General features: G+C 71.9%; 39 protein-coding genes and 2 tRNA genes (1 of these 41 only partly in view). 15 read left to right on the top strand and 26 right to left on the bottom strand.

Translation table 11 applies throughout. From position 1 onward, the window contains the following. Window positions 1-1,264 precede the first annotated feature (1,264 nt). The 5 genes from ACFRCG_RS06005 to ACFRCG_RS05985 form a co-directional block, all read right to left on the bottom strand. Window positions 1,265-2,110 carry a DegV family protein gene (locus tag ACFRCG_RS06005; RefSeq protein ID WP_380029210.1) on the bottom strand — a complete coding sequence of 282 codons (846 nt, stop codon included), beginning with the start codon at window positions 2,108-2,110 and terminating at the stop codon, window positions 1,265-1,267. Between the two features lie 198 nt (window positions 2,111-2,308). After that, complete coding sequence (locus ACFRCG_RS06000) at window positions 2,309-3,064, bottom strand: hypothetical protein (protein WP_380029208.1); 756 nt, start codon at window positions 3,062-3,064, stop codon at window positions 2,309-2,311. A 295-nt stretch (window positions 3,065-3,359) separates the two neighbouring features. Next, a complete protein-coding gene (leuS, locus tag ACFRCG_RS05995; protein WP_380029206.1) occupies window positions 3,360-6,260 on the bottom strand; it encodes a leucine--tRNA ligase in 2,901 nt (966 codons plus the stop codon). A 245-nt stretch (window positions 6,261-6,505) separates the two neighbouring features. After that, on the bottom strand, window positions 6,506-7,150 hold the full coding sequence (locus ACFRCG_RS05990; protein WP_380002992.1) for a lysoplasmalogenase family protein: 645 nt from the start codon (window positions 7,148-7,150) through the stop codon (window positions 6,506-6,508). Window positions 7,151-7,284: 134 nt separating this feature from the next. Then, window positions 7,285-8,271 carry a helix-turn-helix transcriptional regulator gene (locus tag ACFRCG_RS05985; protein ID WP_380029204.1) on the bottom strand — a complete coding sequence of 329 codons (987 nt, stop codon included), beginning with the start codon at window positions 8,269-8,271 and terminating at the stop codon, window positions 7,285-7,287. A 62-nt stretch (window positions 8,272-8,333) separates the two neighbouring features. On the opposite strand from ACFRCG_RS05985, the gene ACFRCG_RS05980 reads away from it, so the two are divergent. Next, complete coding sequence (locus tag ACFRCG_RS05980; protein WP_380029202.1) at window positions 8,334-9,500, top strand: epoxide hydrolase family protein; 1,167 nt, start codon at window positions 8,334-8,336, stop codon at window positions 9,498-9,500. Window positions 9,501-9,588: 88 nt separating this feature from the next. On the opposite strand, the gene ACFRCG_RS05975 is transcribed toward ACFRCG_RS05980, so the two are convergent. The 3 genes from ACFRCG_RS05975 to ACFRCG_RS05965 form a co-directional block, all read right to left on the bottom strand. Continuing rightward, window positions 9,589-9,661, bottom strand: a tRNA-Ala gene (locus ACFRCG_RS05975). Window positions 9,662-9,672: 11 nt separating this feature from the next. Continuing rightward, a complete protein-coding gene (locus ACFRCG_RS05970) occupies window positions 9,673-10,449 on the bottom strand; it encodes a rhomboid-like protein (RefSeq protein WP_380029200.1) in 777 nt (258 codons plus the stop codon). A 36-nt stretch (window positions 10,450-10,485) separates the two neighbouring features. Then, window positions 10,486-11,442 (bottom strand): GlxA family transcriptional regulator, encoded by a 957-nt coding sequence (locus ACFRCG_RS05965; RefSeq protein ID WP_380029198.1) that lies wholly within the window; start codon window positions 11,440-11,442, stop codon window positions 10,486-10,488. 137 nt (window positions 11,443-11,579) lie between these two features. On the opposite strand from ACFRCG_RS05965, the gene ACFRCG_RS05960 reads away from it, so the two are divergent. Next, window positions 11,580-12,218: an HD domain-containing protein gene (locus tag ACFRCG_RS05960; RefSeq protein ID WP_380029196.1), complete on the top strand. Its 639-nt coding sequence runs from the start codon at window positions 11,580-11,582 to the stop codon at window positions 12,216-12,218. Continuing rightward, entirely contained in the window at window positions 12,206-12,667 is a 462-nt protein-coding gene (locus ACFRCG_RS05955; protein WP_380029194.1) for a nuclear transport factor 2 family protein, read from the top strand. The genes ACFRCG_RS05960 and ACFRCG_RS05955 overlap by 13 nt, the downstream gene beginning before the upstream one ends. A gap of 77 nt (window positions 12,668-12,744) precedes the next feature. Here the strand turns inward: ACFRCG_RS05955 and ACFRCG_RS05950 are convergent, their stop codons facing one another. The 6 genes from ACFRCG_RS05950 to ACFRCG_RS05925 form a co-directional block, all read right to left on the bottom strand. After that, window positions 12,745-13,725: an SDR family NAD(P)-dependent oxidoreductase gene (locus ACFRCG_RS05950; RefSeq protein ID WP_380029192.1), complete on the bottom strand. Its 981-nt coding sequence runs from the start codon at window positions 13,723-13,725 to the stop codon at window positions 12,745-12,747. A 138-nt stretch (window positions 13,726-13,863) separates the two neighbouring features. Next, window positions 13,864-13,936 (bottom strand) — tRNA-Ala (locus ACFRCG_RS05945). A 189-nt stretch (window positions 13,937-14,125) separates the two neighbouring features. Next, complete coding sequence (locus tag ACFRCG_RS05940; RefSeq protein ID WP_380029190.1) at window positions 14,126-14,887, bottom strand: SDR family NAD(P)-dependent oxidoreductase; 762 nt, start codon at window positions 14,885-14,887, stop codon at window positions 14,126-14,128. Between the two features lie 98 nt (window positions 14,888-14,985). Continuing rightward, on the bottom strand, window positions 14,986-15,762 hold the full coding sequence (locus tag ACFRCG_RS05935) for a glucose 1-dehydrogenase (RefSeq protein ID WP_380029188.1): 777 nt from the start codon (window positions 15,760-15,762) through the stop codon (window positions 14,986-14,988). A 111-nt stretch (window positions 15,763-15,873) separates the two neighbouring features. Further along, complete coding sequence (locus ACFRCG_RS05930; protein WP_380029186.1) at window positions 15,874-16,638, bottom strand: glucose 1-dehydrogenase; 765 nt, start codon at window positions 16,636-16,638, stop codon at window positions 15,874-15,876. A 134-nt stretch (window positions 16,639-16,772) separates the two neighbouring features. Beyond that, the gene (locus tag ACFRCG_RS05925; protein WP_380029184.1) at window positions 16,773-17,912 is read right to left on the bottom strand and encodes an LLM class flavin-dependent oxidoreductase; all 1,140 of its coding nucleotides are present in this window, start codon (window positions 17,910-17,912) and stop codon (window positions 16,773-16,775) included. Between the two features lie 118 nt (window positions 17,913-18,030). On the opposite strand from ACFRCG_RS05925, the gene ACFRCG_RS05920 reads away from it, so the two are divergent. After that, window positions 18,031-18,612, top strand: coding sequence for a PadR family transcriptional regulator (locus ACFRCG_RS05920; protein WP_380002971.1), 582 nt, complete (start codon window positions 18,031-18,033; stop codon window positions 18,610-18,612). Window positions 18,613-18,797: 185 nt separating this feature from the next. Here the strand turns inward: ACFRCG_RS05920 and ACFRCG_RS05915 are convergent, their stop codons facing one another. The 9 genes from ACFRCG_RS05915 to ACFRCG_RS05875 form a co-directional block, all read right to left on the bottom strand. Beyond that, on the bottom strand, window positions 18,798-19,439 hold the full coding sequence (locus ACFRCG_RS05915; RefSeq protein WP_380003156.1) for a histidine phosphatase family protein: 642 nt from the start codon (window positions 19,437-19,439) through the stop codon (window positions 18,798-18,800). Next, window positions 19,436-19,858: a ribosome silencing factor gene (rsfS, locus tag ACFRCG_RS05910; RefSeq protein WP_126638526.1), complete on the bottom strand. Its 423-nt coding sequence runs from the start codon at window positions 19,856-19,858 to the stop codon at window positions 19,436-19,438. Before rsfS ends, ACFRCG_RS05915 begins: the two co-directional genes overlap by 4 nt. Window positions 19,859-20,020: 162 nt before the next feature. Beyond that, complete coding sequence (locus ACFRCG_RS05905) at window positions 20,021-22,204, bottom strand: LytR C-terminal domain-containing protein (RefSeq protein ID WP_380029182.1); 2,184 nt, start codon at window positions 22,202-22,204, stop codon at window positions 20,021-20,023. Then, window positions 22,201-22,803, bottom strand: coding sequence for a nicotinate-nucleotide adenylyltransferase (gene nadD, locus ACFRCG_RS05900; RefSeq protein ID WP_380029181.1), 603 nt, complete (start codon window positions 22,801-22,803; stop codon window positions 22,201-22,203). Before nadD ends, ACFRCG_RS05905 begins: the two co-directional genes overlap by 4 nt. Window positions 22,804-22,845: 42 nt before the next feature. Further along, entirely contained in the window at window positions 22,846-23,679 is an 834-nt protein-coding gene (locus ACFRCG_RS05895; protein WP_380029179.1) for a carbohydrate ABC transporter permease, read from the bottom strand. Continuing rightward, the gene (locus ACFRCG_RS05890; RefSeq protein ID WP_380029176.1) at window positions 23,676-24,608 is read right to left on the bottom strand and encodes a carbohydrate ABC transporter permease; all 933 of its coding nucleotides are present in this window, start codon (window positions 24,606-24,608) and stop codon (window positions 23,676-23,678) included. The genes ACFRCG_RS05895 and ACFRCG_RS05890 overlap by 4 nt, the downstream gene beginning before the upstream one ends. Continuing rightward, complete coding sequence (locus ACFRCG_RS05885) at window positions 24,605-25,894, bottom strand: extracellular solute-binding protein (protein ID WP_380029174.1); 1,290 nt, start codon at window positions 25,892-25,894, stop codon at window positions 24,605-24,607. The genes ACFRCG_RS05890 and ACFRCG_RS05885 overlap by 4 nt, the downstream gene beginning before the upstream one ends. A gap of 116 nt (window positions 25,895-26,010) precedes the next feature. Further along, complete coding sequence (locus tag ACFRCG_RS05880; RefSeq protein ID WP_380029172.1) at window positions 26,011-27,255, bottom strand: TerD family protein; 1,245 nt, start codon at window positions 27,253-27,255, stop codon at window positions 26,011-26,013. A 135-nt stretch (window positions 27,256-27,390) separates the two neighbouring features. Continuing rightward, entirely contained in the window at window positions 27,391-27,540 is a 150-nt protein-coding gene (locus ACFRCG_RS05875; RefSeq protein ID WP_170222196.1) for a hypothetical protein, read from the bottom strand. A gap of 159 nt (window positions 27,541-27,699) precedes the next feature. Here ACFRCG_RS05875 and ACFRCG_RS05870 point away from each other — a divergent pair, with 159 nt between their 5' ends. The 9 genes from ACFRCG_RS05870 (at window position 27,700) to ACFRCG_RS05830 (ending at window position 38,593) form a co-directional block, all read left to right on the top strand. Further along, complete coding sequence (locus ACFRCG_RS05870; RefSeq protein WP_380029169.1) at window positions 27,700-28,785, top strand: M48 family metallopeptidase; 1,086 nt, start codon at window positions 27,700-27,702, stop codon at window positions 28,783-28,785. 235 nt (window positions 28,786-29,020) lie between these two features. Further along, entirely contained in the window at window positions 29,021-29,836 is an 816-nt protein-coding gene (locus ACFRCG_RS05865) for a hypothetical protein (RefSeq protein WP_380029166.1), read from the top strand. Between the two features lie 72 nt (window positions 29,837-29,908). Next, entirely contained in the window at window positions 29,909-30,778 is an 870-nt protein-coding gene (locus tag ACFRCG_RS05860; protein ID WP_380029228.1) for a TIGR03936 family radical SAM-associated protein, read from the top strand. A 150-nt stretch (window positions 30,779-30,928) separates the two neighbouring features. Further along, the gene (locus ACFRCG_RS05855) at window positions 30,929-34,549 is read left to right on the top strand and encodes an Rne/Rng family ribonuclease (RefSeq protein ID WP_380029164.1); all 3,621 of its coding nucleotides are present in this window, start codon (window positions 30,929-30,931) and stop codon (window positions 34,547-34,549) included. A 210-nt stretch (window positions 34,550-34,759) separates the two neighbouring features. Further along, a complete protein-coding gene (gene rplU, locus ACFRCG_RS05850; protein WP_380029162.1) occupies window positions 34,760-35,074 on the top strand; it encodes a 50S ribosomal protein L21 in 315 nt (104 codons plus the stop codon). Between the two features lie 11 nt (window positions 35,075-35,085). After that, on the top strand, window positions 35,086-35,340 hold the full coding sequence (gene rpmA, locus ACFRCG_RS05845; RefSeq protein WP_020550744.1) for a 50S ribosomal protein L27: 255 nt from the start codon (window positions 35,086-35,088) through the stop codon (window positions 35,338-35,340). A 109-nt stretch (window positions 35,341-35,449) separates the two neighbouring features. Continuing rightward, the gene (gene obgE / locus ACFRCG_RS05840) at window positions 35,450-36,895 is read left to right on the top strand and encodes a GTPase ObgE (protein ID WP_380029160.1); all 1,446 of its coding nucleotides are present in this window, start codon (window positions 35,450-35,452) and stop codon (window positions 36,893-36,895) included. A gap of 144 nt (window positions 36,896-37,039) precedes the next feature. Next, on the top strand, window positions 37,040-38,143 hold the full coding sequence (gene proB, locus ACFRCG_RS05835) for a glutamate 5-kinase (protein WP_380029226.1): 1,104 nt from the start codon (window positions 37,040-37,042) through the stop codon (window positions 38,141-38,143). A gap of 45 nt (window positions 38,144-38,188) precedes the next feature. Beyond that, on the top strand, window positions 38,189-38,593 hold the full coding sequence (locus tag ACFRCG_RS05830) for a hypothetical protein (protein ID WP_380029158.1): 405 nt from the start codon (window positions 38,189-38,191) through the stop codon (window positions 38,591-38,593). Between the two features lie 31 nt (window positions 38,594-38,624). Here ACFRCG_RS05830 and ACFRCG_RS05825 read toward each other — a convergent pair whose 3' ends face one another. The 3 genes from ACFRCG_RS05825 to ACFRCG_RS05815 all read right to left on the bottom strand — a co-directional run bounded on the left by ACFRCG_RS05825 (window position 38,625) and on the right by ACFRCG_RS05815 (window position 42,016). Beyond that, entirely contained in the window at window positions 38,625-39,674 is a 1,050-nt protein-coding gene (locus ACFRCG_RS05825; protein ID WP_380029156.1) for a hypothetical protein, read from the bottom strand. 175 nt (window positions 39,675-39,849) lie between these two features. Next, on the bottom strand, window positions 39,850-40,503 hold the full coding sequence (locus ACFRCG_RS05820; RefSeq protein WP_380029154.1) for a hypothetical protein: 654 nt from the start codon (window positions 40,501-40,503) through the stop codon (window positions 39,850-39,852). Window positions 40,504-40,630: 127 nt separating this feature from the next. Continuing rightward, complete coding sequence (locus ACFRCG_RS05815; protein WP_380029152.1) at window positions 40,631-42,016, bottom strand: glutamate-5-semialdehyde dehydrogenase; 1,386 nt, start codon at window positions 42,014-42,016, stop codon at window positions 40,631-40,633. Window positions 42,017-42,018: 2 nt separating this feature from the next. Here ACFRCG_RS05815 and ACFRCG_RS05810 point away from each other — a divergent pair, with 2 nt between their 5' ends. Together ACFRCG_RS05810 and ACFRCG_RS05805 are read left to right on the top strand one after the other, a co-directional pair. Next, window positions 42,019-43,563, top strand: a complete 1,545-nt coding sequence (locus tag ACFRCG_RS05810) for a fatty acyl-CoA synthetase (RefSeq protein ID WP_380029150.1) — start codon at window positions 42,019-42,021, stop codon at window positions 43,561-43,563. 1,513 nt (window positions 43,564-45,076) lie between these two features. Next, on the top strand, window positions 45,077-45,554 hold the start of the coding sequence (locus ACFRCG_RS05805) for an ABC transporter transmembrane domain-containing protein (protein ID WP_380029148.1). The gene runs 1,238 nt beyond the window's last position; the window shows 478 of its 1,716 coding nt (coding positions 1-478); it begins with the start codon at window positions 45,077-45,079; its stop codon lies off the right edge, out of view.

The following is a 45,554-nucleotide window of genomic DNA, read 5'->3' as shown; positions in this document are numbered from 1 at the left end:
GCGACCTGCGGCGGGTGGCCGGGGAGGGGGTCGGGTTGGGTTCCGCCGGGCTTGCGTTCCCGGGTGGGTCGGGTTGTTTCGGCGTGCGTTGTGCTTTGGGTTGCGGGTGGCTGGTGCGGGGCTGGTCAGAGTCGGTGATGGGCCGCCGCCGGCGTGCGGGGCTCCGAGACTCTAAGTTCCCGACGAGACGGGTGTGTTGCTTGCTGAAAACCGGCCGGCAGCGGCGGGCGGGGAGGGCACTCGGGTCGAGTCTGCCGGGGGCCTTCCCGGGTGGGTTGGGCAGGGCGTTTCGAGGTGCGGTGGGCGTGTGGGGGCGGGAGTTCGCGAAACCGGACGATGTGAGGCGCCGTGGACTCGGCGCGAGAGAAAACCGCAGGTCAGCAGGGAGGGAGGTCCTTTCGTGTGCCTCGGGATCCGGTTTCGGCTCCCACTGGGCACTTTCGGTCGGCTCGACGGCCTCCGCGAGGTCGCAACGCCCGAAGCCGCCCCGACCGGGCAGTTTCGGTCTCCACACCGGCATCGAGGAGGCCGGAGTGCACGAAACCGGCACCCGACACCCGACTTTCCACCCCGACACCACAAAACCGCAGGTCACCGAAACCCGAAGCCCACAACCACCCACCGCGATCCGGTTTCGAACCCCACCCCCCTCCAAACACACCCGAAAACGTCCCAACCCAGCAGGAAGGGCGCCTCGGAGGACTCAACCCGACCGCCCTCCCACTGCCGGCCGGTTTTCAGCGAGCAACACACCCGTCTCGTCAGGAACTTAGAGTCTCAAAGCCCCGCACGCCGGCGGCGGCCCATCACCGACTGTGACCAGCCCCGCACCAGCCGGCCCGCAGCCAAAGCGCAACGCACGCCGAAACAACCCGACCACCCAGGAACGCAAGCCCGGCGGAACCCAACCCGACCCCCTCCCCGGCCACCCGCCGCAGGTCGCCCTTCCCCCGACCCGCGCCCCCGCCCCGACGAAACCCCACACCCCGAAGAAGCCACCGACAGCGGCCCACCCCCACGACCCGGACCAACCCCGCGCCACCCGGCCCGCAACCACAAGCGCAACGCCCGCCGGAAACGCCTCAACCCAACCCACCCGGAAAGGCTGACCGACGGGCTTGACCCGAGTGCCCTCCCCCCGCCGCCGCAGGCCGCCTTTCCCGCCACGCACCACCACGCACCGCACCGCACCGCACCACACCGCACCGCACCACACCAACGAGCGCCCGGCGCTCGGCGCTCCAACGCGCGTGCGCGCCCCGCCTCACCGAGGCGAGACCACCACCGCCAGCAGGCCCGGGCCCGCGTGGGCGCCGATTACCGCGCCCACCTCGGTTACGAAAAGTTCGTGCAGATTCGGTAGGCGTTCCCGGAGGCGTGTGGCCAGTGCCTCTGCTCGGTCCGGGCTGGCCAGGTGGTGTACCGCCACGTCCACCGGGCCTGCGCCCGCGTGTTCCACCGCCAATTCCTCCAGGCGGCTGATCGCGCGCGCCGAGGTGCGGACCTTTTCCAGTGGGCCGACCAGGCCGTCGCTCACGTGCAGCAGTGGCTTCACCGCCAGCGCCGTGCCCATGAAGGCCGCCGCCGCGCCGATCCGGCCGCCTCGGCGCAGGTATTCGAGGGTGTCGACGTAGAAGAGGGCCGAAGCCGCCTGGGCCCGCTTTTCCGCCGCGATCGCCGCCTCCTCCAGGGTGGCGCCGTCCCGGGCCGCCTCGGCCGCCGCCAGTACGGCGAAGCCCATCCCCATCCCGAGCGTGCGCGAGTCCACCACCCGCACCGGCACCTCGGCGTCCCGGGCGGCCAGCAGTGCCGCCTCGTACGTGCCGGAGAGTTCGCTGGAGAGGTGGATCGAGACGATGCCCGTCGCGCCCTTCTCGGCGAGTTCGCGGTAGGTCTCCGCGAACGTCTCGGGCGCCGGCCGCGAGGTGGTCACGATCCGGCGCTGGCGCAGGGCGTCGGTGAGTTGGGCCGGGGTGGCCTCGATGCCGTCGTCCAGCGGCCGCCCGCGCAGGACGACCTTGAGCGGGACCACCACGAGGCGGTGCCGCTCCACGAGCTCCTCGGGCAGGTAGGCCGTGGAGTCCGTGACCACGGCGAGATCGGTCGGCATCGTCGGCATGAGCGGGCAACCACCCGGATGTGAGACGACAGGGGGGCGGGGTCGGTGTCCCGGCTACCCGGGGTCGGGTCGCCGATTCGGGACACCACAATCAATTTTCGGTCACCATGCCACGCCCCGGCACGCGGGTGGCGCGCGCCACGGTGCGGCCGGCGCGTCCCGTCGTGGGGGCTCGCCGCCGGCACATGTTCAGGTCAGCCGCTTGCTTTCGGATCGATCGGAGCGACCGAGCCGACCGGAGCGATCCGGCCGATCCGAAGGGTCGGACGCATCGGAGCCGTCCGACCGAGCCGGCCGAGCCGACGGGCCCGGCAACCCCGACGGACCGGTTCCACCCGCCCCGCTCTCCTCCGCATACGCCCGCAAGGCCGCCGCCTCGCGCTCGACGTCGGTGCCGAGTCGGTCCAACTCGTCCTCGCCCAAATGGCGTTCGCGGTCCTGGACGGCCCACCGCAGGGAGGCCGCGGCGTGCTCGATGCGGTCCGCGCGGTCCTTGAGGCCGGGCAGTTCGCGGTCGACCCGGGTCCGGTCCGGCTCACGTTCGAGCAGCTTCAGGTCGGTGTCCAGCGCCTTGGCGAATTCGTCCAACCGGCGCAGCAGCGCGACCGCGTCGGACAGCTGGGCGTCGTGCGCGTAGCCCGCCTCCAGCACCCGCCGGGTCTGGTCGAGCGAACGGCGCACCGATCCGCGCATCCGGGCCGCCTCGCCGGCGCCGCCGGTCAGCGTGTACGAACGGGCCTTCGACGCGGCGTCCTCCACCATGCCGCGCACGCGCGGGGCGTGCCGCTCGATCCGGCGCCGCACCGCGCGGCGCATCATGGTGATCAGGCCCACCACGACGCCCACGAGGACGAGACACGCGAGCACACCGGCGCCCAGCACCACGCCCAGGGTCTCGGCACCGCCCGCCAACTGGGTGGGTGCGGGAACGTCGGCGAGGGCCACGAGGCGTCTCCTGCCTGGTCGGGGCCGGAAGGTACTCACTCACACTAACCCCGCCGCGAGGCTCCGCCACGCACGCGCCGGGAAAACCCCGCGTTCCGGCCGATCGTCACCGACCGGAAACACCCCCGCCACCGACCGGAAATCGCCACACCGAAGCGCCACTCACCCGCGCCACTCACCCACTCACCCGGTCACCCCCGGCCCGTGAGCCGGGCCGCCGCGCCGAGCGACGCCCCCGAGCCGAGCAGGCGAGCCGGCCGCCCCGCGACGAGCGACCGGCCCACCCACCAACCCCCTACGCCGGAACCACGTTCACCAGCTTCGGCGGCTTCACGATCACCATCCGCACACCCGCCCCGTCCAGCGCCGCCACGATCGCCGGATCGGCCAGCGCCAGCGCCTTCAGCTCGTCCTCGCCGATCATCGGCGGCACCTCCAGCCGGGCCCGCACCTTGCCCTTGACCTGCACCACGCAGGTGACGGTGTCCTCGACCAGGTAGGCCGGATCCGCCTGCGGGAACGCCTCGTAGGTGACCGTGTCGCCGTGCCCCAGCCGCGACCACAGCTCCTCGGCCACGTGCGGCACCAGCGGCGCGACCATCAGGACCAGCTTCTCGGCGATCTCGCGCGGCACGGCCGGCAGCTTGACCAGCGCGTTGTTCAGCTCGATCGCCTTGGCGATGGCGGTGTTGAAGCGCAGCGCGTCCATGTCCCGCCGCATGCCGTCGATCGCCTTGTGGGTGGCGCGCAGCGTGGCCTCGTCGGCCGGCTCGTCGACCACGGTCGGCATGCCGGTGCGCTCGTCCACGATGTTGCGCCACATCCGCTGCAGGAAGCGGTACGAACCGACCACCGCGCGCGTGTCCCACGGCCGGGAGATCTCCAGCGGGCCCATCGACATCTCGTACAGGCGCAGCGTGTCCGCGCCGTACTCCTCGGCCATCTGGTCGGGAGTCACCGAGTTCTTCAGCGACTTGCCCATCTTCCCGTACTCGCGGCTGACCGCCTGCTCACCCAGGAAGAAGCCGCCGTCGCGCTCCTCGACCTCGCTCGCCTCGACGTAGACACCGCGCTCGTCCTTGTACGCGAACGCCTGGATGTAGCCCTGGTTGAACAGCTTGTGGAACGGCTCGAACGAGGACACGTGGCCCAGGTCGAACAGCACCTTGTGCCAAAAGCGCGAGTACAGCAGGTGCAGCACCGCGTGCTCGACGCCGCCGACGTACAGGTCCACGCCGCCGGTGTGGCCCTCGTGCCGCGGCCCCATCCAATACTTCTCGACCTCGGGGTCGACCAGCACGTCGGAGTTGGTCGGGTCCAGGTAGCGCAGCTCGTACCAGCACGAACCGGCCCAGTTGGGCATGGTGTTGGTCTCGCGGCGGTAGCTCTTGGGCCCGTCGCCCAGGTCCAGGGTGACGTTCACCCAGTCGGCGTTGCGCGACAGCGGCGTCTCGGGCTTGGTGTCCGCGTCGTCCGGGTCGAAGGTGCGCGGGCGGTAGTCGTCGATCTCGGGCAGCTCGACCGGCAGCATCGAGTCGGGCAGCGCGTGCGCGACGCCGTCCTCGTCGAAGACGATCGGGAACGGCTCGCCCCAGTAGCGCTGCCGGGAGAACAGCCAGTCGCGCAGCTTGAAGTTGACCGTGCCCTCGCCGATGCCGCGCTCGGTCAGCCACTCGGTGATCGCCTTCTTGGCGTCGGCCACGCCCAGCCCGTCCAGGGTGATGCCCTCGCCGGTGCTGTTCACCAGCGCCGCGTCGTAGGACACGAACGCGTCGGCCCAGTCGGTGGTGTCCTCGATCGAGCGGTCGTCGCTGGGCCGGACCACACACCGGATCGGCAGCTCGAAGGCCCGCGCGAACTCGAAGTCGCGGTGGTCGTGCGCCGGGACCGCCATGATCGCGCCGGTGCCGTAGCCCATCAGCACGTAGTCGGCGATGAAGATCGGCACCCGCTCGCCGTTGACCGGGTTGGTCGCGTAGGCACCGGTGAAGACGCCGGTCTTGTCCTTGCCCTCGCTCTGCCGCTCGACGTCGCTCTTGGACTGCGCGAACCGGCGGTACGCGGCGATCGCCTCGGCCGGCGTGGCCGCGCCGCCCGTCCAGACCGCCGGGACACCCTCGGGCCACGCGTCGGCCACGATCGTGTCGACCAGGTCGTGCTCCGGCGCCAGCACCATGTACGTGGCGCCGAACAGCGTGTCGGGGCGGGTGGTGAAGACCTCGATCGGCGCGGCGTCGGTGGCGAAGCAGACCCGGGCGCCCTCGGATCGACCGATCCAGTTGCGCTGCATGATCTTGATCGGCTCGGGCCAGTCCAGCTTGTCCAGGTCGGCCAGCAGCCGGTCGGAGTACGCGGTGATCCGCATCATCCACTGCCGCAGATTCGCCTTGAACACGGGGAAGTTGCCGCGCTCACTGCGACCGTCGGCGGTGACCTCCTCGTTGGCCAGCACCGTGCCCAGGCCCGGGGCCCAGTTGACCGGGGCCTGCGAGACGTACGCCAGGCGGAACTCGTCCAGCACGGCGGCGCGCTCGATGCCGCTCAGGTCGGCCCACGCGCGCCCGTCGGGGGTGGGCCGCTCGCCCTTCTCGAACTGCTCGACCAGTTCGGCGATCGGCCGCGCCCGACCGACGCCGCCGTCCGCGCCGGGCGCCTCGGGGTCGTACCAGGAGTTAAAGATCTGCAGGAAGATCCACTGCGTCCAGCGGTAGTACGCCGGGTCGGTGGTGGCCACCGACCGACGCTGGTCGTGGCCCAGGCCCAGCCGGCGCAGCTGGCGGCGCATGTTGGCGATGTTCGCCTCGGTGGTCACGCGCGGGTGGGTGCCGGTCTGGACCGCGTACTGCTCGGCGGGCAGGCCGAAGGCGTCGTAGCCCAGCGTGTGCAGCACGTTGTGGCCGGTCATGCGCTTGAACCGGGCGTAGACGTCGGTCGCGATGAAGCCCAGCGGGTGTCCGACGTGCAGGCCCACACCCGAGGGGTACGGGAACATGTCCATCACCATCATCTTGGGCCGCCCGGCGACCTTTTCCGGCTCGGCCAGCGGGCCGGCCGGGTTGGGCGCCTCGAACGTGCCGTCGGCCTCCCAGCGGTCCTGCCACCGCGCCTCGATGTCACCGGCCAGGACTGCGGTGTAGCGGTAGGGCTCGGTCGGGGCGTCGGTGTTGCCGGCAGGGCCCTGCGTCATCTCGGTCATCGTCCTCAACCATCGGGGTGTGGGCAGCCGTCGACTGCTTCTTCCGGTTACGGCCGCCTCCGCGAAGCGGCCGGTTCTGGAAACGAAAAGACCCCTCGCTCAGGAGGGGTCGCCGCGCCGAGTCGGGTGGGAGCGGTCTCCACCCGGCCTGCTCAGCGCGGCCCGGTAAGCAGCAGTACGGCACGCATGGCCCCAGGTTACCGCAGGACGCCGTCGGCCCGGGGTCGGCACCCGGGCCGCGCCGCTCACAATCCGGGGGCGGGCCCGGTGGACAGCGACAACACCAGCAGGATCTGGGCGAGATGGTAGGCACCGGCGATCAGCACCGGGGCGTACGGCGTCGGGGCGCGGAACCGGTTCCAGGCGACGAGGGTGTCGGAGACGTAGAACAGGAACGCGCCGGCCACCGCGCTCGGCCGGCCGGTGGCCGCGGCGGCGACGACCATCACCGACACGACGCCGACGTAGACCGGCACCATGCCGGTGTAGGCGGGCGCGGTCTCGCGCGCGCCGGTGACCAGCCGGACCGCGTACGCCCCCGCCGCGAACAGCACGACCACGATGCCCGCCGCGGCCCACAACCACGACCAGCCCATGCGCTGGAAGCCGCCGACGTAGACGCCGTGCGCGAGCAGCGAGGCGGTCACGGCCCCGGCGAACCAGCGGGGCGCGAGCACGTCCCGCGCCAGCGACAGCGCGAGCGCGACGCTGAACAGCGCGCGCAGTGCCCCGTCGACGTCGTCGAACGACCAGACGACCACGATCAGGGCACAGATCACCGCGGGTTTCAGGAGGCGATCGAGAGGGAGTCGTTCCCGGGCGACGGCCACCCAGTCGGCGACCGCGAGCAGGCTCGCGAGCACCAGCACGAGTACGGCGGTGAGGGTCACGTCCGGCGACACTACTTGCCGGAAACCGGACCATTCGCCCACTCGTTCGACCCGTCACGCAACCGTGACGGGAAAAACCCCAATCGTGATCACCGGTGCCGGACGGGGGCGACAAACCGACCCGACCCGCCGCTTCAGCGCGCTCGTGGCGATGCCGGCTCGGCGGGTGTCGAGCGGGCGTAGCGGGTGGTCAAGGCGCGCAGGTGGGCGACCAGTTCCGGGGGCTCGGTGACGTCGAAGTCGTGGCCGAGCAGGCCCAGGTGCACGGCCAGGGTGTCGAGCGAGTCGGCGCCGGTGTCCAGCACGCAGGTGTGCGCGTCGACCACCTCGACGGTGCCCACGGCCGGGTTGATCCGCTCCAGCACCTCGGCGGCGGGCGCGTGCACCAGGACCCGGGCGCGGTACCGCCAGGCGGCGGCCGACACCTTGCCCGCGACGTACCGCGCCGCGTCGCCCTCCGGATCCTCGCGCGGCGCGAACCTCGGCCCGGTCGGGGTGCGCGGGGTGAGCCGGTCGACCCGGAAGGTGCGCCAGGCGTCGCGGTCCACGTCCCAGGCGACCAGATACCAGCGGCGCCCCCAGTTGACCACCCGCTGCGGCTCGACCGTGCGCCGCGTGGCCGCGCCGGTGTGGTCGAGGTAGTCCAGGCGCAGCCGCTCGCGGTCGCGGCAGGCCGCGACCAGGGCGGTGAGCACCTCGGTGTCCACCCTCGTGTCCGGCCGATCCGCGGGCACCGACACCGCGTAGTGCTGCAGCGCGCGCACCCGGCGGCGCAGGCGCGCGGGCAGCACCTGTTCGAGCTTGGCCAGGGCCTGTACCGAGGTCTCCTCCATGCCCGCCATCGCGCCTCGGGCGACGGTGGTCAGGCCGACGGTGACCGCGACCGCCTCGTCGTCGGTCAGCAGCAGCGGCGGCATCGCGGCGCCGGCGGCGAGGCGATAGCCGCCGGTGGAGCCGCGGGAGGCGTCGACCGGATAGCCGAGTTCGCGCAGTCGGTCGACGTCCTTGCGGATCGTGCGACCGCTCACGCCGAGTCGTTCGGCCAGTTCCGAGCCGGGCCATTCACGGGGTGTCTGGAGCAGGGACAGCAGGCGCAACAACCGCGCGGAGGTTTCCAACATTTTCTCAGCGTGCCGCCTCTATAGGAGCGTAGTGTTCCTAATCGGATCCTAGTCTTCTTCTCATGGAGAACAGCAGCAGCACCGCAACCGAGACCGTCGCCGACACCACGATCCGCCCCTTCCGGATCGAGATCCCGCAGGCCGATCTGGACGACCTGCGCGACCGGCTGGCCCGCACCCGCTGGGCCGCCGACGTCCCGGGCGTGCCCGCCTGGACACGCGGGGTGCCGACGGACTACCTGCGGGACCTGGCCGCCTACTGGGCGGACGGGTTCGACTGGCGCGCGGCCGAGGCGCGGCTCAACGCCTTCCCGCAGTTCGTCACCCGGATCGACGGCCAGGACGTGCACTTCGCACATGTGCGCTCCGAGCGGGCCGATGCCCCGGCGCTGCTGCTGATCCACGACTGGCCGGGCTCGTTCGTCCAGTTCGTCGACGTGATCGAGCCGCTGTCGCGCGACTTCCACGTCGTGGTCACCGACACCCCCGGGGTCGGCTTCTCCGGCCCGCTGTCCGGCCCCGGCTGGACCACCGGCCGGATCGCGGGCGCGTTCACCGAGTTGATGGCCCGCCTGGGCTACACCCGCTACGGCGTACAGGGCAACGGCGGCGGCGCGTGGATCGCGGGCGAGATGGGCCGGATCGATCCCGAGCACGTGCTCGGGGTCCACGTCAACGGCCTGGTCACCTTCCCCTCCGAGGACCCGGCCGACTTCGCCGGGCTGACCGAGGGCGAGCAGGCCAGGCTCGCCCGGCTCCAGGAGTTCCGCGACGACAAGATGGGCTTCAACGCGATCCAGTCGACCCGGCCGCAGACGCTCGCCTTCGGGCTGCACGACTCGCCCGTGGGCCAGCTCGCGTGGATCGTGGAGAAGTTCAAGGAGTGGACGGACACCGCGAGCGCGCTGCCCGAGGACGCGGTGGACCGGGACACGCTGCTGACCAACGTCAGCGTGTACTGGTTCACCGGCACCGCCGGATCCTCCGCCAACCTCTACTACGAGATGGCGCACGACCAGGGCGCGTGGGCGCCGAAGAAGCGCGGCACGGTGCCGACGGCGGTGGCCGTGGCGCTGCCGCAGGACGTGGCGATCCGCCGGTTCGCCGAGCGCGACCACCACGTGGTGCGCTGGACCGAGTTCGAGCGCGGCGGCAACTTCCTGTCGCTGGAGCAGCCGGAGTTGCTGATCGGCGACGTCCGCGAGTTCTTCGCGGGCCTGGAGCGGTAGGCACCGACGACCGCGCGGGCGTGGGGCACGCGGGCCGGAAACGATCGAAGGCCGCCTCCCGGTTCGGGAGGCGGCCTTCGACGCGATGTGGAGCTACGGAGAATTGAACTCCGGACCTCTTGCATGCCATGCAAGCGCTCTACCAACTGAGCTACAGCCCCGCGCGAATACGTTATGAGTCTACCCGGTCGGTCACCGTGCTCACGACCAAGGGTGGTTTGAGCGGCGGCGGGGTGCGCAGCGGCCCGGCCAGGCGCAGCACGATCGCGGCGACGAGGCCGCTCATGGCCGCGTACAGGTGCCCGAAGTCCCAGATGCTGTGGTCCACGATCACCGGCAGGACGACCCACACGAACATCACCGCGGCGCCCGCCAGGCGGACCCAGCCGGTCATGATCAGCACCGCCGCGACGCACGAGCCGACCTCGACGTAGCTGACTCCGACGTCGGTGGCGAACGCGATCTTCGCCGGCAGTCGACCCGCCCTGATCGCGCCCTTCTCCACCGCGGCGGTGATCAGCGAGCCGAAAACGTGCGCGCTCGCGCCGATCAGCAACATCCGAGGCGACCCGTAGCGGCGCTCGGCCCAGGCCACCACGGTGCCGAACACGAGCACGTACGTGGCCAGGCCGGACCCGTGGTCGGCCACCCAGAAGGCGCTGGTGAGCAGCGCTTCCACCGGATCGTCGCCGAGGCGGAACAGGTTGGTGCTGTTCAGCTTGGTGAGCAGGTCGATCAGCCGTGGCGGCGACGTGCGTTGCACCACGGTGGACGCGGTGAAGATGGCCATGTAGGTGAAGGTGACGGGTGCGGACAGGACCCACGCGTGCAGTCGCCGGGTCCACGGGCTCAGCCGGTTCACCCAACGCCGTGCCCACCACCACCGGTTGCCGAACCCGCGCAGCACGTACCACGCGACGACGAGGCCGAGCCCGATTCCGACGATCACGCCGGGCCGGTGCCCGAAGCCGATCGTGGCCAATCCCTAGCCCGTCGTGCTGCGGAAGCGGGCCCGGTAGGCGGAGGGGGTGATGCCCAGGCGGCGCAGGAACGCCCGGCGCAGCGACTCGTCGCTGCCGAGACCGCTGCGCGCGGCGGCGGCGGTGACCGTGGCGCCCGCGGCGAGCAGCGCCTGGGCCGCCTCGATCCGCACCGCCTCGACGTACACCGCCGGCGTCGAGCCGACCCGCTCGTGGAACAGCCGGGTCAGGTGGCGCGGACTGAACCCGCCGAGCCGGGCCAGCGCGGGCAGCGAGTGGTCGGCCGCCGGATCCGCCGCGACCGCGTCCAGCACCGGGCGCAGCGGGTCGTCGGCGCCCGGCGGGGTGCGCGAGGGCACCGAGAACTGCGATTGGCCGCCGGGGCGGCGCAGGAACACCACCAGGTCGCGGGCCACCTCGCGGGCCAGGTCGGCGCCCTCGTCGGCCTCGACCAGGGCGAGTGCGAGGTCGATGCCGGCGGTGACCCCGGCCGAGGTGTAGACCGAGCCGTCGCGGACGAAGATCGCGTCCGGCTCGACCGTGATCGCCGGGTGGTACCGGGCGAGCAGCGCGGCGTGCCGCCAGTGCGTCACGGCCCGCCGCCCGTCCAACAGGCCGGCGCGGGCCAGCACGAACGCCCCCGTACACACCGACGCGATCCGTTCGCTGACCTCGGCGAGCGCGGCCACCGCGTCGAGCAGCGCGAGCGGCGGCGCGTACTGCGGGAACTCGACCGATCCGGGCACCACGAGGGTGTGCGTGGCGTCGATCTCCGCCGCGGCGGCGTCCACCATGAGCCGGGTGCCGGCCGAGGTGGTCACCGGCTCACCGGTCGGCGAGCACAGCGTCACGGTGTACGCCCCGCCCATGCGCTCGGCGGTGCCGAACACCTCCAGCGGTGCGCTCACGTCCATCAGCCGTACTCCGTCGTAGCCGAGCACGGCCACATTCCTGCGTCGCATGACATCCAGGCTAGCCGGAGAGCGTGTCCGAATCCGAGGGATCGGTGTCCGGATGGACATGGCCCCGAACGGGCACGGAAGGCGAGGCTCGACGCAGACACAAACCCGCCACCGACATCCAGGAAAGGACCGACGCCATGTCCGAACGCATCGCCGACGTCGACATCCCCGACAGCGCGCTCGCCAAGGAGGCGACCGAACTGGTCCGGGACACCGCCGGCCCGCTGCTCTACGACCACTCGCGCCGCGTGTACCTGTTCGGCGCGCTCCAGGGCCGCCGTCGGGGCCTGGTCTTCGACCCCGAACTGCTCTACGTGGCCGCGCTGTTCCACGACCTCGGACTGACCGCCGAGCACCGCGACTCGCAGCAGCGCTTCGAACTGGACGGCGCCGACGCGGCCCGCGACTTCGTGCTGCGACACGGCCTCTCCGCCGAGCAGGCCCGCGTCGTGTGGACCGCGATCGCCCTGCACACCACCCCCGAGATCCCCACCCGGATGGAGCCCGAGGTCGCCCTGGTGACCGCCGGCGTCGAACTCGACGTGCTCGGGATCGGCCTCGACGACCTCTCCGAGCAGGCGCGCGCGGCCGTGGTCGCCGCGCATCCCCGCCCGGACTTCAAGCGGCGGATCCTGCGCGCGTTCACCGAGGGCATCGAGCACCGCCCGCGGACCACGTTCGGCAACGTCAAGGCCGACGTCCTGGACCGGTTCGTCCCCGGCTTCGAGCGCACGAACTTCGTCGACGTGATCGAGCAGTCGGGGTGGTCCGAGTGAGGCCGCCGCTGCCCCCGTTCACCGAGGCCGACGCCCGCGCCAAGGTGCAGGCCGCCGAGGACGCGTGGAACACCCGCGACCCCGAGCGTGTCGCGCAGGCCTACACCCCCGACTCGGTGTGGCGCAATCGGGACCGCTTCGTCACCGGCCGCCCGGCCATCGTCGCGTTCCTGACCGAGAAGTGGGCCCGCGAGCAGGACTACGCGCTGCGCAAGGAGTTGTGGTCCTACACGGCCGACCGCATCGCGGTCCGCTTCCAGTACGAGTGGCACGACGGCGCCGGCGCCTTCTGGCGCAGCTACGGCAACGAGTTGTGGGAGTTCGCCGACAACGGCCTGATGCGGCGGCGCGAGGCGAGCATCAACGACGTCGCGATCACCGAGGCCGATCGGCGCATCCACGGACCTCGGCCGGTCGAGGAGCACGGGGTCGGATTCCCGCTCGCGTGAGCGGGACGAGGGGTGGATCCGAGGACGCGTCGACCGTCCTCGGGCCCACCCCTCGAACCCGACCCGCCCCGGCACCCTCAGTCCCCGCGTCCTCCGCACTCCCCCGCCCACGGGTGGGTGAGTTCCTGGCACCGCCGCCAGAACCAGGCCCGGTCCGGCCGGCTCTCGCGGGTGGCCGCGCGGTAGTGGGTCGGGCGCGGGACGCGGTCCTGCCAGAACAGCCCGGTGGTGCGGCCGGGTTCGTCCGCCGCGCACAACCACACGGCGGTGTCCGCGCCCTCCTCGGGGCTGCGCAGGAGCGGTGCGGTCAGCCGGCGGAAGGTGGGCATCGACGCGCGCAGCCCCGGGGTGTCGGTCCAGCCCGGGTGGGTGGCGTGCACGACCGGGCCGCCGTCGCCCAGGTGTTCGGCCCACAGTTCGGCGAGCACGACCTGCATTCGTTTGGTCCGGGCGTGGGCGACGGTCGGCCGGTAGGGGCCGCGTTCGTACTCGATGTCGTCCACCGGCAGCCGCTGGGTGTACATCCCGCCCGAGCTCATCCACACCACCCGCGCGCAGGAGGCGGCGTCGGTGGCGAGGAGCCGGGTGAGCAGATGCGGTCCGAGCACGTGCACCGCCAGGCACATCTCGTGCCCCTCGGCCGTCACCGCACGCTCTCGGGGCAACACGCCGGCGTTGTGCACGAGCGCGTGCAGCGGACCCTGTTCGGCCCGCAGCTCCTTCGCGAGGCGGGCCACGTCCGGCAGGCTGCCCACGTCGCAGCGGCGCACGGCGAGGTCGGCCCCGGGCACCAGTTCGGCGACCCGCCGGCCGGCCGCCTCGGCCCGCGCCGCGTCCCGCCCGACCAGCACCACGGTCGCGCCGAGATCGGCCAGGCCGGTCACCGCCGCCTCGCCGATCCCGGACGAGGCCCCGGTCACCACCACGGTCCGCCCCTTGAGCGCGGCCTGCTCGGGGTCGGCGGCGAATCCCGACCGCCGCACCCGGTACCCGATCCGGCTGTATCCGGGCACGATCGCCCGGTCCATCGCCCGCTCCCAGAACCGACTCTCCGTCATCGCATGCTCACCTTCGTCGAGATCCCGAAGGGAGAATGCCCGGAACGGGGCTTTCACACTTTTTCCACCGATGCCGCGTCGGGGACGCAAAAAAGACCGCCTCCCGAACGAATCCGGAAGGCGGTCTCACCATCTCTGTGGAGCTACGGAGAATTGAACTCCGGACCTCTTGCATGCCATGCAAGCGCTCTACCAACTGAGCTACAGCCCCGCTATTCACTTGGGCCGGATGGGCTTGCCCTCCCGACCACGAGTACTTTACACGCTCCCCCGCACCGCCTCCAAACGCCTTTCCCGGCACCGATCGCGGGGTGACCGGGGATGCGCGGAGCGCGCTCGTCGAGCCGCCCCACCCACCCCCGCCCCGCCGAGACGCCCGGACCCCGTCCGGCGGACAGGGCTAGAAGCTGCCGACCGGCCTGACCATCCCGGCCATGGCGCCGCCGTCGACGACCAATTCGGTGCCGGTCAGGTAGGACGCCGCGTCGGAGGCGACGAAGGCCACCACCTCGGCGACCTCCTCGGGGGCGGCGATCCGGCGCAGCGGCACGGACGGGTACTTCCCCGCGCCCTGCTCCAGCCCGACCGCGGCGATCATCGGGGTGTCGATGGTGCCCGGGTGTACCGAGTTGACCCGGATGCCGTGCTCGCCGACCTCCAGGGCGACGGTCTTGGAGAGCCCGCGTACCGCCCACTTGGTCGCGCCGTAGGCCGCGTGTCCCGGCATGCCCTCCAGGCCGGCCTGGGACGAGATGTTGACGATCGAGCCGCCGCCGCGCGCCTTCATCGCGGGCAGCACGGCCTGCATGCCGTGCCAGACGCCGAAGAAGTTGACCCGCATGATCCGCTCCACGCGCTCCGCCGTCTCGTCGGCGAAGCCCCTGGTCCAGTAGATCGCGGCGTTGTTGACCAGGATGTCGAGGCCGCCGAACGCCTCGACCGCGACGTCCACCACCGCGGCCCAGTCCGCCGGATCGGATACGTCGTGCCGGACGAAGCGCGCGGCGGCGCCCAGTTCGGCGGCCACCCGCTCACCCTCCTCGGTCAACAGGTCGGTGAGCACCACCCGCGCCCCGGAGGCCACGAACAGGCGCGCCTCGGCCGCCCCTTGCCCACGGGCGGCCCCGGTGACGATCGCCACCTTGCCGGTCAGATCAGCCATGCCCACGCACCCCATCCACGTCGCCCACACCGTCCACGGAAACCACGCCATCCACCGGACCTGCCCCGCCCGTCACCGACGCGGCGCGATCAGCCGCCTCACTGGCCCATCACGTACTTGACCGTCGGCCCCGTGGTCCACCCGCCGTCCACCGCCAACTCCGCACCCGTCACATAGGACGCCGCGTCGGAGAGCAGGAACGCGACGGCGGCGCCGATCTCGCTCGGCTCGCCGACCCGACCCATCGGGGTGTTCGGGTAGTTGCCCTCGCCCTCCCGGATGCCCACCGAGGACGTCATCGGGGTGTAGATCATGCCGGGGTGGACCGAGTTGACCCGGATCCGCGCCGGGCCCAACTCCACCGCGGCGACCTTGCTCATGCCGCGTACGGCCCACTTGGACGCGCCGTAGGAGCCGGTCATCGCGAGCCCCATCAGGCCCGCCGCGGAGGAGATGTTGACGATCGATCCGCCGCCGTTCGCCTTCAGATGCGGGATCACCGCCTGCATGCCCAGCCAGACGCCGGTCAGATTGACCTTGATCACGAATTCGAAGTGTTCGAGCGTCTCGGTGTCGAACATCGCGCCGGTGGACACGCCGGCGTTGTTGACCAGCCCGTCCACCCGGCCGAACTCGGCCACGGTGAAGTCGACGACGGCCTTCCACTGTTCCTCGCTCGTCACGTCGTGCCGGTGGAAGCGAGCCCGCGCGCCGAGTGCGGCGGCCGTCTCGGCCCCTTCGTCGAGCAGATCGGTGACGACCACCCGGCCGCCGCCGTCGACGATCTGCTTGGCCGCCGCGGCGCCGAGGCCGCGGGCTCCGCCGGTGACGATGACGACCTTGTCGGTCAGATTGGGACCCTGGAGTTCAGCCATGATGCGTTCCTTCGATCCGTGCCCGCCGACTTCTCGGCTCGCATTTGCATAGCACAACCAAGCAAATCGAAACCCGACCGAACGGTTGCCGGCCGACCTTCGCTGCCGCCGCTACCCCCGCACCGGCGGCACGATGCCCGCCATCGAACCGCCGTCGATCACGAACTCGGTCCCGGTGATCCACGAGGACGCGTCGGAGGCCAGGAACACCACCAGTTCGCCGATGTCCTCCGGCTCGCCCACCCGACGCAGCGGCACGGTGGGGAAATTGCCCGGCCCGCGCGTGAAGCGGTTGCCGATCATCGGCGTGTCCACGGCGCCCGGGTGTACGGAGTTGACCCGGATCCCGTACTCGCCCAGCTCCAGGGCGGCGGTCTTGGTCAGACCGCGGACGGCCCATTTGGAGGAGCCGTAGGCCGCGTGCCCCGGGATGCCCTGGAGGCCGGCGAGCGAGGAGATGTTCACGATCGACCCGCCGCCGTTCGCCCGCATCAGCGGCGCCACCGCCTGGATCCCGTGGAACGTGCCGAACAGGTTGACCTTCAGGATCCGGTCCAGACCCTCCGGCGTCTCCTCCAGGATCGGCTTGGTCCACATGATCCCGGCGTTGTTGACCAGCACGTCCACCCCGCCGAACTCCCGCACGGCCAGCTCCACGACGGCCGCCCAATCCGCCGCGTTCGACACGTCGTGCCGCGCGAATCGGGCCTCGGGGCCGATCTCCTCGGCGACCCGGGCGCCCTCGTCCTCCAGCAGATCGGTCAGCACGACGCGGGCCCCGCACCGGGCGAACAACCGCGCCTCGGCCTCACCCTGGCCCCGCGCCGCACCGGTGACGATCGCCACCTTGCCGGTCAGATCGATCGAGTCGCTCACGGTGATTACCTCCCAGTCGTCGGGCCTTCGGCCCCGGGTCGGCCGGATCCGGTCCCCCGCCCCGGACCCGGCCGGTCGGTCTCGCTCGGGACACCGGCGCAAGCGCGCCGTGTCCCGAACGAAGTCTCGATCCCTCAGGCCCCGTACTTCGCGCGGAAGTGCGGAATGACCCGCTCCCCCCAGATCCGGATCGTCTCCATGCAGTCCGCCTGCGGAACCGTGCCCATCTGGATCAGGCACATGATCTCGTCGGCCCCCGCGTCGATCAGCTTCTGGACGTAGCCGATCGCGTCCTCCGCCGTGCCGTACGCGTGGTTCACGTTGTAGGTGGCGGTGGCGTTCACCGTGACCGGGATCTTCGCCTCGTGCAGCATCGCGACCTGCTGTTCGGCGGCCTCCTGGATGACCGCCACCTCGTCCCGGCCCTCGACCACGGCCTCGTCGGGGATGCCGGACCTGCCGCCGGAGAACCAGTGCGCGATCGACTGGGCGAAGAAGCGCTGGCCGCGCGCACCCACCTGGCGGGCTCGGGCGCCGTCCTCGGAGACGATCGTCGGGCACAGCGCGACGAGGTGGTCGTTGGTCACCGAGGACACGAACCGCTCGCCGGTGCGCTCCTTGATCGCGTCCCGGTAGATCCGGTTGAGGTTGGCCACCTCCTCCGGACCGGCGAAGCCGAGCACCAGCGCGCCGACGCCGTACTCCGCCGCCTCGACCAGGCTCGGCTGCTTGCTGCAGGCCAGGAACAGCGGCGGGTGCGGGGTCTGCACCGGACGCGGCAGGATCGGGTGCGAGCCCTCGATGTCCAGCACGTCGCCGTGCCACACCAACTCGTCCTGCTGCCACGCGGCGCCGATGATCCGCAGCGCCTCCTCCACCTGGGCCTTGGTCTGCTCGATGTCCACGCCGCACAGCGAGGACTCCTGGAGCGTGCCGCCGCGGGCCGCGCCGACGTCGAGCCGGCCGCCGGAGAGCGTGTCCAGCATGCCGATGCGCTCGGCGACCCGGGCCGGGTGGTTGAAGTTGAACGGCATGCAGACCGCGCCGTGGGCGATCCGGATCCGGCTGGTGCGCGCGGCCACCCAGGTCAGGAAGATCTCCGGGGCACTCATGTGCGAGTACCACTTCGTCGAGTGGTGCTCCACGGCCCAGATGCGGTCGAAGCCCATGCGCTCGGCGTATACGGCCTGCTCCACGGAGTCGAGGATGACCTCACGCTCGTGTTCCGCCGTGGGGTTGGCCATCTGGGCTTCGAAGATCATCGAGAACTGCATGCCGTACTCCTGGTGCGCGAGGCGTGGAATACTTCAATTAGATGTATGACGACCAGTCAGGTCAATAGCCGGCTGACGTAGAATCAGAAAAAGTCGCCGCGTATCGATGGAGGCCACGATGACGGGGGATCCGCTCCCGAAGCTGCCCGCGACCGCGTGGGCCGTGCTCGGCCTCTTGTCGTTCCCGGGCGAGCGCTCCGGCTACGACCTCAAGAAGTGGGCCGACGCGTCCCTGCGCTTCTTCTACTGGAGTCCGGCGCTCAGCCAGATCTACAGCGAGCTCAAGCGCCTGGAGCAACTCGGCTTCGCCGTCTCGCGGATCGCCTCGCAGGACGAGCTGCGCAACAAGCGGCTGTACCGCATCACCGACTCCGGCCAGGAGGCGCTGGCCACGTGGGCGCGCGAGACCCCGGCGGGGCCGCCCGTGCTCAAGCACGGCGTCGCGCTGCGGGTCTGGCTCGGCCACCTCAGCGAGCCGGAGGAGCTGCGCAAGACCCTGGTCGAGCACCGCGACTACGCGGCGAGCACGCTGGTCGAGGTGCGCGCGAGCGAGGACACCGCGCAGGACCGCTGGCCGTTCCCGGCCCTGGTGCTCAAGTGGAGCGAGCGCTACTGGCAGGCCGAGCGCGATCTCGCCGACGGCATGCTCGCCGACCTGGAGGACCTGTACCGCAAACAGGGGGGCGAGGCCGCCGGGTGAGGACTCGGCGAGGCGACGGGGGACAAAGCGGGGGATGAAGCGAAAACGGTCTCGGGGGCGGGGGGGTTCACCGCGCCGTGGGCCGGCCAGTTAGGGGGGGGGGGCGGGTGCGGGGGGGGGGTTGTCCCCCGGGCCCCGAGACCGTCACATGTCTCGCGTCTCTCGCGTCTCTCGCGTCGCGACCGTCAGACGTCGTCCCCGATGACCGGTTCCGGCAGCGTCCCCGCGTTGTGCTCCAGCAGGCGCCATCCCCGGGCTCCCGGGCCGAGCACCGACCAGCAGCAGTTGGACAGCGCGCCCAGCGCGCCCCAGGTCTCCCGGGGCAGGCCCAGCAGCGCGCCGAGGCCGCAGCGGATCGCGCCGCCGTGCGAGACCACCACGAGCGTGCCGTCCTCGGGCAGCTTCTCGACCGCGAGGCCGATCGCCTCGGCCATACGCTCGGCGACCTCGCTCTCCAGCTCGCCGCCGCCGCGCCGGACCGGTTCGCCGCGTCGCCAGGCGGCGAACTGCTCGGGGAAGGTCGCCTCGATCTCGCGATTCGTCAGCCCCTGCCACTCGCCCGCGTAGGTCTCACGCAGTGCGGGGTCCAGGGTGACCGGCACGTCGACCAGCCGGGCCAGCTCCGCCGCGGTGTCCACGGTGCGGGTCAGGTCGGAGGACACGATCGCGTCCGGGCGCAGCGCCGCGAGCAGTCGGGCCGAGCGCCGGGCCTGGGCCAGGCCCTCGTCGGTCAGCGGGATGTCGGTCTGGCCCTGGAAACGCCGCTCGACGTTCCACGTGGTCTGGCCGTGCCGCCACAGCAGGACCCGCCGGCCGGTGCCGCTCAGAGCGCGCCCTCCGCCGCCCCCGCCGCCTCGGCGGCCCTGGCCTGCTCGTTGCCGCGCAGCACCGCTTCCGGCAGCTCGATCCGCGGGCAGTCCTTCCACAACTTCTCGAGCGAGTAGTAGGCCCGCTCCTCGGCGTGCTGGACGTGCACCACGATGTCGATGTAGTCGAGGAGGATCCAGCGCCCTTCGCGCTCGCCCTCGCGGCGGACCGGCTTGGCGCCGAGCCCGCGCAACGCTTCCTCGACCTCGTCCATGATCGCCTTGACCTGTCGGTCGTTGGACGCGGAGGCGAGCACGAACACGTCGGTGATCGTGACCACCTCGCTCACGTCGTAGGCGACGACGTCGGTGGCGAGCTTCTCTGCACATGCCACGGCAGCCGCGGTGGCGAGCTCCAGGGCGTGGGGGGTTGCGGTCACGATTCGCTTCCTGCGGACGACAAGGGGATTACCGTTCAGGGTCTCACACGCGGGGCGTGCGACGGCGACTCGTTATTTCCCGACCGGCCCGGCCGGAGCCGACCCGGCCCGCTTCCCGGCCCACCGGTCCACGCGGGACCGGCGGGCCGGGAGGCGCCGCCGCTACGGCTTGGGCGCTTCGAACGTGTAGTCCTGGCCGAGCGTGACCACCACGTCCGCCAGCATCTCCCCTGTCGCCTTCTTCACCGAGGTCGGCGGCAGGTGCAGGGTCAGCGCGGCCTGTTCCGCGTCGACCTTGCGGGCGTCGTTGGAGTACTGCACGACCGACGTGGGCTGTGCGCGCTTGCCCGACGCGCCGCCGGGGACGTACGTGACGCCCGCGTTCAGCAGCTTGGCGTGCGCGTCCTCCTGGGCGCCGTTCTTGCCGCTCGCGTCCTCGACCATCACGCGCGCGGGACCCGCCTCGACCCGGCCCTGGCGCACGGTGCCGCCCAGCAACTCGCGCACGATCGGAACGGCGGCGTTGATGTCCAGGATGCCCTCCGGCGACACCGGCAGCGCCCGGACCTGCAACAGCTTCGCCTGGGTCGCCTTGGCCAGGTTCGCCAAGAGGGTGCTGAGCTTGTCGTCGGGCAGCGAGGGGTCCGGCAGGTTGGCCATGTTGGCGAGCAGCGTCAGGACCGCGTCGGGCTGGGTCGGGAACGCGGTCAGCAGGCCCTGGAGGACCCGGCCGAACCGGTCGCCGGTCACCGTCGGCGACTCGCCCGGCTGCTTGTACGTGGCGAACGCCAATGCCGCGACCCCGTTCGCCGGGTTGCGGCCCTGTCCGACCAGGACCTTGCCGTCCTGGCCCTTGACCTCGACGTCGGCGTTGAGCTGGATGCCGCCCGCGAGGTCGACCAGGCCCTGCAGGACCGGCTCGGAGACCACCCAGGAGCCGTCCAGCTTGACCCCGAGCAGGTCGGACAGCGCGTCCCGGGACGCGCCGGGGCCCTCGTCGGCCATCAACTGGCCGAGCGGGAAGGAGCTGTTGTCGGAGTTGACGATGGTGACCGAGGACACGCTGACCATGGACGCGGTGTTCTTCGCCGGGTCGACGGTGAGCAGCGCGTTGGCCGAGGCGCGGCCGTCCTTGCCGCGCAGTTGCACCAGCACGCCGCCGTTCTTGCCCGGCGCGGCGACCTTCTTCTCGTCCCGCAGCCAGGTGTCCCAGGCGAACCAGCCGCCGACACCGAGCAGCGCCACCGCGATCACCACGACGAGGGCGATCAGCCGGGTCCGGATCGCCCGGCGCTTCTCGTCCCGGCGCTCGGAGCGCGTCTCGGCGAAGGAGAGCCAGTCGATGACGTCCTCGGCCTGCTCGCTCTCGTCGTCGACGAAGGCGAACTCGTCCGAGCCGTAGCCGGGTCGCCCCGGCCGCCCCGGACCCGGACGACGCGTCCTCGGCGGCGGCACCCGGCCGTCCCCGGTCGAGCCGGCCTCGGCCCTCGCGGCGGACGAGCCGGCGGCGGGCGGGGCGGACGCGGCCGCGTCGGCCTTCGCCCCCGTTGACCGCGAGCGCGACGGCCGCACCGGCGTCGATCCGGCCGCGACCCCGATCGAGGTCGGGTCCGTACCGGCCACCGGCACCGACGCGGCCGGCCCGGGCCGGCTCGCGGGCACCACGGGGGGCGTGGGCTGCGCGGGGGCGGCGGCGGGGGGCTGCTCGTAGTACGCGGTGGGCTGCTGCGGTTCGGGGCGGCCCTGCTGCCCGTCCGGGTCCGGGTATCCGCCCGGGTTGCCCTGCTGCGGATACACCTGCCCCGAAGGGGCCGCCGGATCGTAGGCGTTGGGGTTGTACGCGTTCGGGTCGTAACCGGCGTTCGGGTCGTACGCGTTGGCGTCGTAGCCGCCGGAGGCGTAGTCGGTGGAGCCGTAGGTGCCGGGGGTGTACGCGCCGGGGGCGTAGGCGCCGGCGTTGGGGTCGTAGCCCGTGCCGTAGCCGCCGCTCTGGTCGTACGTCCCCGCGCCCGCTCCCTGGCCGTACCCGTTCGGGTCCTGACCGGGGCTCGCCGCCGGATAGGCCCCGGACCCGTACCCGTTCGCGTCGTAACCACCCGCGCCGTAACCGGTGTTCGGGTCGTAGGCCGCGTTCGGGTCGTAACCGGCGTTCGGGTCGTACGGGTATTGCTGCGGCGCGAAGTTCACCGGTTCGAGACCCTCGGGGCCCGATCCGGCCGGCGGTTGTGCGGGGTATCCCGGGTGTCCGCCGTCGCCCCGCCCGGGGCCGTACGGTTCCTGCGCCTGCCCGCCGTCCCCTCGCTCGGTGCCGTAAGGCTCCCACTCGCGCCGGTCGTCGTTGCTCACGAAGCTCCCCGGTACAGCCCCCGCTTGCTGATGTATTGAACGACCCCGTCCGGTACCAGGTACCAGACCGGATCGCCCCCGGCCACCCTTGTACGGATGTCGGTCGACGAGATGGCCAGTGCGGGGACCTCCACCAGGCTCACGCCGCCGTCCGGGAAACCCGGGTCGGACAGAGTGTGCCCCGGACGGGTGCAACCCACGAAATGCGCGAGCTCGAACATCTCGTGCGCGTTGTGCCAGGAGAAGATCTGGGACAGCGCGTCGGCGCCGGTGATGAAGAATATCTCGGTGCCCTCGGGCGAGGACTCGCGCAGGTCGCGCAGGGTGTCGAGGGTGTACGTCTCGCCCTCGCGGTCGATGTCCACCCGGCTCACCGAGAACCTCGGGTTGGACGCGGTGGCGATCACCGTCATCAGGTACCGGTCCTCGGGCGAGGACACGTCCTGCGCGGACTTCTGCCACGGTCGACCGGTCGGCACGAACACGACCTCGTCGAGCCCGAACTGGCCCGCCACCTCGCTCGCGGCGACGAGGTGCCCGTGGTGGATGGGATCGAAGGTGCCGCCCATGACACCGACACGTCTGTTCCGCTCGCTCATGGCGCGAGAATCTATCGTTCCGCGCTCCCCGAGCGCGCGCCCCTACTCCTTGACCGCCCCCGAGGTGATCCCCGCGACGATCCGCTTCTGGAAGACGAGCACCAGGACGATCACCGGAATGCTCACCACGACGGAGGCCGCCGCGATCGCGGCGGTGGGCTGCTGGAACTGCGAGGCACCGGTGAAGAAGGCCAGTGCGGCGGGCACGGTACGGGAGTTGTTGGTCGAGGTCAGCGACACCGAGAAGACGAAGTCGTTCCAGGCGAAGAAGAACACCAGGATCGCGGTGGTCACCACGGCCGGCACCGCCATCGGCGCGATCACGTGGCGAAAGGCCTGCCACGCGGAGGCGCCGTCGATCCGCGCGGCGTCCTCCAGGGCCCACGGGATCTGCTTGAAGAACGAGGTCAGCGTCCAGATCGACAGCGGCATGGTGAACGACAGGTAGGGCAGGATCAGCCCGATCCAGGTGTCGAACAGGCCGATCGTGCGCCACATGTCGAACAGCGGGCCGACCACCGCGATGGTCGGGAACATCGCGATCGCCAGCGCGCCGAGCAGGATCAGCCGCTTGCCCGGGAACTCCATCCGCACGATCGCGTACGCGGTGCCGGTGGCGCAGGCGACCGCGATCGTGGTGGCGATCAGCGAGATGCCGATCGAGTTGCGCAGCGCGTCGGTGAAGAGGTTGTTGCGAAAGACCGTGCGGTAGTTGTCCAGGCTCCAGGTCTTGGGCAGGAACTGTGCGTTGTTGATGTCGTCGCCGCCCTTGAAGGACAGCGAGAGCATCCAGGCCAACGGCAGCACGGTGATCCCGATCACCACGACGCTGACCAGGGTGCGTACACCCTCGCGGGCCGGGCTTGGCTGACTCACGCGGGGCTCCCGAGCTTGCTCACGTCGGTACGGAAGAGCTTGATGAACAGGAACGCGATCAGCAGCACGCAGGCGAACAGCAGTACCGAGATCGCCGAACCCAGGCCCAGGGCCGTGCGGCTGACCAGTTGGCGGTAGGCCAGGAAGGACACCGTCTCGGTGTCGTTGGCACCGCCGGTCATCACGAAGACCGAGTCGAAGATGCGGAACGCGTCCATGGTCCGGAACAGCAGCGCGACCAGGATCGCCTGCTTCATGATCGGCAGGGTGACCCGGGTGAGCCGCTGCCACGGCCCCGCGCCGTCCACCCGCGCGGCCTCGTGCACGTCCGGGGAGACCTGGATCAGCCCGCCGAGCAGCAGCAGCGACATGAACGGCGTGGTCTTCCAGATCTCCGAGAGGGCGATCACGAACAGCGCGGTCCAGCGGTGGTCGAACCAGGCGACGTCGGTGCCCAGCCAGTCGTTGACGAACCCGGTGGACGGGTCGAACGCGTAGCGCCAGGCGTAGGCGGAGACGACCGTGACGATGCCGTACGGGATCAGCACGATGGTGCGCAGCGTGCGGCGCAGGTACAGGGCGCGCTGCATCAGTTGGGCGAGCCCGAAGCCGATCACGAACTCGACCGAGACCGTGACCACGGTCAGCGCGAGGGTGGTCCACACGTCGGTCCACCACAGCGGGTCCTTGAGCACCACCCAGTAGTTCGACAGACCCGCGAACGAGTCGGCGTCGGGCGTGGTCAGCCGCTTGTGGAAGAGCGAGAGCCACACGGCGTCGACCAGCGGCGCGATCGCGACCGCGAGCATGATCAGCACGGCGGGCGCGGACAGCAGCCATCCGGTGCGGCGCATGCGCTGCGCGTGGTCGAGCTGCTTCCGGGGCTTCCTGTGCCGAGGCGCGGTGCGGGTCGCGGATGCCGTGCTCACAGCAGCACCTTGTCGTGCAGGACCCCGGTGATGAGGTCGTCGGTGGCGCCGGGGGCGGAGTTCGGGTCGACGTCGGCGGGCGGGTGGTACTCGCGCTGCACCGACGCGGAGACGTCGTTGTAGTAGGGCGTTCGCGGACGCGGGCCGGCCTGGTCCAGGGACTCCTTGATCAGATCCGCCATCGGCAACGCCGCACGTACGCCCGGATCGTCGTAGGCCGCGGCCCTGGCCGTGGTCTCCTTCGACTCCAGCATGTAGGTGATCTGGTTCTCCAGGGTGCCCGCGCAGCGCACCGCGCTCACCGCCTCGGCGGCGTGTTTGCCGTATCGGCTGACGCCCAGTGAGATCCCGCCGAACGGCGGCCTGGACGGCTTGTCCGGGTCGGTCCGCGGGTAGCGCGCCCAGCCGTAGTCGTCCAGCACCTCGCGCGAGAGTTGGCCGCCGGCGACCGCCTCGGCCGCGGCGCCGCGGGCGTATGTCCAGTTGATCATGAAGCCGCCGGAGTCGGACTGGAACACGGTCCGGGTGTCGTCCTCGATCGAGGTGGCCAGGTTGGCCGGTGCGGCGGAGGAGCGGCCGAGGCGGCGCATCACCTCGGCGGCCCGCTTGCCCGCGCCGCCCTCGCGCAGTGTGGGCTTCAGGTCGACGCCCTTCTCCACCTCCCGCACGATCGCCCCGCCGGCGCCGGTGACCAGGCCGTTGACCCACACGGTCAGGCCCTCGTAGCGCTTGGCGGGCACCGCGACGGTCTTGTGCGTCTTCTCCGCGGCGGTGATCAACTCGTCCCAGCCGATCGGCCGGGTGAGGTCGAGTCCGGCCTCGGCGGCCACCGACTTGCGATACCAGAGGAGTTGGGTGTTGGCCCGGAACGGGGCGGCGACCAGCCGCCCCCGCCACCCCGAGGACTCCACGGCGCTGCTCAGCATGCCGTCGGTCAGCGTCGGGGCCTCGGCCTCCGTGAACGGACGCAGGAAGCGCGCCTCGGCGAACTCCGGTACGAAGACGGGGTCGAGCGCCATCACGTCGATCGAGGAGTCCTTGGCGGCGAGCCGGCGCACCAGTTGCTCGCGCTGTCCGGACGCGTCGGTGGGCAACACCGAGACCTTGACCCGATAGGCGCCGCCGGACGCCCGGCTGCACCGGTCGGCGAGCTTTTGATAGGCCCCGTTGTCCGGCGGTACGTACCAGTTCAGCTCGGGCGGCCCCGAACCGCCGCCCCCGCACCCGACGACGACGGAGGCGACCAGCGCGAGTGCGACGGCCAGAAGCCCGTGACGACGAGGCATGTGGTTCACCTGATCAGCAGATCAAGGAACCGATCCCGATCCCGCCAACTCCCCCGAACGGTGGCGTGTCGGTGGCGGGAGGCGTGGGTGGGCAGGGGGTGCGGGGCGCCGCCGGGTCAGTCGGGGATCGTGGCCAGGGTCCAGGCGCCGTCGGCTTCTATCTCGATCAGGCAGGGGCCCTTGGGCAGGATCGACTCGCCCTCGTAGTCGCCGATCACGTTGGCCAGGGTGCCGAGGTATGCCTCGTCGTCGCCGTGCTCGGTGAAGGTGCCGACGATGAAGTTGCTGCCGCCGGCGTGCGTCATCGCGACCACCGTGCGGGGACCGGCCCAGCGCACCGTCTCGGGGCCCGTGCCCTCCAGCCGGTCGGTGAGCGGCCGGGCGGCCTCGGGGGTGAGCAGTCGCACGGTCCACGCGCCGTCGGCCTCGATCTTCAGGCGCGAGGTACGTGTGCCGCGCTCGTCCACCAGGGCCCGGCCGCGGTGCGCGCCGATCGTGTTGGCCAGGAGCTTGTCCGTCTCCAGGTCGGCGTCCAGCGTCCAGACCACGAAGTTCTCGGTGCCCCGGGCCTCCAGCTCGACCAGGAAGGGGCCGGCGTCGACGGGGCGCTCGATGGAGAGGACCCGGTCGCCGCGGCCCTCGTACTCGACGGCGGGCGCGGGGCGGGGCGAGCGGGGGCCGGCGTCGGCGGGCTCGGCCGCGGGCGCGGCTTCCGATTCCGGCAACTGCTCGGCTGGGAGCGGCGGTTCCGCCACGACGTCGACCGAGGCGGCCGGCGCGGGTTCGGTGTCGGACTCCCCGGCCGGTTCCGGTGCCGGCTCGGCGTGCGCCGCCGTGTCCGGTACCACCGGGTCCGCCATCGCCGCGGCCGTGAACAGCACCTGGTCGGGCTCCGCGCCCAGGTCCCGCACCAACTGCTCCAGGCCCGCCTCGTAGCCCTGTCCCACCGCGCCGAACCGCCACCCGTCCCGCCGGTAGACCTCGGCCAGGATCAGCGCGCGCTCCCGGGTCAACTCGCCCGTCGGCAGCACGAATCGGCCGATCTCGCCGTCGGCGCCGAGCAGGCGCAATCGCGACCCGGCGCCGAACCCCGGCGCCTGCGCGCCGATCGCGAACACCAGTCGGTCCACCGCGTCGTCCACGGCGGACAGGTCCACGTGGAACTCGGCCGTCCCGGTCCCGCCGGCCACGAGCGCGACCGCGCTCGTCAGCGACGCGGGCCGGGCGGTACAGACCACGTCCAGATCCGCCGTCCCGAGGCTGAAGCAGTACGCGGCCAGGCCCTCGCCCGACACGTCGAACTCCACCCTGATGGCCGAATCGTCCAACCTCGTCTTCTCGCCCATGGCGAACGTACGCATCGAGCCCTCCCCGGCCTCCCCTGACCTGGCGTCACCTTAACGCGCATGACGAAACGCCGGGCGGCAACGGGGCACCCGGCGCGGACAGGGAGGTTCGACGAACCGGACGTGGCCGTCCGGGTTCGGACCGAGGGCTCAGCGGTCCTTGTTGAAGCGCGTCACGACGAACAGCAGGATGAGCAGCGTGGCCAGCGCACCGATGCCGGCACCCAGCGCGTTCAGGTTCTCGTGCTTGCCGCTCTCGTTGGCCAGCGTGGTGAGGACGGTCGTGGCGTGCTGGGTCATCCGTGGTCAGCCCTTGCGTAGTTTTTGCCGACGTGTGCGGACGACATCGTACGGGCGCGGAGGGTGAGGCGCGCGGCCAGGTTCCGGGGATGACCCTCGGCCCCGGGGCGTGGACGCGCCTAGGGTGGAGGTGGATTGCTCGAGGCTAGGGGGCGCAGCATGCCGGACGACAAGACGATCGGACCGTTCGAGGGACGCCGACGATTCCCCGGGATCTCCTCCCGGGCCTACGAACACCCCTCCGATCGTGCCGCGCTGGTGGCGATGCGCCGGCTCAGCGGTTTCGATCTCGTGCTCAAACAGATGTCGGGATTGGTGTCCGAGCGGGCGATCCGACTCGCCTTCCTGGCAGGTTCGGTCCGGGTGGGCGAGCAGCAGTTCCACCGCCTGCACGAGATGGCCCGCGAGTCGGCGTACATCCTGGATCTGCCCACCGTGCCCGAGCTGTTCGTCACCCAGGACCCGCAGCCGAACGCGATGGCGATCGGCATGGACAAGCCGTTCATCGTGGTCACCTCGGGTCTGGTCGAACTGCTCGACGACGACGAGATGCGCACGGTCATCGGGCACGAGACCGGGCACATCCTGTCCGGACACGCGGTGTACCGCACGATGTTGCTGATCCTGACCCGGTTCGCCGCCGCGCTGTCCGGGATCCCGCTGGGCACGATCGGCGTGCACGCGATCATCACCGCGTTGCAGGAGTGGTTCCGCAAGTCGGAGGTGTCCTGCGACCGGGCGGGCCTGCTGGTCGGTCAGGACCCCGAGGTGTCGATGCGCGCGCTGATGAAGGTCGCGGGCGGCTCGCAGCTGCACGAGATGAGCACCGACGCGTTCCTGGAGCAGGCCGCCGAGTACGAGGGCGCCGGCGATCTGCGCGACAGCGTGCTCAAGTTGATGAACCTGCTCGGGCGTTCCCACCCGTTCCCGGTGGTCCGGGTCGCCGAACTGCGCAAGTGGGCGGACGGGGACGACTATCGGCGGATTCTGGCCGGTGAGTATCCGCGTCGCGAGGACGACCCGAACGCGTCGGTGCGCGAGGAGGCCAAGGCCTCGGCGAACGCCTACCGCGAGTCCGTACGCACCACCACGGACCCGCTGTTCGGCCTGCTGCGCGACCTCGCCGACGGCGCGGCGGACGCGGGCGGCAAGCTCCGGGACCGGTTCACCGGCCGCCGCGACGAGCCGGGGGCGACGCCGGACGGTGGCACGGCGCCGACGAGCGGGGGCAAGCGGGCGGAGTGACCCGGGAGCGGGGCCGGGTCGGCTCTCGGGCCCGGCGGAGTGGCCCGCGTGAAGTCGCCCGCGTGAGGTGGCTCGCTCTCCCTATATATAGGCGCCACACGGGCCACACCCGTGAACACCGACGACGGAGGCGGCCGGCCGCAGCCGGCGACACTGCCAAGTAGTCGGATGGTCACATAAAGCAGCAATGCCGGTCCCACCTCCCCGTCGGGGGCGGGACCACTAATCTTCCCGGGTGACTGCAAACGGGGAGCAACCGGATCGGGTGCCGTGGCAGCCGTCCCGCGAGAATCCGCCACCGGGCCGGCCTGAGCCGCCGGCCCGGCAACACCACGCGGACCACGCGTACCCGCCTCGCACCGGCCCCGAGCCGGGCGAGGGTTGCCTGTACACGGTGGTCCGCTGGCCCGCCCGGATCATCGCGCTGATCATCGTGGTTCCGCTGCGCCTGCTGTGGGAGTTGGTGCGGCTGATCGGCAGGGGGATCAAGTTCCTGTTCTGGGACTGGTTCCTGCGTCCGATCCTGCGGGGGCTGAAGAAGCTGCTGTGGGACTGGTTCCTGTACCCGGTGCTGAGCTTCGTCGGCCGCTACATCCTCGTCCCGCTCGCCAACGCCCTCGCGTGGGTCTTCACCCGGCTGATCCACCGACCGCTCGCCTTCCTGTTCCGCTACCTCCTGCTCGTGCCCGGCGCGTGGTTGTGGCGGCACGTACTGCGGCCGATCGGGCGCGCGACGCTGCTCGCGCTGCGGTTCGCGTGGGACGTCTCCACCGCGGTGCTCAACTTCCTGATCGTCCGGCCGCTGTCCTGGTTGTGGCGCGCGGTGCTGGTTCCGATCGGTCGCGGCATCGCGGTGGTGTGGCGGCATCTGGTGGTGCTGCCGGTGGCCTGGGCCTGGCGCAACGTGCTCACGCCGATCGGCAGGGCCATCCGCGCCGTATGGCGGGTTCTGGTCGTGGCGCCGTGCCGCTGGGTCGGTCGGGCCGTTCTGCGGCCGATCGGCAGGGCCACGTCAGAGGTGCTCCGAGCCCTCGGAATCGGGGGGCGCTGACCCGACCCGTCCCATGGCCGTAGGCTTGGACCGACTTCTGCCCATCCATCTCGAGTCAAGGACTGAGCGAAACTGGCACGACGTACGCCCGAGGGACCGCCGCCCGCGCCGACGGTCCAGCGACTGCGCCTCCGGTATACCAAGCGCGGCCGCCTCCGGTTCACCAGCCACCGGGATTTCCAGCGCGCGTTCGAGCGGGCCCTGCGTCGGGCGGAAGTGCCGATGGCCTACTCCGCCGGTTTCACCCCCCACCCCAAGGTGTCCTACGCGGGAGCGGCGCCCACCGGCGTCGCCAGCGAGGCCGAATATCTCGAGATCGGCGTGGCCACACACTGTGACCCCGCCCGTCTGCGGGATCTGCTGGACGCGTCGCTGCCGAGCGGTCTCGACATCGTCGAGATCGTCGAGGCACAGGGCGGCAACCTCCCCGAGCGCCTGGAGGCGTCGGTCTGGGAGCTGGCCCTGGACGGGGTCGCTCGCGAGGAGGCCGAGCGCGCGGTCACCGCGTTCCTGGCCGCCGAGACCGTCGAGGTCCAGCGGATGAGCAAGAACGGAATGCGCACATTCGACGCCCGCGAGGCGGTGATCGCGCTGACCGTCACCACCCCCGACGCGAACGACGCAGGTCACCAGGGTGTCGATGCGGGTAGTGCCGCACCCTGTGCGATACTGCGATTGGTTGTCCGGCACACCACACCCGCCGTTCGACCCGACGACGTTCTGTCCGGTCTTCGCACGGTCGCCGAACTTGTGACGCCCACCGCCGCCGCGGTCACCCGCCTGGCGCAGGGGCCGCTCGACGCCGCGACCGTTTCGGTGACCGACCCGCTCGCGCCCGACCGCGCGACATCGGCGGTGGAGCACACCTCGCAGGGGGGCGAGGAACTCCGAACCGGCCCGCAGGGCGGTGCAGAACCCGTCGTCGAAGCCTCGAATCGGTGACGACCGGGTACACGAGGCCCAAGGCTTGAATTTCCGACAGACTTATCGCCCGGATCACGGCCGCAAGGCCGGGACCGGCGAGTGAGAGAGAAGCTTCCGCGCGGCGCCCTGCGTTGGAGCGCCCGGAAGCGTGACGGGAGACAGACCCGCATGCTCGACACCGAGCCCAACGACACGCCTGAGACATCAGGTACTTCCGGGGTGGTAAACCCCGGTACCGACAACGACAGCAGTACGAAGGACGACACGGCCACGACGTCGGCACCCCGCCGCCGTCGGCGCGCCGCCAGTCGTCCGGCCGGACCGCCGAGCGTGCCCTCTCCCGAGGCCGCGCCGGTTCCGGCTGCCGTGACGCCCGAGGCGCCCGCGCCCGCCGGCGAGGCCGACGAGGAGGAGCCGGAGGTCGACGAGACCGCACCGGTCGACGCCGCGCCGGAACCCGAGCCGGAGCCGGAGCCCGAGGCGCCGCGACGGACGCGGCGTACCCGCAAGCGGGTGACCGCGCCGGTGACCGACACGGCCGCGATCGCGGTCACGCCGACGGAGGCGGTCGAGGCCGCGCCGGCGGAGGTCGCCGCCGAGGCCGCCGCGCCGGCCGAGGAGGAGGCGCCGCGTCGGGTCCGGCGGACCCGCAAGCGGGCCGCCGTCGCGCCCGAGGCGGCCCCGGAGGAGGTCGCACCCGAGCCTGTCGCCGAGACCGCGCGGGCCGAGGCCCCGCAGGACGAGGCTCCGCAGGGCGAGGCCGAGGAGGCGCCGCGGCGGACTCGGCGTACCCGCAAGCGTGCGGTGCCGGCCGTCGAGGAGGCCGAGGCGACGCCCGTCGCCGAGGTCGCGCCGGTCGTCGAGGCCGAGCCCGAGGCGGCCGCCGAGCCGGCGGCCCCGTCGTCCCGGCGCAAGACGCCGCCGCCGGTCTTCCAGCCGCTGTTCCAGGCCCCGCAGGCGGCGGTCTTCGCGGCGCCGCAGCGTGCCGCCGAACCGGTCGCCGCGCCGGCCCAGGACACCGCCCCGGCCGAGCCGGAGACCGCACCCGAGGAGCCGCGCAGCCGGCGTCGCCGGCGACGCGCGCTGCCGGACGAGGTGCACGGCGCGGCCGAGGCCGAGCCGCAGGACTCGCGCTACCAGGACGAGCAGGAGCGGCACCCGGGCCGCGCGGTCGCCACGGCCGAGCCGGTCGAGTCGACCGAGGAGCCCGAGGGCGCCGAGGCGCACGAGACGCACGAGGACGAGACCGACGGCGACCGCCCCACCCGTCGCCGCCGGCGCGGTGGCCGACGCCGCCGCGGTCGTGGTGACGACGGCGCCGAGGACCACGGCTCCGACGAGGACGACGAGCACCGCATCGAGGGCGTCGGCGACGGTCCCGACGAGGACGCCGATCCCGACGACCCGGGCGACGCCGGCGCGACCACCAGCAGCCGCCGTCGCCGGCGGCGCCGCCGTCGCGACGGAGCCGCCGACGAGCCCGCCGGCGAGCCGCAGGACGATCCCGAGCGCACCGTGGTCAAGGTCCGCGAGCCGCGCAAGCGCGACGTGCTCGCCGACAGCCCCACCGACGAGGTGCAGGGCGTCAAGGGCTCGACCCGTCTGGAGGCCAAGAAGCAGCGCCGCCGCGAGGGGCGCGAGCAGGGCCGCCGCCGGGTGCCGATCATCACCGAATCGGAGTTCCTGGCCCGCCGCGAGGCGGTCGAGCGGGTCATGGTCGTGCGCCAGAACGGCGACCGCACCCAGATCGGCGTGCTCGAGGACGACGTGCTCGTCGAGCACTACGTGAACAAGGAGCAGGCCACCTCCTACGTCGGCAACGTCTACCTGGGCAAGGTCCAGAACGTGCTGCCGTCGATGGAGGCCGCGTTCGTCGACATCGGCAAGGGCCGCAACGCGGTGCTGTACGCCGGTGAGGTCAACTTCGAGGCCGCGGGCTTCAGCGGTCCGCGCCGGATCGAGGCCGTGCTCAAGCCCGGCCAGTCGGTCCTGGTCCAGGTCACCAAGGACCCGATCGGCCACAAGGGCGCCCGGCTGACCAGCCAGGTCTCGCTGCCCGGTCGCTACCTGGTGTACGTGCCCGAGGGCACCATGACCGGGATCAGCCGCAAGCTCCCGGACACCGAGCGGGCCCGGCTGAAGACCATCCTCAAGAAGATCGTTCCGGAGAACGCGGGCGTCATCGTGCGCACCGCCGCCGAGGGCGCGACCGAAGAGGACCTGACCCGCGACGTGACGCGGCTCCAGGCCCAGTGGGAGGACATCAAGAAGAAGTCCAAGATGATCACGACCAGTTCGCCCTCGCTGCTGTACGGCGAGCCGGACATGACGGTCCGGGTCATCCGCGACATCTTCAACGAGGACTTCTCCAAGCTGATCGTCTCGGGCGACGAGGCGTGGGGCGTCATCCACGAGTACGTCGGCCACGTGGCCCCCGACCTGGCCCCGCGCCTGTCGCGGTGGACCAGCGAGGTGGACGTCTTCGCGACGTACCGCATCGACGAGCAGCTGATGAAGGCGCTGGACCGCAAGGTCTGGCTGCCCAGCGGCGGCTCGCTGGTGATCGACCGCACCGAGGCGATGGTCGTGGTCGACGTCAACACCGGGAAGTTCACCGGTCAGGGCGGCAACCTCGAGGAGACCGTCACCCGCAACAACCTGGAGGCGGCCGAGGAGATCGTGCGCCAGCTCCGGCTGCGCGACCTCGGCGGGATCATCGTCGTCGACTTCATCGACATGGTCCTGGAGGCCAACCGCGATCTGGTCCTGCGCCGGCTGATGGAGTGCCTGGGCCGGGACCGGACCAAGCACCAGGTCGCCGAGGTGACCTCGCTCGGCCTGGTCCAGATGACCCGCAAGCGGGTCGGCCAGGGTCTGCTCGAAGCCTTCTCGGAGAACTGCGAGCGGTGCAACGGGCGCGGCGTGATCGTGCACATGGACGCGCCGGAGACCAAGGGCCACGGCAACGGCGGGCACACCCACGGCGGCAACGGCGCGGCGAGCGGCGGTGGGCGGCGCAAGCGCAACAAGGGCCACGCCGACCGCAACGGCAGCGGGCCGATCACCGAGATCCTCGAGACGGACGAATCGGTCGAGCGGGACGTGCCGGAGTTCGACGAGGTCGTCGAGGTGCCCGCGGTCGCCGAGGCGTTCGAGGACGTCGAGGTCGTCGAGGTGGCGGAGCCGGCCGAGGCCGCCGAGGTCGTCGAGGCGGAGATCGTGCCGGAGCCGGTGGCGCCGGTCGAGGTCGTCGAGACCCCGGTGGCGGAGGCCCCCGAGGCCGAGCCCGCGGTGATCGAGGGCGCGGACGTACCGGCCGAACCGGTCGCGGCGGCCGAGCAGGCCGACGAGGCGGAGGAGGCCCCCGCGCCGGCCAAGCGGGTGCGCAAGGCCGCCGCCAAGAAGACGGCCGCCAAGAAGACCGCGGCCAAGACCACACCGGCGAAGAAGACCGCCGCCAAGGCGCCCCGGAAGTCGGCCAAGAAGGTCGCCGCCGAGGCGGCCGAGGCCGAGGCGACGGAGTCGGCCGTGCCCGAGGTCGCCCCCGAGGCGGCGCCCGAGGCCGCACCGGCGGCGCCCGCCAAGGCGCGGAAGGCGACCAAGCGGGCCGCGAAGACCGCGGCCACCGCCGAGCCGGCGACCGAGGCTCCGGCCGAGGCCGAGCCCGCCAAGCCGGCCAAGGCCGCCGCCAAGCCGCGCAAGACGTCGCGGCGGGCGACCCGGCCCGCCGGCCCGCCGGAGGGTGCCGTGGACGGCGCCGAACCGGTGACGGCGGCGAGCGGAAGCTGAGCCGTACCGGGTCCGCTCCGGGGTGGTATCCCCGGGGCGGACCCGTTTGGCCTTCGGCCCCGGGCATCCTGTAACCTTTGCCCTTGGTGTGCTTAGGCACAGGCTCCTGAGCAACCACCCTCCGGATCGCAAGCTTCGGAGGAGGCCCCCGATTTCTGTTCGGTGTGGCTGGCTTCAGGGGCTCGGACCCTGCAGAGAGAGAGATCCACGGTGTACGCGATCGTTCGCGCCGGTGGCAGGCAGCACAAGGTTGCCGTCGGTGACGTCGTCCAGGTCGACCGCATTCGCGGTGCGGCGGGCACGGCAGTTGAGCTCCAGGCCATTCTCGTCGTAGACGGTGAAGCCGTGACGAGTGACCCGTGGGTCCTCGCGGGTGTGAAGGTGACGGCCGAGGTCGTCGACCACACCAAGGGCAAGAAGATCGACATTCTGAAGTACAAGAACAAGACCGGTTACCGCAAGCGCATGGGTCACCGCCAGCAGCACACCCAGCTGAAGATCACCGGCATCAACTCCGGGAAGTAGGGAGCAGCGACATGGCACACAAGAAGGGTGCATCCTCCACCCGGAACGGCCGTGACTCGAACGCGCAGCGCCTCGGCGTCAAGCGCTTCGGCGGCCAGGTCGTCAACGCCGGCGAGATCATCGTCCGCCAGCGCGGCACGCACTTCCACCCCGGCACCAACGTCGGTCGCGGCGGCGACGACACGCTGTTCGCGCTGTCGGCCGGCGCCGTGCAGTTCGGCACCGCGCGCGGTCGCCGCGTGGTGAACATCGTCCCGGCGGAATAATCACGCCGCGGCATTCGCTTCGACACCCGAGGGCGGACCCTATTCGGTCCGCCCTCGGGTGTTTGTCCACAGTGTTCGCTCCCCACCGGGGAGCCGAGGAGGAATCCACGTGACGACCTTCGTCGACCGCGTCGTGCTGCACGTCGCGGCGGGTAACGGGGGCCACGGCGTGGCCTCCGTGCACCGCGAGAAGTTCAAGCCGCTCGGCGGCCCCGACGGGGGCAACGGCGGTCGCGGCGGCGATGTCACGCTGGTCGTCGACGCCAACACCACCACGCTGCTCGAATACCACCACCACCCGCACCGCAAGGCCACCAACGGCAAGCCCGGCGCCGGCGCCAACCGCACCGGCCCCAACGGCAGCGACGTGATCCTGCCCGTGCCGGACGGCACCGTGGTCAAGCGGCTGCTCCCCAACGGCGACGAGGAATTCGTCGAGGACCTGGTCGGCAACGGCGCCAGCTACGTGATCGCCCAGGGCGGTCGCGGCGGCCTCGGCAACGCCGCGCTGGCCTCGCCGCGCCGCAAGGCCCCCGGCTTCGCGCTGCTCGGCGAACCCGGCGAGGCCGGCGACTTCGTCCTGGAGTTGAAGACCGTCGCCGACGTCGCGCTCGTGGGCTTCCCCAGCGCCGGCAAGTCTTCGCTGATCGCCACGCTCAGCGCCGCGCGGCCGAAGATCGCCGACTACCCGTTCACCACCCTGGTGCCGAACCTGGGCGTGGTCACCGCCGGCGACGTCGTCTACACCGTGGCCGACGTACCCGGCCTGATCCCCGGCGCGAGCGAGGGCAAGGGGCTGGGCCTGGAGTTCCTGCGGCACGTGGAGCGCTGCAAGGCACTGGTGCACGTCCTGGACTGCGCGACGCTGGAGCCCGGCCGCGACCCGATCACCGACCTGGACACCATCGAGGCCGAACTCGCCGCCTACGGCGGCCTGGAGGACCGGCCCCGGATGGTCGCGCTGAACAAGGTCGACGTGCCCGACGGCAGCGACCTGGCCGACCTGGTCAAGGCCGAGTTGGAGGCGCGCGGGCTCCAGGTGTTCCCGGTCTCCGCGGTCAGCCGCGCGGGGCTGCGCGAGTTGTCCTTCGCGATGGCCGCCCAGGTACAGAGCGCCCGCGACTCGGCGCCCGCGCCGGAGGCCACCCGCATCGTGCTGCGCCCGACCGCGGTCGACGACAGCGGCTTCACCGTCACCCGGCGCGACGAGGCGTTCATCGTGCGCGGCGCCAAGCCCGAACGCTGGGTGCGCCAGACCGACTTCGCCAACGACGAGGCGGTGGGCTACCTGGCCGACCGGCTCGCCCGGCTCGGGGTCGAGGAGGCCCTGTGGTCGGCGGGGGCCGTTCCCGGCGCCGAGGTGGTCATCGGCGACGACGTCACCGGCGTGGTCTTCGACTGGGAGCCGACCGTCGCGGCCGGTGCCGAGATGCTGGGTCGACGCGGCGAGGACCACCGCCTGCAGACGCACCGCCCGGCGGTGGATCGGCGCCGCGAGCGTGCGGCGATCGAGACGCAGTACGAGGAGTTCGACCCGTTCTCGGACGACTCCTGACGCACGCCGTGGTGCGATGGCTTTCCCCCGACAGCGCGGTCCGGTGGATTTCCGCCGGCGCGCGGTCCGGGTGACCTTCTCGAATTTCCCGACCGGAAAGCGGGGCCTGAAGTGCACAGTGGGGCCGACGCGGCGCGCGAGGACGTGACCTCCGCGCGCCGCATCGTGGTCAAGGTCGGTTCGTCCTCGTTGACGACCGCGCAGGGTGGCCTGGACCCGGATCGAGTCGACGTCCTGGTGGACGTGATAGCCGCCAAGCGGGCCGAGGGGATCGAGGTCGTCCTGGTCTCCTCCGGCGCGATCGCCGCCGGCCTCGCGCCGCTGGGCCTGGCCCGCCGACCGCGCGACCTCGCCACCCAGCAGGCCGCCGCGAGTGTGGGCCAGGGACTGCTCGTGGCCCGCTATACCGCCTCGTTCGCCCGCTATGGACTGCGGGTGGGCCAGGTGCTGCTCACCGTCGACGACGTCACCCGCCGCGCGCACTACCGCAACGCCTACAACACGCTGGACAAGCTGCTGGCGATGGGCGCGGTGCCGGTGGTCAACGAGAACGACACGGTGGCCACGGAGGAGATCCGCTTCGGCGACAACGACCGGCTCGCGGCCCTGGTCGCGCACGTCGTGCACGCCGATCTGCTGGTCCTGCTGTCGGATGTGGACGGGCTGTACGACGGCGACCCGGCGAAGCCGACGTCCTCGCGGGTTCCGTTCGTGACCGGTCCGGCCGATCTCGAGGGCATCGAGATCGGCAAGGCCGGCAAGTCCGGGGTCGGCACGGGCGGGATGGTCACCAAGGTCGAGGCGGCGGGCATCGCCACCTCGGCGGGCATCCCCGTGGTGCTCACCGCGACCCGCTTCGCGTCCGACGCGCTGGCCGGCAAGGACACCGGAACCCTCTTCCACCGCACCGGAGTTCGCACCGCCGACCGGCTCCTGTGGCTGGCTCACGCGAGCACCGCGCGCGGCCGGCTCGCGCTCGACCCCGGCGCCGTGCGGGCCGTGGTGGAGCGGCGCAGCTCGCTGTTGCCGGCCGGAATCACCGGTGTCCAGGGCGGTTTCGTCGCCGGTGATCCGGTGGACCTGGTTGACGAAAACGGTCACATCGTGGCCCGCGGACTGGTCAACTTTGATGCGAAGGAACTGCCGGGCCTGCTCGGGCGATCCACGCGGGAGTTGGCCCGGGAGCTGGGTCCGGCCTACGAGCGCGAGGTCGTCCACCGCGACGACCTGGTGCTGCTGCGCCGCTGAGCGACGACCACCGAAGATCAGCAGCTCGCCGACGGGAGGCCGGCCGTGCCGGAGCGTGGGGACCGCCCCTGGGGACAGCCGACGACGCCGGCGCGGACCGAACCCGACGGCGCGGGCCGAATGTGGCACATCACGCTGACCCTGGCCGGCCCACCGGGCGACCCCGAGGACGTGCGGCGAGCGCTGGAACGCCTCGCCCACGAACACCCGTTCCTGCTCGCCGGCCGCTACGCCGCCGACCACGCCGAGGTGCGCTACTGGGAGGAGGCCCCCAACCTCCACGACGCCGCCGCGATCGCGCTGCGCCTGTGGGGCGAACACCGCCGGAGCGCGGACCTGCCTCCGTGGGAGCTGATCGGCCTGGAGGTCGTCGACCGCCCCACCTACCAAAAACGTGCCGCCGCCCCGGCACCCCTCCCGATCCGACCGGGCCGCGTACAGCCGTTCTGAGCGTCGCTACGACGAGCGCCGGGCGCGGCGGCTACGGCACCGTTGCCATGCGGGTGCAGGTGGTGGGTGGGGTGGGGTGGAAGGGGTCGATCTGTTCGGGCCGGGGTGGGGCGTCGGCCGGGGCGGGGCCGGTGAAGGTGGGGTGGAACCAGGTGGCGTTGTCGGGGGTACAGGGCTGGGGGCCGGCCACGGTCAGGATGCGGCGGGCCTGGAGGAGGCCGTCGTGCAACATCGGCGCGTCGGTGTGGAAGTCCCAGACGCGGTGCACCACGAAGCGGGTCCAGCCGAGGCCGCCGACCTGGGCGACGGCGTAGACGAGCACCACGTCGGCGGTGACCACGAGGTCGCGCCGCGCGTGCTCGGCGGCCGTGATCGTGCCGGTCGCGCGGGGTGCCGCGTCCAGGACCCGGATCGCCGCCGGGTCGAAGCGGGTGATCCAGCCGGTGGGCGCCGACACGTCGTCGTCGCGGGGGGCGACCAGGGCCGCGCCGAGTTGGTCGCGCTGTTCGCGGCGCAGCAGGGGCAGCGCCGCCCACGGCCGGCCGCCCGCCAGGACGGTCGGGTCGAGTTGGGTGCCGACCACGAACTCGCGGACCAGGTCGAGGGCTTGGCCCACCTGGCCGGCGGAGTAGTGGGCCGTTTCGCGGCGTTCGCCGACGACGATCCCGGCGACGCCCTGGGCCCAGCCCGCGGCCGGTCCGCCGGCCATCGGGTCGGCGGGCAGCGGGCCCGTCGCGTAGCCGGCGGGCGGGGTCAGCGAGACCCGTTGCAGGACGGCGGGGCCGACCTCCAGGTGTGATCCGGTGGTGGTGGCTCGTCGGGCGCCGAGGAAGGTCGCGCCGCCGATCACCAGCAGGACTACCAGCACACCCGCCACGCCGCGCAGCGTGCGCAGCCGGACGCCGAGCACCCGGCGCCGGCGGTGCGGTCGTTTGCCCGCGTGCAGCCGCTCCCGCGCGGAGGGCTCGTGCAGGTCCGCCGCACGGACGAAGGTCGCGTCGAATACGACGGCGCTGTACTCGTCCTCGCCGTCGGGCCCACCCCTGTTCGGGCCTTCGGGGGGTATTCCCCGTCCGGACATGGAATCAGCTTAAGTCGCGTGCGAGCGGGTGGATATGCACCCGGGCGCGGGGGTTGGGTCGGGTCTGCGGCAAGGTCGTGAGCGGGGCCGTGGCTCCCGGAAGCGGGCGGCGAGGTCGTGAGCGGGGCGTGCCTCCCGGAACCGGGTCCCCGGCTCCGCACGGCCCCGCCCCTGCTCAGCCGGGCCCCGAACGGGCCACCGCCGCCTGGGACGGTGGCGCCGTACCGCCGGACGCGCCCGAATCCCCCGGCGCGACGGTTATTCGCACCTGGGAGGTGTCCTGGCCGGGCGGCGCCGGTACGGGGTTGTTGTCGGTCGTCGCGCTGCGACCGGTGCCCACCGACGGTTGCCGGGGCGCGGTCGGTCCCTGCGAGGATCCGCTGCGGTATACGGCGGTGACCGCCATCGCCACCACGCCGACCCCCATCAGCAGGGCCAGCACCCAGGCCACGCCGCGCCGCCAGCGTGTGGTGCGCGCGGCCTTGGCCCACGGCTCGCCCGCGAACCAGGCCGGCACGTGCGGCAACATCGGCTCGGTGTCGTGTCCGGGTACGGTCCGGGCCCGCCACGGGTCCTCGCCGTCGAGTGGATACGTCCCGTCGTCGAACCAGTCGGAGCGGTCGGCCTGTTCGGCCGTCCGGTCGGTCCGCTCGGCCGCGGTGGGGGTGGGCGCAGCGTCGATCGCCGCGCCACGCTCGTTCGCCGAGGGTTCGTGTACGCGGGCCGCGCGCACGAAGGACTCGTCGAAGACGACGGAGGAGAGCTCGTCCTCCGAGAACTCGGGAAAGTCTGGGCCGTCCGGGAACTCTGGCCCTGGTGAATCGGGCACTCCTAGACAGTATTACCGCAGGCACTCCGATGGATACCGATTCCGGGCACCTGTCTGGGGCCCTTCGCCGCGCCGCTCCGGGCCCCGGCTCGGCGCGCCCGGCCCGGACGGGTGGTGCCGGAGTCGATCAGGAGCGCACGTGGCCGTCGCCGGTGACCACGTACTTCGTGCTGGTCAGCTCGGGCAGCCCCATCGGGCCGCGCGCGTGCAGCTTCTGCGTGGAGATGCCGATCTCCGCGCCGAAGCCGAACTGGCCGCCGTCGGTGAACCGGGTCGAGGCGTTGACCATCACGGCCGTCGAGTCGACCAGGGCCACGAACTCGCGGGCCGCGGCCTGCGAGGTGGTGACGATCGCCTCGGTGTGGCCGGAGGAGTGCCGGCGGATGTGCGCGACCGCGTCGTGCAGCGAGGGCACCACGGCGGCGGCGATGTCGTAGGACAGGTATTCGGTGTCCCAGTCGGCGTCGGTGGCGGGCACCACGTCGGCCGAGTAGGTCTGTACCGCCGCGTCGCCGTGTACGGTCACGCCCGCGTCCTTCAGGGCCGCGAGCGCGAGCGGCACGAAGGCGTCGGCCACGTCGCGGTGCACGAGCAGCGTCTCCGCCGAGTTGCACACGCTGACCCGGTGCGCCTTGGAGTTGACCAGGATGTTCACGGCCATCTCCAGGTCGGTCTGCGCGTCGACGTAGACGTGGCAGTTGCCCACGCCGGTCTCGATCACCGGCACGGTCGAGCCCTCGACCACGGTGCGGATCAGGCTCGCCCCGCCGCGCGGGATCAGCACGTCGACCAGGCCGCGCGCGGTCATCAGCTCCTTCACCGAGTCGTGCGTCTCGCCCGGCACCAGCTGGATGGCGTCGGCGGGCAGGCCGGCCGCGACGACCGCGTCGCGCATCACCGCGACGATGGCGGTGTTCGAGCGGTAGGCGGACGAGGAGCCGCGCAGCAGCACCGCGTTGCCCGACTTCAGGCACAGCGCGGCGCCGTCGACGGTGACGTTGGGGCGGGCCTCGTAGATGATCCCGACCACGCCGAGCGGCACCCGCACCTGGCGCAGTTCCAGGCCGTTGGGCAGGGTCGAGCCGCGCAGCACCTCGCCGACCGGGTCCGGCAGGCCGACCACGTCGCGTACGTCGGAGGCGATCGCGGCGATCCGCTCGTCGGTCAGGGTGAGCCGGTCGATCATCGCCTCGCCGGTGCCGTTGGCCCGGGCGCGCTCCACGTCCTCGGCGTTGGCCGCGACGATCTCCGCCGAGCGGGCCACGAGCGCGTCGGCGAGCGCGAGCAGCGCGTCGTCCTTGACCCGCCGGGTCAGTGGCGCGAGGACGGCGGCGGCCTCCCGGGCGCGACGGGCGGTGTCGAGGACTGCGGACGCTGCGCTGCTGGTCATGCCCGCAAGCCTACCTAGCCGGGTCGGTGATCGACACGACGATTTCAGCGGGCGAGACGCTTCCGCCCGGCGGGTGGGCCGGACACAATGACGCCTCCACCCTTCACCGAGGCGAGGAGCCATCCGTGACCGCTGTCCAGGCCCGCCGGCACGGCATCGCCGATCTGCTCACGCGTACCGCCGCCCGGTTGCCGGACCGGCTCGCCGTGGTGGACGGCGAACTGCGGCAGACCTTCGCCGAACTCGACGACACGGTCTCGCGCGCCGCCGGGGCACTGGCCGCGCGCGGCATCGGCAAGGGCGACCGGGTGGTGCTGCTCGCCCGCAATTCGCACGGCTTCGTGGTGGCCTACTTCGCGCTGGCCCGGCTCGGCGCGATCTCGGTCCCGGTGAACTTCATGCTCACCGCGCCGGAGGTCGGCTATGTCCTGGAGCACGCGGGCGCGATCGCGGTGCTGGCCGGTCCCGAGCTGACCGCCACCGCCGACGCCGCCCTGGCCGACCGTGAGGCGCTGCGCGTGGTACTCGGCCCGGCGGTTTCGGGGTGGGAGCCGTTCGCCGAGCTGATCGCCGAGGGCGGCCGGGTGCCGGATGTGGCGCTCCTCGACGACGACCCGGTACAGATCATGTACACCTCGGGCACCGAGTCCCGCCCCAAGGGCGCGGTGATGACCAGCCGCAACCTGATCGCCCAGTACGCGACCGCGATCATCGACGGCGGGATGGCCGCCGACGACGTGGAGATCCACGCCCTGCCGCTCTACCACTGCGCGCAGTTGCACTGCTTCCTCACCCCGGACGTCTACCTCGGCGCGACGTCGATCATCCTGCCCGCGCCGGACCCGGCCACGCTGCTCGCCACGATCGAACGCGAGCGGGTGACCAAGCTGTTCTGCCCGCCGACGGTGTGGATCGCGCTGCTGCGCCACCCCGACTTCGACACGCGGGACCTGTCCGGGCTGCGCAAGGGCTACTACGGCGCGGCGGCGATGCCGGTCGAGGTGCTGGGCGAACTGCGGCGCCGGTTGCCGCGGTTGCGGCTGTACAACTTCTACGGCCAGACCGAGATGTCGCCGGTGGCCACCATCCTGGGCCCGGACGACCAGGAGCGGAAGGCGGGTTCGGCGGGACGCGCGGGGCTCAACGTGCAAACCGCCGTGGTCGACGACGAGGACCACCCGGTGCCGCCCGGCGAAGTGGGCGAGATCGTGCACCGCGGCCCACACACCATGCTCGGCTACTGGAACGACCCGGAACGCACCGCCGAGGCCTTCCGCAACGGCTGGTTCCACAGCGGCGACCTCGGCGTACTGGACGCGGAGGGCTACCTCACGGTGGTCGACCGCAAGAAGGACATGGTCAAGACCGGCGGCGAGAACGTGGCCGGCCGAGAGGTCGAGGAGGCCATCCACGCCCACCCGGCGGTAGCGGAGGCGGCGGTCTTCGGCGTGCCCCACCCGTACTGGATCGAGGCGGTCACGGCAGTGGTCGTGCCGCGGCCGGGCGGGCGGATCACGGAGGAGGAGGTGATCGAACACTGCAAAACCCGCCTGGCGGGCTTCAAGGTCCCCAAGTATGTGGTGATCGCCGAGTCGCTCCCCAAGAACCCCAGCGGCAAAATCCTCAAACGCCGACTCCGGGACGAACACGCGAAGTTGGCCTCCGAATAGCGCGTCGGCATCCCAAGTCGGGCAGAGCCGGGCAAAGCCGTCCCGGGTGGCGCTCGGGGCCGACGGCCGCCCACACGGCCCAAGTGCGTCTGAGGCCACCGTGGGGCGGAGGAAGCTGCGTCTCGGCCTGCCGCGGAACGCCGGTCCGGTTCACGGAATGGGAGTGGGTCCGAGTCGGTGGTGAGCCGCCGCCGGCGGTGGGGGCTTGGGGGTGTGGGGTTTCGTCGGGGCGGGTGCCCGGGTCGGGGGAAAAGCGACCTGCGGCGGGTGGCGGGGTGGGGGGTCGGGTTGGGTTCCGCCGGGCTTGCGTTCCCGGGTGGTCGGGTTGTTTCGGCGTGCGTTGCGCTTGGGGTTGCGGGCCGGCTGGTGCGGGGTTGATCAGGGTCCGTGATGGGCGGTTGCCGGCGTCCGGGGCTCCGCGCCGTCGGCTCCCGACGAGGCGAGCGTGTTGGGTGGCGAAACCGGCCGGCAGCGGCGGGCAGGGCGGCGGCCCGGTCGAGTTCTCCGCAGAGCCTTCCCGGGTGGGTTGGGCAGGGCGTTTCGAGGTGCGGTGGGCTTGTGGGGGGCGGGAGTTCACGAAACCGGACGGCGTCGGGTGCCGTGGACTCGGCGCGAGAGAAAACCGCAGGTCAGCGGAGAGGGCAGCCGTTTCGGGCGCCTCGGGATCCGGTTTCGGCTCCCACTGGGCACCTTCGGTCGGCTCGACGGCCTCTGCAAGGTCGCAGCGCCCGAAGCCGACCCCGACCGGACGGTTTCGGTCTCCACACCGGCATCGAGGAGGCCGGAACGCACGAAACCGGCACCCGACACCCGACTTTCCACCCCGACACCACAAAACCGCAGGTCACCGAAGCCCGAAGCCCACAACCACCCACCGCGATCCGGTTTCGAACCCCAACTCCCCTCCAAACACACCCGAAAACGTCCCAACCCAGCCGGGAGCGCTCCTCGGAGGACTCGACCCGAGTGCCCTCCCTGCCCGCCGCTGCCAGCCGGTTTTCAGCGAGCAACACACCCGTCTCGTCGGGAACTTAGAGTCTCGAAGCCCCGCACGCCGGCGGCGGCCCATCACCGACCCGGACCAGCCCCACACCGGCCACTCGCAACCCAAAGCACAACGCACGCCGAAACAACCCGACCACCCGGGAACGCAAGCCCGGCGGAACCCAACCCGACCCCCTCCCCCGCCACCCGCCGCAGGTCGCTTTTTCGCCAAGCAACGCACCCGCCTCGGCAAGTGCCGGAGTCTCGGAGCCGCCCATGCCGACGGCGGATCGCCGGGTGTGTGCGGAAGGGCTGGGTGGCGCTGTCCACGGGCTGCTGCGCGCAGCCTTCCGGCTGCCCGGCTTGCGGTTCTGATGCGGGTGAGGCCCGCCGGCGCCGGGAGTATCGGGGCAGTGCCCGCCGCCCGGCGCCCCGTCGCGCTCGCCGCCTTCGGGCGGCTTCCGGCCCGGCGGAGGCCGGGAATAATGCGTGGAACGTGACCTGGGTCGCGGGTTAGCGTCGATGGACAATGCGAACGTTTCCCGTCGCCGACCCCGGCGATCCCGATATCCGGTCGGCGGGCCGCTACCTGCTCTGGCTCGCCGCTCGCACCCGGCGGACGATTGTCATGGGCATCGTCTGGGCGTCGGTGTGGATGGTGGCCCAGGCCCTCATGCCCGCCGCCGTCGGCCGGGCGATCGACGCTGTCGAGGCGCGGGACGAGGGTCGGCTGTACGCGTGGTCCGGCGTACTGCTCGGGATCGCCGTGCTGATCGGCTTCACGGGCATCATGCGCCACCGCAACGCGGTCGCCAACTTCCTCGACTCGGCCTTTCGTACCATCCAGCTCGTCACCCGGCACGCCGCCCGGCTCGGCGCGGTGCTGCAGCGCCGGATCGCCTCCGGCGAGGTGGTCGGCGTCGGCACCTCCGACGTGGACGCGATCGGCTCAACCCTGGACATCACCGCGCGCGGCTGCGCCTCGGTGGTCACGCTCGCCGTGGTCG

Source organism: Embleya sp. NPDC056575 (assembly GCF_042793325.1).
In the GTDB taxonomy this organism is placed as follows: Bacteria; Actinomycetota; Actinomycetes; order Streptomycetales; family Streptomycetaceae; genus Embleya.
This window is presented reverse-complemented; position numbering and strand designations above follow the sequence as displayed.

Excerpts from the sequence above, each read along its gene's own strand:
- ACFRCG_RS05880 (WP_380029172.1), bottom strand. The coding sequence starts at position 27,255 with ATGCGTACGTTCGCCATGGGCGAGAAGACGAGGTTGGACGATTCGGCC.
- ACFRCG_RS05870 (WP_380029169.1), top strand. The coding sequence starts at position 27,700 with ATGCCGGACGACAAGACGATCGGACCGTTCGAGGGACGCCGACGATTC.
- ACFRCG_RS05940 (WP_380029190.1), bottom strand. The coding sequence starts at position 14,887 with ATGGCTGATCTGACCGGCAAGGTGGCGATCGTCACCGGGGCCGCCCGT.
- ACFRCG_RS05885 (WP_380029174.1), bottom strand. The coding sequence starts at position 25,894 with ATGCCTCGTCGTCACGGGCTTCTGGCCGTCGCACTCGCGCTGGTCGCC.
- ACFRCG_RS05920 (WP_380002971.1), top strand. The coding sequence starts at position 18,031 with ATGACGGGGGATCCGCTCCCGAAGCTGCCCGCGACCGCGTGGGCCGTG.
- ACFRCG_RS05985 (WP_380029204.1), bottom strand. The coding sequence starts at position 8,271 with ATGTTGGAAACCTCCGCGCGGTTGTTGCGCCTGCTGTCCCTGCTCCAG.
- ACFRCG_RS05980 (WP_380029202.1), top strand. The coding sequence starts at position 8,334 with ATGGAGAACAGCAGCAGCACCGCAACCGAGACCGTCGCCGACACCACG.
- ACFRCG_RS05950 (WP_380029192.1), bottom strand. The coding sequence starts at position 13,725 with ATGACGGAGAGTCGGTTCTGGGAGCGGGCGATGGACCGGGCGATCGTG.
- ACFRCG_RS05825 (WP_380029156.1), bottom strand. The coding sequence starts at position 39,674 with ATGTCCGGACGGGGAATACCCCCCGAAGGCCCGAACAGGGGTGGGCCC.
- nadD (WP_380029181.1), bottom strand. The coding sequence starts at position 22,803 with ATGAGCGAGCGGAACAGACGTGTCGGTGTCATGGGCGGCACCTTCGAT.
- ACFRCG_RS05875 (WP_170222196.1), bottom strand. The coding sequence starts at position 27,540 with ATGACCCAGCACGCCACGACCGTCCTCACCACGCTGGCCAACGAGAGC.
- ACFRCG_RS05935 (WP_380029188.1), bottom strand. The coding sequence starts at position 15,762 with ATGGCTGAACTCCAGGGTCCCAATCTGACCGACAAGGTCGTCATCGTC.
- rpmA (WP_020550744.1), top strand. The coding sequence starts at position 35,086 with ATGGCACACAAGAAGGGTGCATCCTCCACCCGGAACGGCCGTGACTCG.
- ACFRCG_RS05855 (WP_380029164.1), top strand. The coding sequence starts at position 30,929 with ATGCTCGACACCGAGCCCAACGACACGCCTGAGACATCAGGTACTTCC.
- ACFRCG_RS05965 (WP_380029198.1), bottom strand. The coding sequence starts at position 11,442 with ATGCGACGCAGGAATGTGGCCGTGCTCGGCTACGACGGAGTACGGCTG.
- ACFRCG_RS05925 (WP_380029184.1), bottom strand. The coding sequence starts at position 17,912 with ATGCAGTTCTCGATGATCTTCGAAGCCCAGATGGCCAACCCCACGGCG.
- ACFRCG_RS05815 (WP_380029152.1), bottom strand. The coding sequence starts at position 42,016 with ATGGCTCCTCGCCTCGGTGAAGGGTGGAGGCGTCATTGTGTCCGGCCC.
- ACFRCG_RS06005 (WP_380029210.1), bottom strand. The coding sequence starts at position 2,110 with ATGCCGACCGATCTCGCCGTGGTCACGGACTCCACGGCCTACCTGCCC.
- leuS (WP_380029206.1), bottom strand. The coding sequence starts at position 6,260 with ATGACCGAGATGACGCAGGGCCCTGCCGGCAACACCGACGCCCCGACC.
- ACFRCG_RS05960 (WP_380029196.1), top strand. The coding sequence starts at position 11,580 with ATGTCCGAACGCATCGCCGACGTCGACATCCCCGACAGCGCGCTCGCC.